At 61.4% G+C, this 56,875-nt stretch carries 49 protein-coding genes and 7 pseudogenes; 15 read left to right on the forward strand and 41 right to left on the reverse strand.

The window, feature by feature from the left end:
• Positions 1-376: 376 nt before the first annotated feature.
• The 4 genes and pseudogenes from NKI24_RS27445 to NKI24_RS27465 form a co-directional block, all read right to left on the reverse strand.
• On the reverse strand, positions 377-556 hold the full coding sequence (locus NKI24_RS27445) for a recombinase family protein (RefSeq protein ID WP_502901492.1): 180 nt from the start codon (positions 554-556) through the stop codon (positions 377-379).
• A 323-nt stretch (positions 557-879) separates the two neighbouring features.
• On the reverse strand, positions 880-1,398 hold the full coding sequence (locus tag NKI24_RS27450; RefSeq protein WP_352450340.1) for a YkgB family protein: 519 nt from the start codon (positions 1,396-1,398) through the stop codon (positions 880-882).
• Between the two features lie 77 nt (positions 1,399-1,475).
• Positions 1,476-2,996: pseudogene (locus tag NKI24_RS36025) on the reverse strand (MFS transporter).
• A gap of 180 nt (positions 2,997-3,176) precedes the next feature.
• Complete coding sequence (locus NKI24_RS27465) at positions 3,177-3,587, reverse strand: YybH family protein (protein WP_352450337.1); 411 nt, start codon at positions 3,585-3,587, stop codon at positions 3,177-3,179.
• 647 nt (positions 3,588-4,234) lie between these two features.
• Here NKI24_RS27465 and NKI24_RS27470 point away from each other — a divergent pair.
• Positions 4,235-4,578: pseudogene (locus NKI24_RS27470) on the forward strand (hypothetical protein); the annotation flags it as partial.
• A 304-nt stretch (positions 4,579-4,882) separates the two neighbouring features.
• On the opposite strand, the pseudogene NKI24_RS27475 reads toward NKI24_RS27470, so the two are convergent.
• The 3 genes and pseudogenes from NKI24_RS27475 to NKI24_RS27485 form a co-directional block, all read right to left on the reverse strand.
• Positions 4,883-5,553, reverse strand: a pseudogene (locus tag NKI24_RS27475) (NAD(P)-dependent oxidoreductase).
• Between the two features lie 69 nt (positions 5,554-5,622).
• Positions 5,623-6,096, reverse strand: coding sequence for an SRPBCC family protein (locus NKI24_RS27480; RefSeq protein WP_352450336.1), 474 nt, complete (start codon positions 6,094-6,096; stop codon positions 5,623-5,625).
• A 40-nt stretch (positions 6,097-6,136) separates the two neighbouring features.
• A complete protein-coding gene (locus tag NKI24_RS27485) occupies positions 6,137-7,006 on the reverse strand; it encodes an SDR family oxidoreductase (protein WP_352749881.1) in 870 nt (289 codons plus the stop codon).
• Between the two features lie 106 nt (positions 7,007-7,112).
• On the opposite strand from NKI24_RS27485, the gene NKI24_RS27490 reads away from it, so the two are divergent.
• Positions 7,113-8,003, forward strand: a complete 891-nt coding sequence (locus NKI24_RS27490; protein ID WP_352450334.1) for a LysR family transcriptional regulator — start codon at positions 7,113-7,115, stop codon at positions 8,001-8,003.
• A gap of 43 nt (positions 8,004-8,046) precedes the next feature.
• On the opposite strand, the pseudogene NKI24_RS27495 reads toward NKI24_RS27490, so the two are convergent.
• Both NKI24_RS27495 and NKI24_RS27500 read right to left on the reverse strand, forming a co-directional pair.
• Positions 8,047-8,776, reverse strand: a pseudogene (locus NKI24_RS27495) (cupin domain-containing protein); the annotation flags it as partial.
• Positions 8,764-9,263: pseudogene (locus NKI24_RS27500) on the reverse strand (DUF899 family protein). The pseudogenes NKI24_RS27495 and NKI24_RS27500, both read right to left, overlap by 13 nt.
• Before the next feature lie 11 nt (positions 9,264-9,274).
• On the opposite strand from NKI24_RS27500, the gene NKI24_RS27505 reads away from it, so the two are divergent.
• Complete coding sequence (locus tag NKI24_RS27505) at positions 9,275-9,508, forward strand: hypothetical protein (protein WP_352450333.1); 234 nt, start codon at positions 9,275-9,277, stop codon at positions 9,506-9,508.
• Between the two features lie 180 nt (positions 9,509-9,688).
• On the opposite strand, the gene NKI24_RS27510 is transcribed toward NKI24_RS27505, so the two are convergent.
• The 3 genes from NKI24_RS27510 to NKI24_RS27520 all read right to left on the reverse strand — a co-directional run bounded on the left by NKI24_RS27510 (position 9,689) and on the right by NKI24_RS27520 (position 13,308).
• Entirely contained in the window at positions 9,689-10,504 is an 816-nt protein-coding gene (locus tag NKI24_RS27510) for a ferritin-like domain-containing protein (protein ID WP_352749884.1), read from the reverse strand.
• A 360-nt stretch (positions 10,505-10,864) separates the two neighbouring features.
• On the reverse strand, positions 10,865-12,385 hold the full coding sequence (locus tag NKI24_RS27515) for an FAD-dependent oxidoreductase (protein ID WP_352749886.1): 1,521 nt from the start codon (positions 12,383-12,385) through the stop codon (positions 10,865-10,867).
• A gap of 497 nt (positions 12,386-12,882) precedes the next feature.
• Complete coding sequence (locus NKI24_RS27520; RefSeq protein ID WP_352450330.1) at positions 12,883-13,308, reverse strand: LysR substrate-binding domain-containing protein; 426 nt, start codon at positions 13,306-13,308, stop codon at positions 12,883-12,885.
• Between the two features lie 55 nt (positions 13,309-13,363).
• Between NKI24_RS27520 and NKI24_RS27525 the strand changes: the two genes are divergently transcribed.
• Positions 13,364-13,957 carry a Crp/Fnr family transcriptional regulator gene (locus tag NKI24_RS27525; RefSeq protein ID WP_352450329.1) on the forward strand — a complete coding sequence of 198 codons (594 nt, stop codon included), beginning with the start codon at positions 13,364-13,366 and terminating at the stop codon, positions 13,955-13,957.
• Between the two features lie 22 nt (positions 13,958-13,979).
• Positions 13,980-14,147 carry a hypothetical protein gene (locus NKI24_RS27530; RefSeq protein WP_502901493.1) on the forward strand — a complete coding sequence of 56 codons (168 nt, stop codon included), beginning with the start codon at positions 13,980-13,982 and terminating at the stop codon, positions 14,145-14,147.
• Positions 14,148-14,178: 31 nt separating this feature from the next.
• Here the strand turns inward: NKI24_RS27530 and NKI24_RS27535 are convergent, their stop codons facing one another.
• A complete protein-coding gene (locus tag NKI24_RS27535; RefSeq protein WP_352450328.1) occupies positions 14,179-16,347 on the reverse strand; it encodes an amylo-alpha-1,6-glucosidase in 2,169 nt (722 codons plus the stop codon).
• Positions 16,348-16,584: 237 nt separating this feature from the next.
• Positions 16,585-17,673: a glycosyltransferase family 4 protein gene (locus NKI24_RS27540; protein ID WP_352450326.1), complete on the reverse strand. Its 1,089-nt coding sequence runs from the start codon at positions 17,671-17,673 to the stop codon at positions 16,585-16,587.
• A 357-nt stretch (positions 17,674-18,030) separates the two neighbouring features.
• Here NKI24_RS27540 and NKI24_RS27545 point away from each other — a divergent pair, with 357 nt between their 5' ends.
• The gene (locus tag NKI24_RS27545) at positions 18,031-19,203 is read left to right on the forward strand and encodes an MFS transporter (RefSeq protein ID WP_352725954.1); all 1,173 of its coding nucleotides are present in this window, start codon (positions 18,031-18,033) and stop codon (positions 19,201-19,203) included.
• A 188-nt stretch (positions 19,204-19,391) separates the two neighbouring features.
• On the opposite strand, the gene NKI24_RS36030 is transcribed toward NKI24_RS27545, so the two are convergent.
• On the reverse strand, positions 19,392-19,649 hold the full coding sequence (locus tag NKI24_RS36030) for a hypothetical protein (protein ID WP_502894554.1): 258 nt from the start codon (positions 19,647-19,649) through the stop codon (positions 19,392-19,394).
• Complete coding sequence (locus NKI24_RS27555; protein WP_352450421.1) at positions 19,624-19,755, reverse strand: CBS domain-containing protein; 132 nt, start codon at positions 19,753-19,755, stop codon at positions 19,624-19,626. Before NKI24_RS27555 ends, NKI24_RS36030 begins: the two co-directional genes overlap by 26 nt.
• Positions 19,756-19,895: 140 nt before the next feature.
• Here NKI24_RS27555 and NKI24_RS27560 point away from each other — a divergent pair, with 140 nt between their 5' ends.
• Together NKI24_RS27560 and NKI24_RS27565 are read left to right on the forward strand one after the other, a co-directional pair.
• Positions 19,896-20,282, forward strand: a complete 387-nt coding sequence (locus NKI24_RS27560; RefSeq protein ID WP_352450324.1) for a hypothetical protein — start codon at positions 19,896-19,898, stop codon at positions 20,280-20,282.
• Entirely contained in the window at positions 20,279-20,803 is a 525-nt protein-coding gene (locus tag NKI24_RS27565; RefSeq protein ID WP_352450323.1) for an RES family NAD+ phosphorylase, read from the forward strand. The genes NKI24_RS27560 and NKI24_RS27565 overlap by 4 nt, the downstream gene beginning before the upstream one ends.
• Positions 20,804-20,835: 32 nt before the next feature.
• Here NKI24_RS27565 and scpB read toward each other — a convergent pair whose 3' ends face one another.
• Entirely contained in the window at positions 20,836-21,573 is a 738-nt protein-coding gene (scpB, locus tag NKI24_RS27570; protein WP_352450322.1) for an SMC-Scp complex subunit ScpB, read from the reverse strand.
• A 2-nt stretch (positions 21,574-21,575) separates the two neighbouring features.
• Entirely contained in the window at positions 21,576-22,580 is a 1,005-nt protein-coding gene (locus NKI24_RS27575) for a DUF1403 family protein (RefSeq protein WP_352450413.1), read from the reverse strand.
• Between the two features lie 170 nt (positions 22,581-22,750).
• On the opposite strand from NKI24_RS27575, the gene NKI24_RS27580 reads away from it, so the two are divergent.
• From NKI24_RS27580 to NKI24_RS27590, 3 genes are read left to right on the forward strand one after another with little or no spacing between them, the layout of a single operon-like run.
• Complete coding sequence (locus tag NKI24_RS27580; protein WP_031195575.1) at positions 22,751-23,008, forward strand: type II toxin-antitoxin system VapB family antitoxin; 258 nt, start codon at positions 22,751-22,753, stop codon at positions 23,006-23,008.
• Positions 23,008-23,394, forward strand: a complete 387-nt coding sequence (locus tag NKI24_RS27585; protein ID WP_352690994.1) for a type II toxin-antitoxin system VapC family toxin — start codon at positions 23,008-23,010, stop codon at positions 23,392-23,394. The genes NKI24_RS27580 and NKI24_RS27585 overlap by 1 nt, the downstream gene beginning before the upstream one ends.
• Positions 23,391-24,524, forward strand: a complete 1,134-nt coding sequence (locus NKI24_RS27590; protein WP_352749891.1) for a site-specific integrase — start codon at positions 23,391-23,393, stop codon at positions 24,522-24,524. Before NKI24_RS27585 ends, NKI24_RS27590 begins: the two co-directional genes overlap by 4 nt.
• Positions 24,525-24,657: 133 nt before the next feature.
• Here NKI24_RS27590 and NKI24_RS27595 read toward each other — a convergent pair.
• The 10 genes and pseudogenes from NKI24_RS27595 to NKI24_RS27640 form a co-directional block, all read right to left on the reverse strand.
• A pseudogene (locus NKI24_RS27595) lies at positions 24,658-25,175 on the reverse strand (RES family NAD+ phosphorylase).
• Positions 25,172-25,561: an antitoxin Xre/MbcA/ParS toxin-binding domain-containing protein gene (locus NKI24_RS27600; protein WP_352748787.1), complete on the reverse strand. Its 390-nt coding sequence runs from the start codon at positions 25,559-25,561 to the stop codon at positions 25,172-25,174. Before NKI24_RS27600 ends, NKI24_RS27595 begins: the two are co-directional and overlap by 4 nt.
• Before the next feature lie 176 nt (positions 25,562-25,737).
• A complete protein-coding gene (gene repC / locus NKI24_RS27605; RefSeq protein WP_352748730.1) occupies positions 25,738-26,943 on the reverse strand; it encodes a plasmid replication protein RepC in 1,206 nt (401 codons plus the stop codon).
• A 156-nt stretch (positions 26,944-27,099) separates the two neighbouring features.
• On the reverse strand, positions 27,100-28,065 hold the full coding sequence (repB, locus tag NKI24_RS27610) for a plasmid partitioning protein RepB (protein WP_352748733.1): 966 nt from the start codon (positions 28,063-28,065) through the stop codon (positions 27,100-27,102).
• 74 nt (positions 28,066-28,139) lie between these two features.
• Positions 28,140-29,342 (reverse strand): plasmid partitioning protein RepA, encoded by a 1,203-nt coding sequence (repA, locus tag NKI24_RS27615; RefSeq protein WP_352450316.1) that lies wholly within the window; start codon positions 29,340-29,342, stop codon positions 28,140-28,142.
• 434 nt (positions 29,343-29,776) lie between these two features.
• On the reverse strand, positions 29,777-30,082 hold the full coding sequence (locus tag NKI24_RS27620) for a hypothetical protein (RefSeq protein ID WP_352749893.1): 306 nt from the start codon (positions 30,080-30,082) through the stop codon (positions 29,777-29,779).
• A 387-nt stretch (positions 30,083-30,469) separates the two neighbouring features.
• Entirely contained in the window at positions 30,470-31,177 is a 708-nt protein-coding gene (locus tag NKI24_RS27625) for a hypothetical protein (RefSeq protein ID WP_352749895.1), read from the reverse strand.
• On the reverse strand, positions 31,174-31,743 hold the full coding sequence (locus tag NKI24_RS27630; protein WP_352450313.1) for a hypothetical protein: 570 nt from the start codon (positions 31,741-31,743) through the stop codon (positions 31,174-31,176). Before NKI24_RS27630 ends, NKI24_RS27625 begins: the two co-directional genes overlap by 4 nt.
• Before the next feature lie 287 nt (positions 31,744-32,030).
• A complete protein-coding gene (locus NKI24_RS27635; RefSeq protein WP_352749897.1) occupies positions 32,031-32,264 on the reverse strand; it encodes a hypothetical protein in 234 nt (77 codons plus the stop codon).
• Positions 32,265-32,867: 603 nt separating this feature from the next.
• The gene (locus NKI24_RS27640) at positions 32,868-34,271 is read right to left on the reverse strand and encodes a recombinase family protein (RefSeq protein WP_352450311.1); all 1,404 of its coding nucleotides are present in this window, start codon (positions 34,269-34,271) and stop codon (positions 32,868-32,870) included.
• A 325-nt stretch (positions 34,272-34,596) separates the two neighbouring features.
• On the opposite strand from NKI24_RS27640, the gene NKI24_RS27645 reads away from it, so the two are divergent.
• From NKI24_RS27645 to NKI24_RS27660, 4 genes are all read left to right on the forward strand, one after another.
• Entirely contained in the window at positions 34,597-35,883 is a 1,287-nt protein-coding gene (locus NKI24_RS27645; RefSeq protein WP_352748746.1) for an ROK family protein, read from the forward strand.
• Positions 35,884-36,090: 207 nt separating this feature from the next.
• A complete protein-coding gene (locus NKI24_RS27650) occupies positions 36,091-37,266 on the forward strand; it encodes an MFS transporter (RefSeq protein ID WP_352749900.1) in 1,176 nt (391 codons plus the stop codon).
• 122 nt (positions 37,267-37,388) lie between these two features.
• Positions 37,389-38,882 (forward strand): cysteine synthase A, encoded by a 1,494-nt coding sequence (gene cysK, locus NKI24_RS27655; protein ID WP_352749902.1) that lies wholly within the window; start codon positions 37,389-37,391, stop codon positions 38,880-38,882.
• A 243-nt stretch (positions 38,883-39,125) separates the two neighbouring features.
• Positions 39,126-43,844 (forward strand): alpha/beta fold hydrolase, encoded by a 4,719-nt coding sequence (locus NKI24_RS27660; RefSeq protein WP_352749904.1) that lies wholly within the window; start codon positions 39,126-39,128, stop codon positions 43,842-43,844.
• 361 nt (positions 43,845-44,205) lie between these two features.
• On the opposite strand, the gene NKI24_RS27665 is transcribed toward NKI24_RS27660, so the two are convergent.
• The 13 genes and pseudogenes from NKI24_RS27665 to NKI24_RS27725 all read right to left on the reverse strand — a co-directional run.
• Positions 44,206-44,652, reverse strand: a complete 447-nt coding sequence (locus NKI24_RS27665) for an alpha/beta fold hydrolase (RefSeq protein WP_352749906.1) — start codon at positions 44,650-44,652, stop codon at positions 44,206-44,208.
• 22 nt (positions 44,653-44,674) lie between these two features.
• The gene (locus tag NKI24_RS27670; protein WP_352748759.1) at positions 44,675-45,010 is read right to left on the reverse strand and encodes a DUF1127 domain-containing protein; all 336 of its coding nucleotides are present in this window, start codon (positions 45,008-45,010) and stop codon (positions 44,675-44,677) included.
• Between the two features lie 15 nt (positions 45,011-45,025).
• Complete coding sequence (locus NKI24_RS27675) at positions 45,026-46,267, reverse strand: NAD(P)-binding domain-containing protein (RefSeq protein ID WP_352749908.1); 1,242 nt, start codon at positions 46,265-46,267, stop codon at positions 45,026-45,028.
• An 89-nt stretch (positions 46,268-46,356) separates the two neighbouring features.
• Positions 46,357-46,941, reverse strand: a complete 585-nt coding sequence (locus tag NKI24_RS27680) for an OsmC family protein (RefSeq protein WP_352749910.1) — start codon at positions 46,939-46,941, stop codon at positions 46,357-46,359.
• Positions 46,942-48,205: 1,264 nt separating this feature from the next.
• The gene (locus NKI24_RS27685; RefSeq protein ID WP_352748767.1) at positions 48,206-49,681 is read right to left on the reverse strand and encodes an amidase; all 1,476 of its coding nucleotides are present in this window, start codon (positions 49,679-49,681) and stop codon (positions 48,206-48,208) included.
• Positions 49,682-49,704: 23 nt separating this feature from the next.
• Positions 49,705-50,664, reverse strand: a complete 960-nt coding sequence (locus tag NKI24_RS27690; protein WP_352748768.1) for a cyclase family protein — start codon at positions 50,662-50,664, stop codon at positions 49,705-49,707.
• Positions 50,661-51,440 carry an ATP-binding cassette domain-containing protein gene (locus NKI24_RS27695; RefSeq protein WP_352749913.1) on the reverse strand — a complete coding sequence of 260 codons (780 nt, stop codon included), beginning with the start codon at positions 51,438-51,440 and terminating at the stop codon, positions 50,661-50,663. Before NKI24_RS27695 ends, NKI24_RS27690 begins: the two co-directional genes overlap by 4 nt.
• A gap of 3 nt (positions 51,441-51,443) precedes the next feature.
• Positions 51,444-52,499: an ABC transporter permease gene (locus NKI24_RS27700; RefSeq protein WP_352749914.1), complete on the reverse strand. Its 1,056-nt coding sequence runs from the start codon at positions 52,497-52,499 to the stop codon at positions 51,444-51,446.
• Positions 52,500-52,566: 67 nt separating this feature from the next.
• The gene (locus tag NKI24_RS27705) at positions 52,567-53,499 is read right to left on the reverse strand and encodes a sugar ABC transporter substrate-binding protein (RefSeq protein WP_352749916.1); all 933 of its coding nucleotides are present in this window, start codon (positions 53,497-53,499) and stop codon (positions 52,567-52,569) included.
• Between the two features lie 218 nt (positions 53,500-53,717).
• Positions 53,718-53,900 (reverse strand): hypothetical protein, encoded by a 183-nt coding sequence (locus NKI24_RS27710; RefSeq protein WP_352748774.1) that lies wholly within the window; start codon positions 53,898-53,900, stop codon positions 53,718-53,720.
• Positions 53,901-54,013: 113 nt separating this feature from the next.
• Positions 54,014-54,136 (reverse strand): hypothetical protein, encoded by a 123-nt coding sequence (locus NKI24_RS27715; protein WP_352748775.1) that lies wholly within the window; start codon positions 54,134-54,136, stop codon positions 54,014-54,016.
• Positions 54,137-54,179: 43 nt separating this feature from the next.
• Positions 54,180-54,884, reverse strand: a complete 705-nt coding sequence (locus tag NKI24_RS27720; RefSeq protein ID WP_352748777.1) for a gamma-glutamylcyclotransferase — start codon at positions 54,882-54,884, stop codon at positions 54,180-54,182.
• A 198-nt stretch (positions 54,885-55,082) separates the two neighbouring features.
• Positions 55,083-55,224: pseudogene (locus NKI24_RS27725) on the reverse strand (NADP-dependent oxidoreductase); the annotation flags it as partial.
• Positions 55,225-56,875: the final 1,651 nt, after the last annotated feature.

A 56,875-nucleotide genomic window follows, 5' to 3' on the forward strand; every position in this document is an offset into this window, starting at 1 on the left:
CGGCACCGTGCTGATCGCAATCAGTCCGGCTTCATTGTCGGCTTCTGACGCTCAGGACCTCGCGTTCGCTCACGCTGACATGCCACACAGCTGAAAGACGTCTATTTGGATTGCGAGCGGGGAGGCCGCCGGTGCGCTGGGGACGGAAGACGTGATCTACTGTTCGATGCGCGAGTTCGGACTAGGCGCGCGATAGCAGTTTGCGCATAATCAACGATGCATGGCCTTCTGCACCGTGCGACGCGGCCCTGCGATCGACCACTTCGAACCATGTTTGCGGTAAAAGGCCATTGCCCGGTCGTTTCCCTCGAGCACTTCGAGTGCGATGCTCGGATGCCGGAATGGGCGGCAAAGACAGCGTGCAATATATTAGCGGCTAGCCCGGTGCCGTACTCGCCAGCAGCTCCGGCCGGTCGGCGCGAGCGCCGGATGCCTTCTCGCGATAGACGCCGGCGATGTAGTACCCGGCATCCCTCGCCCCAGCGATGATCGATTCCTGGCGATCAAGATCCTGCCCTTGCGTACTGACCCGCAGATAAACACGAGCAACGGGCATATCCCCCTCCCGCTCGGCTCATTTAGATATACTTCAATGCGCTCTGGCTCAGAATTCGGCAAGCGGATAGCCCCATAGGCTGGGTCAGAAATACGCTGCAGCAGCCGCCATGATTGCGGTGGTCGCGAAACTGCCCATTGTGGCCCCTGAACATTAAGCGGGCACCGATATACGATAGAAAAATCAAAGCATGAACACCGGCCCGCTTTCGGACTCGCGGGCTTGTCCCAAGCGAGTCGAAGGGCGCGGTAAGGTGGAGCCCCGCCATTTGGCCCGTATAAATGGATGACATGTTCTGCCACTCGCCTTCGACTTGGATTCGCTTAGGTAGCCCCTCTGTCCAATCTGTTCAGGCTTTCGCCCAGTACGACAAGCGCGATGCCGAGCAACGCGATATCCTTGATTAGGAACTGGCCGAGGGGACCGAGCGCTGGAAAGCCCAGCGCAGGCTCCCAGATCGGCAGGACAATCATGATCGAACAGGTGACCAGGAAAATTAGCGCGGCCAAGGCCCCGCCGGTCACACCGGCGCGCGCCGACCAGGGGTAGGCAATCAGCAGAAGCGCGGTCGCGATCTCAACGACGCCAAGCACATAAGAGGCACCGGCCTCACCAAAGACTGGATACATCCAGGCGAGCCAAGGCGTGCCGCCGATCAGCGGTCTCAACGCCTCGATCTCGACCGTCGTGAACTTCATCCCGCCGATCATGAGAAGCGGCAGTATGACCCCGGTCAGGGCGACGATCCGTCCGGCTTTCCTGATCGCGGCGATCTTTCGCGCCCACGGCCGGGGAGTTGTCTCGTCTGGACCTTCAGGCTCTGATGTTTTGAGAACCGCCATGAGTATCCTCCTCCTGTTCGATGACACCGTGTCGTGCTTGGGGCTCAAGGTTCAATCGGTGTCGTAGATTTCGCTGGCTACTGTCCAGCCTCAGACTGTGCTCGCACGTTTTGCAGCAAGACCACCGCAAGGATGGCTGCAGCCAGCGCCACCAACGCGCAGATGCCGGCAGTCATCTGGAACGCCTGAGTGAACACCTCCCGCGCTTTGCCGAGCAGATCGGAACCGAGCGCCTCCGGCAAGGCGAGCCCAGCTGCCACGGCGCCTCCCAGCGTGTCCTTGGCAACACTGATTTCTTGCTCGGATACCCCGTCCGCAACCATCCCGGTCATGCCGCTGCGATAGATGGCGGTGACGATGCTGCCAAGGATCGCGATGCCGAGCGCGCCACCCAATTCGCTGCTGGTTTCCGCGATGCCGGAGGCCGCACCGGCTTGCTCGGGTTCAACGGTCCCCACGATGAGGTCGGTGGCCAACGTGAACACCGGCGCAAGACCTAGGGAGAAGACGCTATAGCCTATGACGACGATCGCGAGATCGGCCTGACCACCACTGCGGGTGAGAATGAGAAATCCGGCTGCCGCAAGCGCAAGGCCGGCCGCCATCACATAGCCCGGGCGAGCCCTGCCAACCGCGATTGGCGTCAGCATCGAACCGGCGATGAAAGCAACGGCGGAAGGCACGGTCCACAGGCCCGCTACAAACGGTCCCATCCCCAGCACCAGTTGCAGGTATTGCGCGATGAAGAGAAACGAGCCAAACGCGACGAAGAAGCCGAGAACGTTGACCGCCAATGAAGCGCTGAAGGCGCGAGCGAAAGAGCCGCAGATCGATCAGGGGTTTCTCAGCCGCGGTTGGCGCACGGCGAAAACCGCGCCGACAGTCACACCGAAGAGAATGGCGGACGCCGCCTCCGGGCGGAGGCCGTGTTCGGCGATATCCTTGATGCCGTATATCACCGAAAGCACGGCGACAAGCGATAGCGCAGCGCTCAAGATGTCGAGCCGACCCGCTTCAGGATCGCGATACTCGGGCAGGACCATCGGACCAAGCACCAGCAGCGCAACCATGACCGGTACCGCCACGAGGAACACGGAGCCCCACCAAAAATAGCTCAGCAGGATGCCCCCGACCAACGGACCGATGGCAGAGCCCGCAGAGAAGCTGGCGATCCAGACGCCGATCGCAACCGTACGCTCCCTCGGGTCGAGAAACATGTTGCGGATCAACGAAAGGGTGGACGGTGCAAGCGTCGCCGCGGCAATCCCGAGCAGCGCACGCGAAACGATCAACATTCCGGCACTTGTGGAGAGCCCTGCGAAGACCGAAGCTATTGCAAATGCCACCGCGCCGATCAAAAGCAGTCTGCGGCGGCCGATGCGGTCGCCCAACGTGCCCATCGTGATCAGGCATCCGGCAAGCAGAAAGCCGTAAATGTCTAGGATCCAGAGAAGTTGCGAACTCGACGGCTTCAAGTCGGCGCTCAAACGCGGCACAGCCAAGTTCAAAACCGTCAGGTCCATGGAATAGAGCAGGCACGGCAGCGCGATAACTGCGAGCCCGAACCATTCGCGGCGTGTCGCTCTGGGCGCGGTTATGTCGCTCGTGACGGCCTCACCGAGCTCGAGAGCACACGCTACGGCACCGCCAGTCGCACCACCTGGGTCGGAAATTGTACCGATCTTGTTCTCTGACGGCATTCCTTGATCTCCTTGTCCGCCAAGCGGCTGGTCAATTGCCACCGCTGTTTCGATCGCTGGATTACTCCGATGCGCTGCTCAGTCCGACTTGTATGGGTACGAGTGGTGTTCGTGAGCGATGATCCAGCGGTCACCCTCTTTCCGCAATCCGACGGTAAGGCGAAGGCGGGTTGCCGGATCCTTTTCAAGCTCGTCCTTCGTACCGCACCGCAGCGATGCGGTTGCAAAAGCAACCCGGTCGCCCGCCGTGACATCCAGCCGCTCGATCGCGAAAACGCCGCCGTATTTGAAGTGGTCGAAGAACGGACCCCAGCTATCCCGGTAAGCCTCAATTCCACGAAGTTCGTTCGGGGGTGGGACATCGAACATCACGAGGTCCGTCGCGTGATCCGCCATGATCGTCTCCAGGTCTTGCTGCTGCACGGCGTTCGCCCAGCGCTCGATAAGCGCCTGGATGTGTGCCTCAGCGTCACGCTCCTTGTTCACCATTAGAACTCTCCTCCTCCTCGATATTCTTCCGTCAAGCTGGTTCTTATCGAGGACGATCGGGAGGCTTCAATCCGACATTGGGTGATCATACTTGGCTCCGTCCAGCCAATCCGGCTGCTGCGACGCGTGTTCTTGAGTGTCAGCTTAGGGAGAGACGTTCAACTTTCCGTGGGTCGCGAGAGGGTCAAAGTCACTGGTTTCGGTCAACGTCTGCTTACGAGCCGCCAAATCGGCCCAGCAAGGTCCGGTTTGGTCAACTTGAGCCGGTAGCGGTCACTCGAAGGTTCGCTTCACTGAGAGCCGACACTCCACAGCTTTTGATGTTTGGCGCGCCGCTCGGGGATGTCCATCTCCGGATGTGACTGGAATTCGGCTCCTGTCGTCGGCGCGCATGACAGGTCAAAGCCGCTGCTCGTGTCAGGATGTCTGTGATGAACCTAGGACCGGAGGACGTCATGGACATCTACAGTCTCGTTGCCGCGAACCTTCAAACTTCGGCTCGTCGGTCGCCGATGAACGCCGAAGCCGAAAACCGCTACTATTCGAAGCAGCTCGCCGTGCCCCGCTTTGGCCCGGGGCTGCTTCGGTCGATCGCCATGACGGCCAGCGTAGTCCTGGTGATCGGCATCGTCCTGATTTGGCCATGCATGCAGCGCATCGTCGGGTCGTTAGTCGGCTCCGCCGACGGCGCCGGGCAATTCTACAGCCGCGCGGTCAGCGAGGCCCGTGATCTGACCACGAAACTCTCGATACCAGAGACGAGGACCTGGACGGCCCGGTAGGCTTCGATAATCGCGCCCAACGCAAGCGCGAGTTCGCAGCCGACATGGGCCTGCAGGCCCACGTGCTTCGCATGGCAGCCGAAGGTGCCGTCTCGGCTTACGAGGACATCACAGGCGAAACCTGGAAGCCCTACGCTCGCCCGGTCGAGCAGCCTGCAAACTCGGTCGACCAAAAGGCCGCAACTGTCCAAATGGCAGCCTTCGAATAGGACGATCGCGGGGCTTTGCCCCGCCTTCCTTCAGCGTCCGCAACGCCATTGCGACCTGGTTCTGAAAAAGAAAAAAGGGCCGACGGAAAACCGCGGCCCATAACGTGTGAAGGTCATGGACCTCCAGAGGGGAACAGCTGCTGCGGCGGACCTGGGAGGAAGCCGCCATGTGCATCAACTGAAGTCTGTATGCACGAATCACGCTGCACTTAATTTTTGTGCAGTGCAGCTATGCGTTCGCGGCTCGTTTGACCGCAATCGTCGCGCTGGCGGTTTTCGCTTTGATAGGCCGTTCAAGCCAACCCTACCCGGTGATCAACGGCAACTTATGTAGCCACCGATCCGTGGTGACTTGATCCAGCACGAAGGCCGCAACGTTTTCGCGCGAAATGGAGCCTCCGCGGAACTGGTTCAAGTTCGTGAGCGTCTGGATCGTGGTGCGTGCAGGCTTGTTGTTGAGAACTGAAGGACGGACAATAGTCCAATCCAGATCGCTGCCCTTGATGATTGCCTCCTGACGATTCTTGTCGGCGTAAACCTTGCGCGGGAGCAGAGGGAAGATCAGCTTGTCGAAGAGGAAACCGCCGTGCCCTGCGCTGTCCCCAGCGCCCATACCGGTGATGGCGACGAGACGCGAGACGTGTTCCGCTTTCATGCCGCTGACAAGCGCTCGGGTCGCGGTCGAAAGAAGGGTGACTTCGCGAAATGGGCTTGCGGGTGTGCCGAGTGCGCTAATCACGGCATCGCGACCCTTGAAGGCCTGGCGCAACACCTTCTCGTCACGGGCGTCTCCAACGACAATCTTCACTCCCTCATGTTTGCGGCCTTTTCCGGCGAGCGCACCAGGAGGGTGACATCGTAGCCGCGGCTTACGGCCTGGCTGACGATATGGCGGCCGGTCGGCCCGGTGGCACCGAGCACCAGGATATTCGGTACGGCGGCGAAACGTGTTTCAGGGACAACGGGTGTGGTCATGATTTTGGTCCTCTTGAAAGCCTGGCGCCTCTCAGGAGGCCGCCCTGTTGGTTTGGATGCTGGTGATAATCAGAGGCGGCCCTCTGCGAGCAGTTCGCGGGTCCGCTTCAGCGTCGACAGCAGGGCCGACTTGTAGCCCTTGTCGCTGTCGAACTGCGTCTGCTCGGCCTGTTCCTCTGGGCCATCAGCCTCCTTGCCGCGCAGGCCGAGGTAGCAGTAGAACTTCAGCTGCAGTGCGCCGGCTTCGTCCTCGAAAAGCTCATTGATAATGGCGCCTTCGCGTGGGCCGGTCGCCTGGAAGAAGGTGACCTTGCTCTGCGGCTCGAGGGTGATGATCTCCCTGATGTCAGAGCCGGCGATGGTGGCTTCGCGCACGAAGTGGGTATCACTTTCCTCCACGACATTGCAGCGGGTGCAGAGACCCGGCGGGAGGAACAGGCGCGCGTCGCGCGCCTTCAGTTCCAAACCGTTCCATACTTGCTCCCGGGTGAGCTTTGTTTCGCCTTCCGGATTCACCGGGACGGTTGCGGTCGAATAGATCATGTTGATGGTCCTTTGTTGTTTGAAATTGTGGCTGATTGCCTCAGGCAGAGGCGGCGGTTTCCGAGGCAAAGTCGCGGTAGGAGCGGAGCGGACGTCCAAGAAGCGTCGTCAGGCGCTCGACATCACTGCCCTCGGGCAGCATGCCATCGGTCAAAAATCGCTCGCCCATCATGCGCATGTCGTAGGCCATCCATGGCGGCATGAACTGCTTGAGGTTCTGCTCGAAGGCAGCCGTATCGCCGCCGCCATAGTTGCTCTGGCGAGCGAGCACGTCCGACCAGATCGCGGCGATATCCGCTCCGGTAAGGGTATCGGGACCGACCAGGTTGATGCGAGTGATCGGGAGCGGCTGTGCGGCCTGTTCGCGGCGCAGCAGCTCAAGGGCAGCAACCTCCGCGATATCGCGAACGTCGATCATGGCAAGCCCCTTGTCGCCGACGGGCATCGGGTAAACGCCGTAGCCAGCGATGACGTCCTTGATCGTCAGATCGTTCTGGATGAAGTAGGCCGGGCGCAGGATGGTAGCGTGAAAGCCCATCTGCTCGATCATCCGCTCGACGCCGAACTTGCCGGCGAAGTGCGGCACGTTCACGTAGACGTCCGGGTGAATGACTGACAGGTAGACGATCCGTTCGACGCCAGCCGAGCGGGCGACGTTGAGGGCGATCAAAGCCTGGGTGAACTCGTCTGGTGCGACAGCGTTCAGCAGGAAGAGCGTCGAGACACCGTCGAAGGCGGTACGTAGGGAGTCGACGTCCAGGAAGTCACCTTTGACGACGGCAACACCTGCCGGAAAATTGGCCTTGGAGGGGTCGCGGACGAGAGCGCGGACATCAGCGCCGCGGTCGACGAGGTGATGGATGACTTGGCCGCCGATATTGCCGGTGGCGCCGGTAACGAGAATGGTCATTGGATTTTCTCCGGGTTGGTATTGCTTGACACCCGGAATATGGCTGGTTCATTCTTAAACCAATAGGCTGTTAATTTGGACAGTTCGTCTCACAGGTGGAACGATTATGGATCTCGTCGCCCTTGCCGATTTCAACGTTGTCGCGCGTCACGGTGGCTTCGGCAAAGCGTCGCGGGCGTCCGGCCGTCCCAAAGCGACCTTGTCCCGACGGGTTACGGAACTGGAGGCTGCCCTTCGACTTCGGCTCTTTGAACGTGGCGCGCGCAACCTCAAACTCACTGAGGAAGGACGCGCCCTTCATGAGCGGACAGCCTCTCTGCTGACGGAGCTCGACGAAACGGCGGCCACCATCGCGGCGGGCGGGGACAAGCCGCGCGGCAGGTTACGGATCAGCGCGCCGCTGCTGTTTTCGCAGACAGCCATGGGCAGGATCGCGGCGGGCTTTGCATTGAAATATCCCGACGTGCGGTTGGAAGTCACGACAGAGGACCGAGCCGTGGACATGATCGAGGAAGGTTATGATCTGGTCATCCGGGTCAATCCAGACCCAGACGAAAGTCTTGTCGGCCGAGCCTTTCTGCATGATCGCCTGGTCGTCGTGGCAAGCCCCGATCTGCTCCGGCCGGCCGCAGATCTCTCGGTGCCAGGTGTCGTGCGTGGGGCCAGCGATCGGCAGACCTGGAACGTCGTGACTTCAGAAGGATCCGCGACGATCGGGATCGAGCCCATTCTCGCACTGTCGTCCCTCATCATGGTTCGGGATGCCGTGCGAACCGGCGTAGGCGCTGCTCGTATGCCGATTTCGCTGGTGAGTCACGACCTGGCCGACGGCACTTTGCTGCACTGGGGTGATATCGAAGGTTCCGAGATCGCGCTGTGGGCGCTTTACCCGTCGCGGCGTCTGTTGAGCGCGCGCGTTTCTGCCTTCCTGGATTTTCTGAAGCAGGCTTTTCCCAACGGAACGCCCGATGAACTGGCGACCTACATCGGCAAGTGAGGGGCCAAAGCAGCCTGCTCCACATTTTGCAATCGGGCCGGCGTTACCCAGCGGTGTTTACCCGCGAATAGGCGCCGGGCGGCATTCCCACATGCCGACTGAACGCGACGCTGAAGGCGCTTGCCGAGCCATACCGACGCGTTGCGCAATCTCCGCCGTGGCAACATCCTTGCGAAGGAATTCCTTCGCCAGCGCCATGCGCCGCCGATCGCGTATTCCATCGGGGCCACGCCAACCTCCCTCCGGAAACGATCGAAGAAGGTCGAACGGGACATGGCAGCATCCCGCGCGAGTGTTTCCACCGTCATGCTGCGACCTGGATCCGCGTGAATCCGGCGCAAGGTCGGTGCCAGCAGCGGATCGCCCATACCGCGCAGGAGACCGGGTGGGGCCGCGGCGCTTGCCGTTGAACGCAAAGCTTCGATCAACAGCACCTCCAACAACCGGTGAAGCACCATCTCACGGGCGGTCCGGTCGGCTCTCGTTTCGTCGTTTATCATCCCGACCAGCATCATCAGCCGCTCTTCGCCCTGGACGTGGATAACCTCTGGTAGCAACGAGACGAGAAGAGTCTTGTCATCCGAGCCAAAGGCACAATGGCCAACCATCGCCTTGATTTCGGCGGTCGCTTCTGGGTCACCGAGCCGGAAGACACCCGGGCTGGTCTCAAGACGTTGGGCAAGGGCTCCGCGAGGCGGCGGTTCCAGGCTGCTCATCGTGAACGAGAAGATTTCCGGAACCAGCACGAAGTCGCCGGCCATCAGCAACATCGGAGCAGCTGCCCCATGTCGAACTCGTCGCGGACGATTCCGGACATCTCCTCCCGGCGGAACGCGAAGCCGTAGTCGAACAGGAAGTCGTCGCCGTAGGCAGACACGTAGGGCATCGTCCACCCGCGCTGTGCCTTAGTCGCCACCAGCTTCTCCAGCGGCGCCCGCGACATCGCGATGAGCGTCACGTCGCGGTCGTTCACGTGCGTGACCATGCCGCCCAGCCCATCGCCGACCGAGGTGCAGCCCGGGCACGCCATCTTCCAGTCCTCCCCGAACATCAGGTGATAGATGAGGAGCTGCGCGCGGCCATCGAACAGCTCCGGCAAGGACTTCGGCCCGTCGTCGGTGGCGAAAGCGTAGTGCTCGGAACCCAGGGCAACTCACGCCGCTGCTTGGTGACGCGCCGTTCGTGCGCCGCCAGCTCCCGCTCGGCCGCCAGCAGCTCCTTGCGGGCGGCCTGCCACTCCTGCTCAGTCGCGACCTCCATCCGACCTCCCTATGTTCGACCTCGTCCTTGTTGAAACCGCGCGGCAGCGGAAAACTCATCGGCACCTCGAAGTCGACGACCTCCGCGACCCGTCCGTCCTCGAGGGCCTCGAGGCGCAGGACGGACAGGGCGAGCGGACGGTAGCCCGGCTCACCCGACGAGCACAAGAGCAGCATCGTCTGGTTGGTCCCGAAGCGGTCGTTCCATCGAGCCGATTGCTACCCGCGGGACGCGCCATTTCCTGACTTTGCCGTTTACGCCGCAAGGTCGCGGCTCGAAATCAAACCGGACGGTCATCCAATCCTGTCCTGGGCTCCAGCGGCAGGTTTTGCACCGGGATCGTCATGCAGACGTATTGCCACGATCATTGCGCTCGTGAACCCGCCCCGCGTCTTCCGGCGATCTGATCGCCTGTCGCGAGCGGCTCAGGTGCTTTTGAGCGTGCCGTTCATCCCTTCCGGATAGAAGCCGCCCTTGCTCACTCCGTCCTTGTCGTTGAGATAGACGATCCGGAGCACCTCCTGCGGTTTTCTGGTGAAGGCGATTGCGTCCGGCGTTGAAGGAACGATGTTGGCTTTGCCGTCCACCTGGATCCCCTGGTCCTTATCGTCCGATCCGTCGATTTTGTCTCGGGCATCGGAGACAGCGTTGGCGGCCTTCCAGGCTTCCTCTCCCTTCCGGTATAGCGTCGATCGCGCCATTCCCATGTGATAGGCTTCGACCGCAAGAATGCCTGCAGCGGCGGCGAGAAAATCCTTGTTCTTTAGAACTGTCGCCGCACCCGCATAGGCGGTGACGCCGACATCCTCGAACAACATCCCGCCGAGAACGAAGTTCGTCTCATTGCCGAAGGGGTCGAAGTCCGCACCGAGACCAGCCGCTTCCGCGACGGCTTTGAACCCTGCGTCGAAATCGATGGCCGGCCTGTCGACGACGTTCTTTCCAAGCGTCTTGCGGTAAAATCGGACGTGCGCGAGTTCCTTTTCCGCAACTTCCTGCATGAATTCGCCGATGGCCGGCGTCTCGAACGAGACTTGCTTTCCGCCAACGACGTCGCCGGATTTCGAGCCGGCATCGGCTGCGTCGATGCCTTTTCCGGTGGTGCCGCGGAGATAGTATTCAGCCTCCATATATTCGAGGTTGAGCGCAAAGCGGAAAATGTCTTCGTCCTGCACGTCCTCCTGGGCATAGGCGCGAGAAACCGGCGTCAGGCCCGTGGTGGTGGCGAGGGTTGCTCCCAAGCCGAACTGCAACGCGCGACGGCGCGAAATATGAATTGAAGGCGTGACACGGATCCTGACTTCCTCCCAAAAGCCCGCCGGTATCACCTGTTGGCACCTGATCGCGGGCCAGTCTTTCTAACCCCGTAAAACTCGATAAATGTTCCTTCGGTTGTCGCGCATTTTCGCCAAATGTTGTGCTTCGAATCCGAGCCATGACCTTGAGCTGATTATGGGCGACTGATGTCTCTCGTCTTGTCGAGAAGCTAGAGATCACAACTGCATCGATGTAGCCTTTTATGACCAGTGATATCTACGTCATAGGCGTCATTTGCGCTGGCCGGTGCTTCGGCGCCAATACACAAGCGAACGCCGATTGGCTTATTCGATCGAAGCCAGGGGCGCTACGGCCGGTCCGTTCAAAGCCGTGCCATCGACGGCAAAATGCGAGCCGTGGCAGGGGCAGTCCCAGCAGCGTTCCAGCGAGTTCCAATGGACATGGCAACCGATATGGGTGCATGCGGCCGATCGCTTGTAGAGCGTGCCGTCCTCATCGCGAAAGGCAGCGACTTTGGTAAGCCCCTGGCGGACGATAGCCCCCTGTCCGGGCCGCAGCTTATCGGCGGCATCAATTTCACCAGGCGCGACATACTCGGCAAAACTCCTGATCGCTGTCGCATTCTCCGCCAAATAATCGCCGATCGCGCGTGCCGTCTTGCGAGAGGGTTCGTAAAGTTCCCGCCAGGGGCTTTCCCCTTTCAGGATCAGGTCGGAAATCAATTGGCCGGCCACAACCCCATGGGTGATGCCCTGACCGGAATCGCCGGTAGCAACGAAGACGTGCCCGTTGCCGGGATTACGGCCGATGAATCCGGCGTAATCGACGGTCTCCATTACCTGCCCGGACCATCGATTGGCTTCCGCGCCGATATCGGGCACCAACCCTTTGGTCCAGGCCGCCAGGCTAGCGAAGCGGTCGTCGGCGTCGTCGGCCTGCCCTGTCTTGTGATCCTCACCACCGACGATCAGAAAGTCGGTCTTGCCTTCGCCAGGCTGCAGACGGACGTAGTGATAGGGGTCCAGCGTGTCCCAATAGAGTGCATCCGGCAAAATGTCGCGCGCGATCTCGAATGCCATCGCGTAGGTCCGATACGGCGCCTGCTTGGTGTGGAGCGCCACCCGATCGTTGATCGGCGAGTTGGTGGCGACAACGGCCGATTTGGCAGACACGGCAAAGCCTGAGACCGTGGTTACGCGCACGCCGCCGTCAGTCTCCTCGAGTTTGTCGACGATGGTATCCGCATAAAGCGCGCCGCCGCGCGCGCGGATGCCGGCAGCCAGCCCGCGGAGATATTTGAGCGGGTGGAATGTCGCCTGATTGGAATAACGAAGGACGGGCGCGTCCGAAAACCCAGCAAGCGGCACGCCCACGATTTTCTCGACGTCGACTCCGATCTTCAGAGCGGCGTCCAGTTCGCGCTCGATGACGGATTCCTTTCTGCCTGACGCCGGAAACAGAAAGCCGTCGAGGCGGCGGAAATCACACGCTATACCCTCCGCCTCTTGGATTGCTTGGATACGGGCGATAACGGCCGACTGGCTTCGGTAGTAAATCCGCGCCAGTTCCTCGCCGCGCAATTTGATCAGTTCCGAAAAATAATCGTCGCAGATCGATGACAGATGCGCGGTGGTGCGTGCCGTCATGCCGCTTCCGATCCGGCCGCGATCAAGCACTGCCACCTTTTGCCCGGCGACGGCCAGTTCGTAGGCGACCGACAGTCCGGCAATACCAGATCCGACGACCACGACATCGACCTGTTCACTCCGCTCGAGCGGAACCGCCTCAGGCGCGACTTCGGTTGCCGCCCAAAGCGATACAGTCCTTTCATCGCTGACATTCATGGCGGAACTCTCCAGGGCATCGATCAGGAAATGGACGCGAGGGGCTAAAAGTTCCCGCTGCGTTTGTACGCCGATCTAATGCGCTAAGCTCCACGGACTGCGCAGGTGGGAAGCCCCCCTTCGCGCGGGTTTCCAGGCCAGCTGTTTCAATCGCCAGTTCGAAGCGTTAGCCGCATTCGCGGACAATTGCCGTGGTCCGCCAACAGCGAGAACGCTGGCCACATCTGGCAAGGCGCAACCAGTACGTGACCGTGTAGTGTCTGGACGATCTTGAAGGCATCCCCATGCAGTGTTCTATGAGTAGACACCTCGAAGTTCCAGGATACGATGCTATGCGACTTAAATGGCCGCGCCCGATTGTCGCCGTTTGGGGCGCGCCTGACCGTCCCGGCCTTCAGGACCACGTTGCCTCGGCCGATACCCACTGATGGAATGCGGCGATACGAGGGTCGGTCCAGCAATCTCTTCTGCAACACAAGTAATAGGCCTCCGTGTCGTCAGAGATCTGCATGTCCTTGAACGGCAGGACCAGTTCTCCCTTGGTGATCTCTTCGTGGAGCACAGAGAAGGTCTCCGATCGCGACGCCCTGGCCCATGGCCGCGGCACGATAGGCCATATCGGCACTGGGAAAGACCTCACCCGAGTTCACGTCAAGAAGGTTCGGCACAAATCGCCCAGCCCAAACTTTCCAATCGTGCCGATCAGACGTTTCATGCAGCAGGTTATGGTGAACCAGGTCGGCAGGAGAGGTTAGTGGCACCCCTCTCTCCAGCAGCTTTGGAGAGCAAACTGGGGTGCCGAACGATTGCAACACTAGCACCGCGTCGATATCTTTCGGCCCATTTGAATTACCGCAGTCAAAGGCGAGATCGAACTCACCTCCGAAGAAAATTTCCCAATCATAAGGAGCGGTCGTTAGCAATGGCCTGCAATCGGTGTCCGGGTAACATCACGTCGAACTCGACATCAAAGACCAGTTGGAGGTCGCATATCAGCCGATCGAGCGTGTGTATTTTCCAGAGATGGGCATTGCATCGGTGGTCGCCACCATGACCGGTGGGCGGCAAAGCGAAGTCGGCATCGTCGGCCACGATGGCATGACAGGGGTTGCCGTTATCCTCGGCCAAGACAGATCTCCCAATGAAACCTATATCCAGGTCGCCGGCAATGGCTGGATTCTGCCCGTTGAAGACCTTCGCGCTGCGATTGCAGCAAGCCAGTCCCTTCGCGAGTCGCTGCTTCGCTATGCCCACGCGTTCCTCGTGCACTCGTCCCGGACCGCGCTGGTCAACGGCCATTCCAAAATCGAGGAGCGGTTGGCCCGCTGGCTGCTGATGGTCCAAGACCGCGCCGAAGGAAACAAGATCTACCTGACGCATAAATTTCTGGCGACCATGCTTGGTGCCCGGCGCCCCGGCGTTACCACCGCCCTCCAAATGCTTGAACATCGGGGGCTGGTTCACGCCAAACGCGGCGAGATCGCAATCGTCGATCGCGTTGGAATGATAAAACTCACACACGGTGCTTACGGCGAGGAGGAGCAAAGTCACTTCGGCCTAGCCTCCGCCTAACTGTTCGGAATCGGACAAACCCTTGCAGGCTGCCGAATTGGTGCTGAAGCGCCGCGTCGCCGAGGCCGGGCTCGAGCCGCAAGCCTTCTCCGCCCACGGCCTGCGCTCCGGCTATCTTACCGAAACCGCCCTTCGCCAAAAAGACGTACAACCGCTCTGGAGCCCGGTCGGGTGGGGCTCGGTTGCCTGATGCACGACCATTTTTTTGCAGCCGCCCACAGTTAAGAGCGCACAACCAGCGGCACGAGGCCCTCGTGTCGCTCGTCGAGATAGCAGACGATGCGGTCGCCGACGCGCTGAAAAGTGAGGTCGACCTTCACGTCACCGACCGCTAAGTGCCGGAGGACGATGTTGTCGATGCCTATCGGCAGCCGAGGGCGTTCGACATTGATCTCGCCCTTCCAACCATCGATCCGAATCCCCAGACAGGCTTGCAGCATCATGAAGGCGGATCCGGCGGACCATGCCTGTGGCAGACAAGCCACGGGATAGGCCACTGGCGCATCACCGATCGCACGCGTAAACCCGCAGAATAGCTCCGGGAGCCGCATGTTGAAACGGACCGCCGCCTCGAACATGCTGCTCATAAGCTTCACGACACTGGTGCGCTCCTGGTAGCGGGCGAGCCCAGCGGCACAGATTGCCGTATCGTGCGGCCAGATCGAGCCGTTGTGATAGGACATCGGATTGAATGGAAGCTCGTCGTCGGCCAAAGTCCGAACGCCCCAACCGCTGTGGAGATGGGCTGATAACAGCTGCTCGGCAACTGATTGCGCCCGTTCAGCTGACGGTAGCCCGACATAAAGCAGGTGACCGGGGTTGGAGGCGCGCACCGCGCATTGCTTGCCTTCGCCGTCGATTGCCAAGGCATAGAAATTGCGGTCTGACATCCAAAACTGCGTCTCCACTGCGTTGCGGATCCTTTCTGCCATGCCGCTCCAGTGCGCTGCCTTGGCGACATCGCCGCGCTTGGCGGCCAGCGCAGCCATGCCTTGATAGGCTGCGAAGACGTAACCTTGCACCTCGACCAGTGCGATTGGTCCCCTGGGTATCGTCCCATCGCTATGGAAGATAGCGTCTGCGCTGTCCTTCCAGCCCTGGTTGAAAAGCCCCGTATCTGCCGCCCTGCTGTAGGTCACGAAACCCTCTCCGTTGCGGGCTCCTACCTCCTCCATCCACGCGATGGCCGCACACAGCGAGTCCCACATGCGATCGACGAACTCGTCATCGCCCGTGCGATCGGCATAGGACCAGGCCAGGTAAACATAGAGCGGAGTGGTGTCGACGCCGCCGTAGTAGCGGCCGAACGGTAGCTCTCGCAGCACAGCCATCTCCCCCTTGCGCGTTTCATGCATGATCTTGCCGGGCTCGGCATCGTCAAATATCGAAGTCTCTGTCGACTGATAGCGGGCAAGGAACGCCAGGACCCCGCGGGCAAGGTCAGGGTTGAGCCACAGCATTTGCAAGGCGGAAATGACGCCGTCGCGGCCGAAGGCGGTCGAGAACCAGGGAATACCGGCGTACGGATAAGGCCCGGTCTCCAGATCAGTGGTCAGCAACGCTATGTCGGCGCGCGTGCGCGTGAGCCAGTCATTGAACACGCGGCCGGAGCTGAAGACGGTGGCGCCCTGTCGACGCTTTGAGCGCATGGCAAACCGCGCTCGCGCCGCGGCCGCGCGGAAGCGATCACTGGACGGGATTTCCTCGCTGTGACCGACCTCCAGATGGAGCGCTCTGCTGTCGCGCATCCCCACCACAATGAGGAACTCGGCGTGATTGGGGTGCATCTGATGGGGCGTCATCGAAAACGCGATGACGGATTGGCGCTCCACATTGTCGAGACCCTCGTAGCGAAACGTCACTCTTGACTCGCCCACTAGCGCGTCATGCGCGCGACCGCGCCGGCTGCGCGTAGTGCCGCGCACCTCAAACATGTCACGGAAATCGGCGTCGAAGTCGAACCGGACCGGCAGCAGCACCTCGCGCGCGGAGTAATTCGTGAAGATGACGCGCTCGAACATGCGGTCTTGCCAGATGAACCGGGTCCGATCGATGTGCACGACGCCCGGCAGCGTTTCACTACCGTTCGGCCCGATGGTGGCCAGATTTGTAAGATTGGCGGTGAATAGGATGTTATCTTGCGATAGCGAGGCGCCAAGCAGTGAGGGCATGCGGCCGCCGATGAACAGACGGAAGCGCGACAGCACACGCGTGTCGTCGCGGAAAAGTCCGTCGCCGGTGCCTCGTATGTCGCCATAGCTGTCCGCGACGATGAAGCAGTCCTCGTGCTTGAGAGCAAATTGCCTATGCGGCTCGCGCGGCGCCGATTCGTCGAGCGCCGGGAGAGCCACAGCTGGATCAAGCTTGCGTTCTTCGACTTCAGTGGTCATGTCAGCCCTCCTGTTCGAAAGAGACTTGGGCGGTGGAGACTTGGGCGGCGCAGGCACACATGCTTGCCCATCAAGGCCGGCGCCGAACCATCCTCATCCACAGCGTCTCGCATCAATCCCGCACTCGGCGCGCGATCGCGGAGAGCCTCGTTCGAATTCTTGGCGAATGATTGGCGAATTCTGTTGTAGAGCGCGATCAAAAGCGGCTCGAAGCCGATCGGTTCTAGGCCGGTTCGGTCAAACAGGCCTGACCAGCTGCATTTCAGCGCGGCCATTTCGAGAGCCAAATGCAAATCGCTTGTTGCCGGCGAGCGAGCGGTAGACCTCCATATAGTCGCTGCACATGCGCCCGACCATGAACCGCCTTTCAAAAGTTTCCCGTACCCGTGCGCGATCGAGACCGCCTATCCGCCGTACAGCCTCCACAGCTTCGTCGACGCTGTCCACTATCAATCCGGACACGCCATCATCGATGACCTCTGGAACGGCGCCGCGGTTGAAGGCTATCACCGGGGTGCCGCAGGCCATTGCCTCGATGGTTACAAGGCCGAACGGTTCGGGCCAGTCGATCGGAAACAGCAGCGCTGTCGCATTGCCCAAAAACTCCGCCTTCTGCTGCTCATCGATCTCGCCAATGAACTCGACATTCGAATATCGAAGCACCAGGGGCTCAACTCGCTCCGCCCAAAATGATTGGTCAACCGCGTCGATTTTGGCCGCGATCTTCAGCGGCATTCCAGCGCGGGCGGCGATTTCTATCGCCACTTCCGGGCCCTTTTCCGGTGAGATGCGGCCAAGAAATGCCAGATATCCCGAGGCTTTCCGCCGGAATGGAAGAATATCACGCGGCAGGCCATGGTAGACCGTTCCGAGCCAATTGACCGGCGGCATGGGCCGGCGCTGGTCATCGGAAATCGAGACCAGCGGAATGTCGTCGAACATCGCGTAAAGCCGCGCCAGGAACGGAAGGTCGAGCCTGCCATGAAGCGTGGTAACGGTTCGCTGCGCGAACTCTCGAATTATCGGAAAGTGGAGAACATCGACATGAAAATGCAGTGCATCGAATTCATCCGCCCGTTTACGGACCTGTTCAAGCATCATGATGTGGTAGGGAATATGGTTTTGGGACTTGGGATTCAGGCGCAGTGCAACATCGCAACACGCCACCAGTTCGGCCGAAGTGCGTGAATCACCGCTGGCGAACAAGGTCACCTCGTGGCCCTGTCGAACCAGCTCTTCCGTCAGATATGAAACGATGCGCTCGGTCCCGCCATAGAGCCTGGGGGGTACAGATTCGATAAGAGGTGCAATCTGGGCGATCTTCATTTTTGCAGGACATCGTGAAAGTGAAAAGTCGGCCTTCAACGAAAGCGGGCGACGCGCACACCTCTCCTTGTATTGCACCGACGCCAACTCTCGAATTGCTAATATGTTCCCGGGAAGATCACCCATCGTGACGTTCGGGCTAGGCAAGGCTTGAGGGCCTAGGTCCTGATCTTTGCGGAATGTTCGCGGGGTGCGGGCATTCCGGCATGGCATCGAGCGCCGGCATCAAGGTGATCATATTCTGGGTCAACGTGGCGTGTCGAAGCCGCTTCAGCGGGGCCGAGTTTATTCGCAGAAGAAGCATCATTCTCCAGATCCCCCCTGTAGCGCGAGGCGCGTCCGTGGCAGAACTTTGGCATGGCACGCCTTGGCCCGCTGCTGGCATTTTTAGCGCTCTATGCCGCAATGTATGCTGCATTCGGGACAGCGTCCCCGTTCTGGCCACGGTATTTTGAGGCGCGCGGCCTGACACCTGAAGAGCTGGGCGTTCTGTTCGGGCTAGGCAACGCAGCCCGGCTGATTGCCGGACCGCTCGCCAATCGAATTGCAGATCTTCTCGGTGCCCTCCGCATCACCCTGGCGGTCTGCATCGGGATCGCGGCAGCGGCGACGCTTGGGCTGGCTGCCGTGCAAGGCGTCTTTCTTCTGTTGGTCGTCTATCTGGCCCAGTCAGCCGGGCTGGCACCGATCACAACCCTCGCCGACGCCCTTGCGGCGCGCGCATCGGTGCGCGAGCCGGGTTTTGAGTATGGTTGGGTGCGGGGTGCGGCATCAGCGGCCTTCGTTGCTGGCACCCTCGCGGCTGGCCAGGTGCTCGGAGTTTTCGAGCTGGATGCGATTATATGGATGTACGCCGCGCTGCTCGCCGGAGCGTTGGCTGCCGCCGCGCTGGTGCCGGAATCAGACACCGGCGCCGAGCGGGCTGCGGACCCGGTCGGGCAAAGCGTAATCGGCGGGCTGCGCGAGCTGCTCGGTCTCCCGACTTTCCGGCGCATCGTCATGATTGCGGCGCTGATCTATGGCAGCCATGCAATGCATGACACCTTCTCGGTCATCCGCTGGACGGCGGCCGGGGTCGGCACGGCGGCGAGCAGCATACTTTGGTCGGAAGCCGTCGGAGCGGAGGTGGTGGTGTTCGTTGTGGTCGGGCCGATCCTGCTGCGCCGGCTTGGCGTGGCCGGGGCCGCTGCTCTGGCCGCGGTGGCCGGAATCCTGCGCTGGGTCGTGGAAGCGGAAACGGCGGCGATCTGGATGCTTGCGTTCGTGCAACCGCTTCACGGCATTACCTTCGCACTGCTGCATCTTGCCTGTATGCGTGTTATCGCCAGCAGCGTGCCGGCACATCTTGCCGCCACGGCGCAGGCCCTTTACGCGATCGGCCCGGGGCTGGCCACCGCGGGCCTTGTCTGGGTATCAGGTCAGCTTTATGGAGCCTATGGCCCGCCCGGGTTCCTCATGATGGCGGGACTCTGTGTGCTGTCCCTTCCGCTAGTAATTGGACTTCGTGAAAGGCCCCCACCATCGGATTGACGCGTATGAGGGCGATGGTCGCCGATTGTGCGAGCTTCTCAGCCAAGGGGTGGTAGCGGCGGAATGGGGAAGATGCCAGAGGGGCTCGTCAGCGCCCTCGAGCTTCGGCTTGAGTATTTGCACAAACGAGTCCAGCGGGGGGTTATACCGAAGGCGGATGGGAAACAGCGACTGGAAGACAAGATCGTTCAGGATGCAACAGTCACGGTGCTCAATGCATCTATGAAGGCGACTTCTGCGGTTTCTCCTACGGGTTCCGGCCCGGAAGAGGACCACACGGCGCATTGGATGCCCTGTACATCGCGATTGACCAACGGGAGGTGAACTGGATCGTAGACGCCGACACCCAGAACTTCTTCGGGACGGTCAGTCAGGAAAGGCTGGTTCGCTTCATCGAACACAGGATCGGCAACAAGCGCATCATCCGCTTGATCCGCAAATGGCATAGACATGCTCGGACATGACCTCGCGAACGGTCGTGTTGCCGGCTGAGCGCTCCTCGGCGACACCGCGCATCACGATATCGCGGTCGGTCACCATGCCGACCAGCATGTCATTCTCCCGACCGGAAGGGCGCCGAGATAGTCGGCCCGCATTTTCCGGGCGGCAACCGCTATGAGAAAGGACCTCTGTTCACTTGCTATGCGCTTTAATGTGCATATATTGTGCGTATGAGAGGTCGGAGATTTGCCATGACCCACGCACAGCTCGCACATTCCGCGGTGGTCTCAGGCTTTGTCGATAGCTTGCAGGAACCACGCACGCCCTATATCTCGCCGAAACGCCTGTCGCAGGCCCTCGGCGTGAAGGTGGCCAACCTGGCGCAGTTAACCGGTGTTCATCGCAACACGCTGCGCAATCCCGCATCGGAACGCCTGCAGGGCCGGATGCGCGAAATGGTGAAGGTGATTTCGGCCGCGACGGAACTCACCGGTAACGTCGACAAGGCGATCTACTGGTATCGCAACGAGCCCATCGCCGACTATGGCCATCGCACGGCGGCCGAGCTCGTTGCGGACGGCCAGGTCGAGGCGGTTCTGGCCTTCATCAGGGATCTCGAGAACGGGGCGCGCGGGTGAGAATCACCCACGTCGGCCCGGACGAGATCTTTCACCGCTATTTGACACCCAAATGGGCATTCCTGCCCATCAGCGGTGCGGGCGCGGCGATCGACGGCGGCCGCTTCAATCGACCGGGCGTCGAGGCGCTTTACCTGTCACGCGCGCCGCAAACGGCCCTCGGTGAATACAAGCAGGGCGCCAGCATCATCCCGCCGGCCACCCTTGCAGCCTACAAGATCACGCTCGCCGAGGTCGCCGACCTTTCGCAGGGGTTCGACCCAAATGTCTGGGACGACATCTGGCAAGGATGGGATTGTGCGTGGCGCCAGATCGCCCGCATCGACAGGAAGGTCCCGCCATCGTGGAAGCTCGCGGACCTGGTCATCACGGCTGGGCTTCGCGGTATCCTGTTTCCGTCGCTGCGCCATGCCGGCGGCACCAATCTGGCGATCTTCTCGGCCAATCTTGTCGAAGAGGATCGCGTCGCGGTCCATGATCCCGATCATCGGCTGCCGCACGATCAGTCGTCCTGGCCCTGAATTGCCGCCTCTCGCCAAGGGCGCAACGACCTCTAGGGCACTTGGTCCTCAACGCGGTCAGCCTCTAAATGTTCCTCTTCGCCTTCCTCCTCCTCGCTCGCCAGCCCGGCCGGAATTTCTCCCGCCAGCAGCTTCTCCTTGCTGAGCAGTCCGGCGTCCTCGAGCGCCTCGAAATCGGGCAAGTCGCGCAGCGTGTCGAAACCGAAGTGCGACATGAAGGCTTTGGTCGTCACGTAGGTGTAGGGGGCGCCGGGCTGTGGGCTGCGCGGTCCCGAGGTGATGAATTCCTGCTCGCGCAGTACGCCAATCAGATCGCGTGAAACCTCCTTGCCGAAGAAGGATGACAGCTCGCCACGGGTGATCGGCTGGAAGTATGCAATGCACATCAGCACCAGCGCCTCGAACTGCGACAGGGGTTTTGACCGCGTTCTATCCGCGCCCTGGCCCGTTGCTGTGCCAAATGCACCGCGAATGACGTCGGCAAACGCTTTCCTGGTTCGGTGCTGCCATCCTCCGGCGACCGACACGAGCTCATAGGGCCGGTTGCGCAGTTCCTCGCGAATGTCGTCGATGATCAGATCGACGTTGCAGCTCTTTCCGACGACCCGCGCCAGCGTCTCACGCATGACGGGCTCGCTGGCGGCGAAGATGACCGCCTCAATCCGGCCCATCCATTCACGCCAGCGCAGCTCCGACGGCAGGTGCTCGAGTTCGGTATCGACCAGCAAGCGCTGGTTATCCTTTCGCTGAGTTCCCGTCCGGTCCGCCATCGCTACAGCCCATAGAGCCGGAAGGTCGGCCGACCCGACAATTCTCGCACGGCGCCAAAGTCGACAAGCCTGTCAAACAGGCGCCGCAGACCTCGCTCGCTCATGCCAGGAATGGGCTGGGACGCGACAATCGCATCGTCGGAGAGCAGTTTTTCGACTACAGCATCCGATCCCTTTGCCCGCAGCTTCGGTGCAACGGCGATGAGCCGCTGGGCACGACGATCGAGCTCGGCCGAAAGCTCGACGGCCCGCAGCGCGGCGCGCGCCTGAGCCACAAGGAGGCTCTGCACGCTCTCCCGGCCTGGCCCCTGGTCCCTCTCCGCCAGGCTGGTTATTCTCGGTCGCACGCCACGCGTGTACCCGCCCGATCCCGACTGCGCTCCCAGCAGCGGCACCGCATATTGCCAGCCCAGCCGTTGCGCGAGCAGGACGTCGGCGAGCCAGGACCCGAAACTGCGTCCGAAGCCATGGCGCTCAGCAGCCGCGAAGGCGCCGGTCAGCACCGCGACAACGCCCTCCGCCCCGGAAAGCTGCCGGAGATCCTCGATCAGATCGCTCACCGCCTCGTCGTCGCCTCCGTGACCGAGTTCGTCCAGCGCGGCGGCGAGCACAGCTTCCGTCAGCAGATCCTCTGCCGGCAGCAAAGTCAGCCGGCGCCAGGCGAGCAGGATGCGGCCGGCCGGCCCGACGTCATCGCCGGGACGGGTCAGACACACCGCGTCACGCAGGGCGCCGTCATCCTCGACGCGGCCGGCCTGCTTCGCAGTTGCCGCAGCCGCCGAAAGCGCCAAGCGCTGCCGCCAGGCGCCGGCCCATCGCTCCTGCCGGCGCACGACAGCGTCGAGCGCGCCGATCGTTGCGCCTGCCACAACCGCAGCCTCGTCAAGGCTTTGCGGGCCGTCGACCGCCCGTCGCAACCAGGACGGCACCGGCGCCACGGTGGTGACCAGTTCGATCCCGGCAGGGTGAGCATTGTGGCGGAGCGACGGCTTGGGGCGAAGAATCATCGTCAATGAGGATGAACGAGCGCGGCGCTTCTGGCAACGATAATGCGAACAAACCGCCGCGCCCGTCGTAGCTCCACAACGAACGATAATGTTGCATTATCATTCGTTGTTTACGAGGGCTAGGGAACCATGGTAGAATACGCCAGAAAGGTAGAATTTTGGAGTCTTTCGTGTCCCTGAACATCAAAAATCCGGCCACCGTGGCTCTCGCCGACGAACTCGCACGCCGCCAGGGTATCAGTAAGACAGCAGCCATTCATCAGGCCCTGAGCGAGCGCTTGCATCGCTTGGGCTTTGGAGAGACCGCTCAGGAGCGTCTGCTGGCAGAATTGCGCGCCATCCGAGAAAGAGTGGCACGATTGCCTGAACTGGATAGTCGCAGCGACGAGGAGATCATCGGGTATGACGAGCATGGAATCCCTAACTGATGGTGATCGACACCTCAGCTGTTGTAGCGATCCTTCGGAGCGAGCCTGAGGCAGCAAGGCTGGAACGAGCGCTGGTCTTGGACCCAATCCGTCTGGTCCCGGCAACCTGCGTGCTCGAGGCACGCATGGTGCTGGTCAGCAGGCGCGGCGAACACGCATTGGCCGAGATCGATCTTTGGCTGCGCAAAATCGAGGCCGACATCATTCCTGTCGACTCCGAATTGGTTGATCTGGCGACCCAGGGTTGGCTGACCTACGGCAAGGGCCACCACCCGGCGGCGCTGAATTTTGCCGATTGCCTGTCCTATGCTTTGGCAAAGCGTGCGGATGAACCGCTGCTTTTCATCGGCAAAGACTTCTCCCAAACGGATATCGAAGCGGCATGAGCATGGCTGGCGACGCGCAACGATCATCCGCTGCTTCCGGCGATGACGACATGCCCGACATCGTCGATATCGTCATGCAGATGGGCGATGCCGACCTAGCCTCGTCCCCTCCCCTTCCAGCCATTGCCAATCCCAGCCTGCCTGCGCATCTTGAGGCGCTCGCCGGCCGCGCGCGCGATTATATCGAGGCGGCGAGTTCGGCCAACACGCGCCGCGCCTACGCAGCCGACTGGAAGCATTTTTCGAGCTGGTGCCGGCGCCAAGGCATCGAGATGTTCCCGCCCGATCCTCAGGTCGTCGGGCTCTATATCGCCGCCTGCGCGTCAGGTACGGCCACTGGCGACAAAAAGCCCAACACCGTTTCAACCATCGAGCGCCGGCTTTCGTCGCTCTCCTGGAATTGTGCCCAGCGCGGCCAGCCGCTGGACCGCAAGGATCGGCATATCGCCACGGTGATGGCTGGCGTTCGCAACACCCACGCCTCCCCTCCCCGGCAGAAGGAAGCGATCCTGCCTGAGGATCTGATCGCCATGCTCGAGACCCTCGACCGCGGCACGCTGCGTGGTCTGCGCGACCGCGCCATGCTGCTTTTGGGTTTCGCCGGCGGCCTTCGCCGATCCGAAATCGTCGGCCTCGACGTCGGCAGGGATCAGACCGAGGACGGACGCGGCTGGGTCGAGATTTTTGCCGATAAGGGTCTGCTTGTCACATTGCGCGGCAAAACCGGCTGGCGCGAGGTCGAAATCGGCCGCGGCTCCTCCGACGCCACCTGCCCTGTGGTCGCTCTGCAGACCTGGCTAAGACTGGCGCGCATTGCGCACGGACCGCTGTTTCGGCGCGTTGCTGGTCAAGGCAGAGCCGTCGGTGCCGATCGCTTGAACGACCAGGAGGTCGCACGCCTGGTCAAGCGCACGGCGCTCGCCGCCCGCGTGCGCGGCGATCTGTCGGAGGGCGAACGGGCCAAGAAATTCGCCGGCCACTCACTGCGCGCCGGCCTCGCCTCGTCGGCCGAGGTCGACGAACGCTATGTGCAAAAACAGCTCGGCCATGCCTCCGCGGAGATGACCCGCCGCTATCAGCGCCGCAGAGATCGCTTCCGCATCAACCTGACCAAGGCGTCCGGCCTCTAAGGAGGCAAAGCCCCTTCCCCTGCCGTTCTTGCCTCTCGGGATCCGCGCAGGACTTGCACCCTGACCAGGCATTTTCGCTAAATGAATTGGTCACTTCTGTCGTTCGGGACCGCCCCTGCCCATCCGGCCTGTTTCATCGCCAGGACAGCTGGTCTTTCGGCAGCCGACCGCTCGGATCGAACGCGTTCACCTTGTGCGGAAGATCCGGGCCCCAGTCCCATAGCACCAGATTGCGGTCCTCCGTCTCCGCGCCCGGAGCGAAACTCGGCACCAGAATTCCAGCGATGCCTTGAGGCCGCAGCCGGTCATAGATGGACCAGGATTCAGGTCGCTCGCCGTTACTGAGTGCCGTGGCCCAGGCGCTGGCCATGTCCGCAAGCGTGACAGAAGATTCTCCCCTGCCCTGCTCGCTCGTCAGATCAGTGATGTCCTCGCAGTCCACCTCATAAGAGCACAGCACGCAGGGGTCGATGCGATGCGCGAAGCCCTGGTTGGCTTCCTTGACTGCCGTCATGACGGTCAGCGCCAGATAGAGCGCGGGCACACCTTTGGGATTGAACCGAGCACCCTGATCGCCGCTCCATCACCGGAACTCGGCTTGAATGCCAAACGTGGATCATGCGCCCTGTAGCAGGTTCCGACAAACCTCAAGCAAAGCCAACCAGGGCCATGTGATCGAGGTAGTCGCGAATAGCAGCTGCCTTGCCGTCCTTCACGAGGGCTTCGGCGGTGCGTCCACCGAATGCCGGCAGCGGCTGGGCTCGGTACCAGGCCATGGCCTGTTCCTTGCCTCCGGCCCATTCCGTCACGCGACTGATGATCTCGAGCATCTCGCGCAGACGGCCCTGCGTCTTGGCCGTGCGGCTGCGCTCCAGCCGATAGAGGGTTTCACGGGCAAGCCCGACCGTCTGAGCCAACTGACCCTTGGACATTCCAAAGCTGTCGGCCACCTGGCCAACAGCAATTTTCCCGGCCCGGTCCATATAGGACAAAACCAGGGGTTCATTCTGCCCGGATTTCTTGAGGGCCTGCCCCATCGAGTTCCTTGTCATATTAGCAGCCGCCTTCACTGTGCAAAGGGCGCTTTTCCACTGGTTCAAGCCCGCAGGCGCATGGCGTGCTTCTGATTTCATACGACCCGCTTGCCATCCGCCTCATCGACCGCGCGCGGACCACCAGCAACGGCAGCATTACGCACAAGAATTTTCAGCCCTTAGCCGGTCATTCTTGCCGTCGTGCCATTGGCCTTGAGTGCTGCCATCAGCATCGGTCCGACCGAGAACTGTCCTGCCCTCGCCTTTTCGGTCAGCACGCGTAGATAGCCCCCGGCCGAGTTGATATGCTGCGCCCTTTGCAGGATACAGGCAATCACGATCGCGGCGACCTCCTGGCCCATCACATGGCAAGCCTCCTCATACGCCGAGGGCGACACGCCAAGGTAGCCGCGCACCTGGGCGGCGGTAATCATCAAATCGCGCCAGCTTGCGATTCCGTGGGCGGCATAGTCGGCAAGTTCGGGGCAGGCCTTCAGCACAAGTCCTATCGGGAAGCCTTTCGGCTTCTCGGCGTAGGCCGTTCTTGGTTCGACCGTCGCCCTGCTTTGTTCTAAAGCTGGTTCAAATACAAAAGTGGAGTCTGTGTTTGAATCAGATTGCTGCCGCTCGTTTTGGGACTCATTGCCGCTAGGATTCGTGGAATTCATGAAGCTTTCCAGCATCATATCCACTTCGTCGTGCAGCAAGGAGAGCTCCGCGACAATCGCTTCCAGCTCCGACAGCCCTGCCCGCCGAGGAATAGCATCCACGATTGCTCTGAACCGCCTCCAAATGGTTCCCCAGTCGCCAGGAGCGCCCTCGTCGATCGCTGCTTCGACCAGCTTGTGAATGTCGCGCCGGTGGAGGGTGATCCGCTCCCGCGTCAATTTGAGCGCCCGGCTGTCGGCGCGGACCTGCTCGGCAGCCTGCTGAAACTCCGCGGCCCGTGCAAGCAGTGGCGCCAGCGAGAACCCGAACGCCTCCTCGACTGCGCCGCCCTTTGCCTTGCGAGCGAACCGTTTGCCGTTTGGACTGTCTCGGCGGATGATCAGTCCGCTATTGACCAGTTCGGCCAGGTTCCTGCGCAGCGTGGAATCGGCCATGCCGTGCGCCCGCAGTGACAGCTGCGCGTTCGAAGGATAGACCATCAGCCCGTTCTCTTCGCTGATCTGATCGTCCGGATAGAACGACAGCAGTCCGCTGAGGACGGCCAGGGCGCGATCTCCCACGCCTACGATCGTCTTGCCCTCGCACAGCCAGCGATACACCTGCCATTTCTCGACGGCGGCCCCTTCAGGAATCTTTCGTGATGCCGTGTTCGCTTGCACCAAGGCAAGCGTCATCGGCCGCCGCCCAAAGGGCGTCGTCGCATAACCACTCTCCATTTCCCTCGCCTTTCAATCAGACAAAAGAAAACTGCTCGTCGAAACGACGCCAACGACTCTTGACAGTGATTCGGGGAAATGCGATTCTCAGCTTGCTACAGACCTGAGAAGGGCTTCCGCGACGGTGACGTTCGGGGGCCTTTTTCTTTTGCGGTTTCAGTCTCCTGTTTTCTTTGCCGTTTCCGATGCCCTGAAAGCCTCGAAAAGCTCGTCGAGCTTCTCGGCGATGAATGCGCCGAAGGGCGATGCATCCTTTGACTTCAAGGAAAGCGTAAACACCTTTCCCGTGTCGGTGATCTTGGCTCGGACCGACTTGTCCTGGGGCACCCAGGCCTTTTCCTGAGGCTTCGATGCGGCTCGCGGCTGCTTCACCGGCGCATTCAAAAAGTCGAACAGACGAGCAAAACGAGCGTCACTGCCCGGTTCGGCGAAATCGGCACTTGTCACGTACTCTGCCGCCCGCTCGGCGGTCCCGGGATGCTCCATGAGCTTGGCAAGCTGCCACCAGCGGTCCCGGCCTATGCTCTTGGCGGCGCCGACGGCCACAATGACCTGCTCGGGAATGTTGTTGGTCACGGAGCGCATCTTCGAGAAGGTCGTATCATCGAGCGCAAGGGCCGACTTCACGGTGTCCGGCGAATGGCCCCGCTTGAGAATGCGATCGGCAAAAAGCGTCCTTTCGATGAAGGACAGGTTGGCCCTGGCAGCATTCTCCTGGCCCTGCGCGATGACATGGTCCTCATCGCCGATCTTCTTGACGACTGCACGAACGGGCCTGCCCAGCTGGCGTGCGACCTTGACGCGCCTGTGGCCGAACACGGTCTGAAACCGGCCGGAACTGTCCGGGTGGGGCCTGACCAGAATCGGAGAATCCTGCCCTCGCTCGCGAATCGCCGCCAGCAGCTCATGAAATGCTTCATCGTCATCGTCCATGCGGTCCGAGACGAATGAGGTGTCGACCAACGCCGGATCGAGATCGACGACCGAACTCTTAGAGAGCTCCTCGAATGACTGCATGATCGACCGGGATGCCCCGCGAACCGCATAGCCCGAGACATCCCCGCTGTCGGCGACTGACGTCGCGGGGCCCATCACGCTGCCGAATACATCCTTGCGCGCCATTCAATCACTCCGATTCGCAGCTAGTCGGCTGATTTCACGAGCAAAATCCCCATTTTTTACTGCCGTAAAATGCGTCATGACCGGCCCCATGCGCGATGGATGAGCGCGACAATCTCGGAATTCACCGCGTCCAACGATTCGAGTGCCCGTTCGTAGGTCGAACGGGTAAAAGACGACTTTTCCACCTCGTAGAGCGTCTGTTTCGTCAGTCCTGCATCCGAGATTGCCGTCGACTTGAGCATGGGATTCTCAAGGATCTGGCCGGCAAGCATCGATTGCATGAAGCCGACCATCTGTGCCTGGGGAATGTCGGTGGGTTCGTAGCGCGTGATCAGATAGCGGAACCAATCCAGCTCGATCGCAGCACCGGCGGCCTTGATGGTCTTCAATATGCCGCCGAGCATCAGCAGGAACTGGCTCATCGACATCAGGTCGAGCATCTGGGGGTGGACGGTGATGAGAACCGACGTCGCCGCCGACATGGCGGTCAAGGTGAGATAGCCAAGTTGCGGCGGGCAATCGACCACGACGACATCATAGCGCTCGTCGACCTCGGACAAGGCCTTTGCAATCCTGGTGAAGAACTGGCGGCCAACGCTGGACGATTTGTCCTGCATGGCAAGCGGCGTGTCGTACTCATACTCCTGCAGCTCGAGGTTGGCCGGGATGATATCCAGGCCCGGAAAATTGGTAGGCACGATCACGTCGGATATCGGCTTGCGCTCGTCGTCGTACCGGATCGCCTCATACAAAGAGAGATTGCGATCGAGTTCCGGCTGGAAGCCATGCAGGGCCGAAAGTGACGCCTGCGGGTCGAGATCGATGGCAAGCACGCGGTGCCCGGTCAGCGCAAGGTGCTGGGCGAGGTGGGCAGCCGTTGTTGTCTTGCCGCTGCCGCCCTTGAAATTGACGACAGCAACCACCTGGAGCTTGTCTCCAGGCTTGCGGTGCGGGACGTATTTTTTTACCTCGGTCCTGCCATGCCGATCCAGAAAATGGCGCAGTTCAAGCATCTGTTCGGCGGTATAGGAACGGCGTCCGGAAGGTATCTGCTCGGGCAGGGGGCCTTTGCCCTCCAGATGGAGGCGCTTGAGATTGTTCTGCGAGACCCCAAGGTAGTGGGCCACTTCCGCCAGCGAAAAAGGGCGAAGTGTCTTTGTCGCATTTGGCGGAAACTTCTCCATACGGAGCTGGTTAAGCCGCCGCGATATCTCTGCGCCTTGCTCGAGGATCTTGTCATCGAACTCGAAGCGTGGCAGCCGCATGGAGATGTTCATTTCTGTCGAAACCTGAATTGGCGCTTTTTGTGAGCAATTCACTCAACAAGCGCCATTAAGCTCCGATTCGGCCCGCTCCGGCAAGAAGTTTTGGGTTAACAAAAGGTTAACGTCACTGACCGGCTTTTCTTGCTGCCAGCTGCTCTTGCCATCACGAAGGCAGCTGCTCAGTTTTTTGAGCGCGGTACTGTCTTGCTATCCAAGCTAACGGCATGTTTTCTCTGTCATAAGGATCATATTTTACGGCAGTAAATCGGGTACACTCAGAGGCGGGATGCAAGTGCCGGCGGGCAGGGCAGGGCAGGGCACCGGATCCGATGGCACGTGGCCGGTTGGGTTCGTTGTCGGTTAGGGTAAGCTGCTCAACGCCAGACTGACTCTTTCAGCTCGAGGAGCGGACCGGCTGGGGGCGAGGCCGATATCGGAATAGGCGACTACAATGAAGACCGTGAGGGGAGACCGTTGACGGAGTGGGTGAAGCCCTCCTCAAGGCCGAGGTTAAGCCCGATCAACATCTGGAAGCATACTTTCCGGAACGAGACAGCCTCGAGTTCATGCGGAGAACGCTCCCCGCTCCATAGCGGCAAAGCTCGCTCTCTCAACACCGTGGCGCGCTGGACTTCGAGCACCTGCGTCAGCATGGCAGCAGCGGCGTCGTCGAGTTCGCCGTGCCTTCCGGCGAAAGCACCGACTCGCCGGTCCCACGGCAGTTCGGTGTCGTCCTCCTCATCGCTCAACATACCACGCTACCGGTGCTGCTCCCCGGGGCAGAAGTGCGGGAGAAACCCAGTTGCAAACTGAGTGAATATAAACGCCGGGCCGTCAGAAGGATACCGCGACCGGATCGGCGAGGGCCGCCACGGCGTCGGGCACGCGTTCACATCCGCAGCCCACAGGCCGGAAACCTCAAGCTGCGCATCAGGACCGTTTTCGTCCTTAGTCAACGGCCCCGAAGCAGCGCATCAGCCGGCGCTTTAAGGCCGCTACGAGCAGCTAGCTCGAGGCACCAGAATCGCTGCCAGTACGAATCATAGGGCGGAGCCAGCGCGTGTACCGACACGACCATGGTCGCGGTTGTCCGGAGTTCTTGTGTCTTGCTTGGTGTCCAGTCGACTTCGAAGACCAGGTCAGCCACCGCTGGCATATTCGGTTATCGCGATGAATCGCTGGCGCACAATCTCGACCCGGCCTTGCGGCCCTCTGATATTGCCTTCCAGAAAGTCGTCGAAATCTGGGGCTGCAAGCATGTCTTTGACCTGGTCGCCGACATAGGTACGGACCTCGTCTTCCGCGCCTCCCAGCTCAGCAACCAACTCTTCTCGACCGTCGACGATCAAGAGTATGTCCTCGGCATCCCGGCTAGAAAGCAGATCCTTTCCACCTCTGCCAAGGTATGCCTCCAGCTTCGTCGCGACGAAGAGTGCCGGTGTCAGGCGACGGATGATGAGCTTATCGTCCAACGGACAATCGACCGCCGTCTCAATACCCGCTTCATACCAACGATTGCTGAATCCGAGGATTTTGGGATCGTCCGGCATGAAGTCGACTTTGATCCGGCCAAGATGCATTCGGCAAATGACACTGTCGTTGGGTGACTCCGAGAAACCCCGCTCTCGAAGCCGTTCCAGGAGTTGCGCCCATTCCGAAAAGCCGGCCAGATCGACAATTAGGTCGACGTCGTCAGTCGCCCTGACATCCTCGAGCGTGATGGCATCGGTGATGAAAAGAGCGGTCGTACATCCGCCGACGAACACAAGACGCTTGCGCAGGTCATCGCCTAGAGCTTCCGCGACAGCCCTTAGCATTGCTAGTAGCTGGCCTTGGATGCTGGTCATTTCTGCGCGAGCCTTTCCGCAAGACGCTCCGCCGCGAGGCCAGCCTCGCGCTGGTTTCCGAGTCTTATTGCGTCCGCAAGGGCAAGATACTCGTACAGCCGATCATCCCTTTGAACGGCTTCAGGAACGCTTTTAAACATCGGCGTCACCGATTGTCCCATGTCGCGGCCGCTGGCATAGGGCCACACATAGATGTAGCTGCCAGCGCTTATTAGCACGTTCTTTAGGATGGGCGCCGCAAAAGCGGTCGGGATTCCGCGCTGCATTGCTCCGGGCTTCGCTGGAAAAACGAACTTCAACCCGTGCACGATGAAATTCTGCAGGTTCCTGCGGCTCGGCTTCGCTCTGCCCGTATCTCTATCCCTGGCCGCGATACCGGAGGCAAGACTTCGATTGATGGATGCATTGACCTCCGTCTTGCTTATGCCAAGAGAAGACTCCAGATTGCGGACCGAGTATGGATCCTGGCCCTGCGCTTCTGAGCGCAGAGTTTCGACACCTTTTTCTTTCTCCTGCTCCTGAAGGCTGATGAGCTTGAGCAGGACGACGATGTCCTGGCTTTTCATTTGATTCCGATCCGCTGTCCGTTGTCCGAGGACCACGGACACCTACACGGGGAGTGCGGTTCTGTCAAAGAGTAATCAAGAATCCTTGCAGCTTACGTGGCCCAATAAGAATTCGACCGCATTCAGAATAGAGCAGTCCGCGTTTTAATTTAAGGCGATCCCGCTGCGCTGATCCGTCTTGAATTTCGGCGCCTTCATCGAAAAACATTGCAGTTCCGCCTACTGTTTTTCCCGAAAAAAATATCGAGTTCTGGCAACGTTGCGGAATGCATTATTGCGAACTGAAGCTAATCCCCGTCGAGCGCGCGGCGCAGCAATTCGACCAGGCGTTCGATCGCTTGGGTGTGAGCAGAGCCGGTCGGCCGCCGTGCGAAAAAATCATCAACGCTGATCCAGTTGGTCGCGTCGGTGCTCGTCCCCGGTGCCACACATTCAATATAAAGATGCAATTCGTCTGGTTCAAAGACAACCATCCAGTTTCCGCTGTGGTCCCCCGCAAGTCGGTAGGTCAGTGTGCTCATCGCAGGCAACTCCTCACCGCCAGCTTGCCTATCCGCCCTGAGATTTCTATCCTCAGAAATCGGTATTGACGCCTCAGGCGAAATCTGCCGCCACGCTCCGCAAGAAGGCGAGCGTCAACGCGGTCGCCATGTTGTCTCGCGGCCGCGCCTGGCTCTCGCAGACATATCGCAATGCGCCATCAGGTGTGCGGCGCACCTTGCATTGATTCTCGGGTTCTCCATGCAAGGCCTCTCCACAGGGCAGACGACCGCGCAGGAACGCTTCACCATCTTCCTGGCATTTGGTGAACCGGACGGCTCTTCGACGCTAGGAGCAGGCAAATATCGCAATCCAGGTAAGGTTCCCAGCTATGGCCCGCTCGACCCCGCCACGATCTCAGCATACCGCTCCCTGGGATCTCCCCAATCCGTCTATGTTCAGATGTTATGGCGCTTCGGTTTGATCCGTTCAGAGCGCATGGGAGAGGTGCGGGCCTGTAGGGCAGGAGCTGGCACCGTCCGTTCCGCCGCCCTAGTCGAGATCAGGTGGGAGCGGCGGGACGGCTGCGTGAGGAACAGAGTCGGGGCTCCTCATTGAAGAGCCGCAGCTTCGGTCTGTTCGTATCATGCGCCTTTTTCGCCCTGAGCATTTGAGACGTCGCGTCGCAGCCTTTCCGGGCCGCTGGGCCGTATACGCGCTACCGCGCTCAGCTTTAGCTCCGACTCCAGTCCTGGAAAGCCAGCCAGCGTATAGGCCGCGGCCATCGAGCCAAACCGCTTTTTGAACACACGAGATATGGGCAGATCGGAGTCCGCATTAATCAGCGACAATGTGAGGTGCCCGTGAGCGGCGCGCAGCCGCCGAAATCCGTCTAGAAGCTCTTCGTCCGAGTACTTTCGCAGAGCTCCCCGCCGATCCGGTACGTAGCCGACGGCCGCATAGACCGCCTTCAAGCTGCCGAAAAGCCGGACATAGCACTGTCCCGACGCAGTATACGGACAAGCATTGATCACGGTGAGGCTGAGTCGTTTCTTCTCTTTCAATAGCCGCTTCAGGTTTTTGAGCATTTCGAGCTTTGTATAGGTGTACCCGCGCTTTCCCCTTGCGAGTTGCGCCCTCTCGAATATTTGAACCGTTACAATCGGCTCCATGACCCGGATTCGGACCCATTTATCGGGAGTGTTTGGCTTGGATTGGCTACTCATACTGTGCGACGTTCGGTTGTAGACATAGTAGCCTATCATCAACTCGCTTTTGAGGAGGGATGCGACGCGCCCGGTCGTCCACACATCGCCGTATGTGGAGGGCACTCCTTCCTTGTTCAGACGAACCGATATGCCGGCCATGCTCTGCCCTTCAGCAACAAACATGTTGAAGATGCGCCTAACAAGCTCGATTTCGTTTGGCGGGCCGGGCACAAGGAGAACGCGGTCGCCAGCGAGCCCTTTCTGTTCTCCAGAGCCGAGAAGGTAACGGGGCTCCCCATCTTTATCCAGCAACAGTCGCCTGACGCCGTAGGGCACAGGTCCGCCCTGGCTGAATCCGAGACGAGCCTGCTGCAGGTGCGCTCTGGAGACCTTTGCGGATAGCTCGCGGCTGTACTCGCTTGCCATCACCCGTTTCATATTCTTGAGGATTGCAGAGACCATGCTGCCGTCGTTCTCGAATTGTTCGCCGCAATATTCCACCGCGACGCCTGCGTCACGACAGAGAAACTCGTAATGAGCGGACTGATCCGTATCCGGAAAGCGGCCCCAGCGGCTGACGTCAAGAACGAGGATTGCCGAGAAAGTCTTTTGGCCAGTCATGACATCGGCCAGTAACTGCTTCAGTCCGTCGCGACCTCTTATGCTCAGGCCGCTTTTCCCAGCATCTTCGTAGGTTTGGACGATAGTGTATCCGCGCCGCTCCGCGTACTCTGTAATGGCCATCGCCTGGTTCTCCAGCGAATAGCGTTGATGTTCAGTGGACATACGAATGTACTGCGCCGCACGGATAGGGGGCGCTGTCTGCAACTCGAAAGCCATGGGGTCTCCTTGGGCTTGAACAACCCCAGAGACACGAAATGTCTTTCAGAACTCTGTCGCATTCTGTGAATTCCCATTCGGCGGCCACGAAATTGGGAGCGCAGATCTCCTAGCAAACGGATGATTGGACAGCGCAACGACCGGAAAAGGGATGCGGTGAGGTGCGGGCGCCCAAGGGGTTTTGGCAGCAGAATCAAGGGGCAGCTTTCCCCCGCACTCGCGCAAGTCCTTGCCTTCCTGGCAATGCACGAGTTTGTTCCCTGCTCGCACAAAGGGCTCGAAACCGGTAAGGTCCTGGGTTAGAAGAGCTGGCAGGATGCCCCGTATGAAAAATCCGACGATGGACGATACCGACGATGGGCGCCCGAATGGCGGACGCAGCGCTTTGTTCACGCCGCCCGGCGATGCGTCCGGCGCGGAGCGGGTTTCGCGCCGGCGCAAGGCGCTGCTGTCCTCCTCGATGGTCGGCTCGACCAATCGCGGCCGTGTGCTGCAGGCCCTGTTCGATCTTGGGCCGACGAGCAGGGCTGAACTAGCCCGCCTGGCCGGGGTCAACCGCACCACCATTTCCGGAATCGTGCAGCCGCTGATCGATGATCAGGTGCTGGTCGAGAGCGACCCGGTTCCTCCCAGTCCGGGCGGCGGCAAGCCGGCCCGGCCGCTGTGGTTCTCGCCCAATGCCCGTCCGATCTGCGGTGTGCTGCTGATGCCGGATGCCGTGCATGCATGCGTGGCGACGCTCGACGGCAAGATCGAATCGGAACGCAAGATGGCCCTGCCGGACGGCAGGGGGCCGGTCCGGCCAATCATCGAGGCGATCGCCGAATGCGTCGGCGACACTCTCTCCAGGGCGCGGCGCATGCCTCTCGGGATCGGTGTTGGCGTCGGCGGCATGGTTGACACCGATCGCGGGTCGATCGTCGCTGTCAATCTCGCGCCGGCGCTCGACCGCTACCCGCTCGCCGACGATCTCGGGCGACGCTTCGGCCTGCCGGTCAAACTCGACCATCATCCGCGCGCCTTGCTGGTCGGCGACCGCTGGTTCGGCGCCGGGCGCGGCGTCAGGCAATTCGCGGTCGTCTACACGGGCGAGGTGCTGGGCGGCGCACTCTATTTCGACGGGCACCTCTATCGTGGCACGGCAGGCGCAGGCGGCGAACTCGGACACACTTTCGTGCAGCTCGACGGCGAGCCCTGCCGCTGTGGCAGGCGCGGCTGCTGGGACACCATTGCCACCTTGAGCTGGCTCCGGCGCGAGGCCGCCCGCGCGGCTCTGCCCGAGCCAGACCTGATCGACTCGGCCCGCCTCGTCGACATGGCGGCGCGGCGGCTGCCGGGAGCGGCTGAGCTGCTCGACCGCTATGCCCGCAACGTCGCCGTAGGCATCGCCAATCTGCAGCAGACGGTGGCGCCCAACATTTTCATCATGCATGGCGATGTCGTGCTCGGCGGCGATTGCCTGCTCGGCGCAATCGCGGAGCATGTCCGCGCCATGGTTCCGTCACGACCCGGCGGCGCGATCGAATTCATTGCCGGCGATGCAGGTGACCGGGCCGCCCTCGTTGGCGCAGCCGGTCTGGTGATTTCCGAGCTGCTGCAGCTTCCGATCTAGTACCGCCGTTTCCACGGCCCGCGTTGGAGCTTTCCACGCTGACGCACACGCCTGCTTCCATACCGCTGGCCGATGACAGCCTCGAAGAGGTCGTTCGAGGGCAGGAACATGTCGAATCGTCAATCATTACCAACTGGAGGCAGGGAGGTTCCCGACAGCGCAAGACGGCTACGCGGCCTGTTGGCTGCGGCCGGCGCCACGACCGCCATGGCTTTCGGATTTGGCAGCCTGGCGCTCACATCCGTCTTCATCAGACCGCTTGAGACGGAGTTTGGCTGGTCGCGAGCCGATATAAGCCTTGCCTACACGCTATCGAGCGTCGGCATGGCCCTGGGCGGGCTGTTCTGGGGCCGGCTTGCGGACCGTTTGAATATCAGAACACTGCTATTCATCGGCTCGGCCGGCATGGTGATCGCGCTCGCAGCGCTTTCCTTCGCCACTTCGCTCTGGCAGATCTATGCGGCCAACTTCGCTTTGGGCGGGCTAGGTTTTGCCTGTCTGTACGCGCCGGTACTTGGCGTAACCGGACTCTGGTTCGACCGCCGGCGCGGCCTGGCGATAGGGATCGTCACAGCAGGCGGAGCCCTTGGTCAGGGCATACTGCCCTACGCCGCAAATGCATTGATCGACGGTGTCGGCTGGCGCCTCGCATACGCGATCATAGCTGTGGCGACGACGGCTGCGCTGGCGATCTTCATGCCGGCGGTTCAGGCGCCGCCCGTAGATCGGATCCTTGCCGCACCGGTGCGTTTTTCAGCGACGCCAGGCTTCCAAGGTGGCCATCTTTCCCCGGTGACGCTGCTATCTGCCGCAGCCTTCCTTTGCTGCGCCTGCATGGGCGTCCCGCTGATGCACCTCACGAGTTTCGTCACGGCCGTGTGCGGGTCTTCGGATGTCGGATCGCTTAGCGTGTTGATCGCCATGCTGTTCGGCGCCATCGGGCGGATCGCATTCGGGCTCCTCGCCGACCGGGCAGGCAACCTTTCTGCCTACGCCCTGGCGTCGTTTATTCAGACTGCATGCGTTGCGATTTTTCCCGCGCTGGGCCAGCAAGTGAGCCTGCTGGTGCTGTCGGCGGTTTTCGGCTTCGGCTTTGCCGGAAACATGACGTGCCTGATCCTCTGCGTGCACCAGTTTGCGCCAGCCGAACGCTTTGGTCAGTCACTCGGCATCGTCATGCTGATCGCCTGGGTGGGCATGGGCGTGGCCGGCTATTTCGGCGGGTTCGTCTATGACAGCTTCGGCAGCTATGGGCCCGCTTTCCTGGTGGCATCTGTCGCAGGCGCGGCCAATCTCGTGGTTCTGGGCGTATTGGCGGCATCATCCGGCGCGAGAGCGCAGTTCCCATGCGGCCGCCTTGCGGATCCTGCGATAAGCCGCTGATTCAAACGTCGAAACTCCGCTTAATTCCACGTTGGTTCGAACGCTGCAAACCACGGCCTTCCTGCCAACCTCAGAGATCGAAGAGGGCGGAGCACCGTCATCACCAGGCAAGGACAGCTGAGATGAGCAGTATCTACGACAGCATTCTCGACACGATCGGCGACACGCCGGTCGTCCGCCTTTCCCGCATCAACAATGGTGCCGCTTCGCTCTATGCCAAGATCGAGGCGTTCAATCCTGGCGGCTCGGTCAAGGATCGTCTTGCCGCCGCGATCATCGAAGAAGCGGAGAGTTCCGGTGCACTTCGGCCTGGCCAGACGGTGATCGAGGCGACGAGCGGCAACACGGGCATCGGACTTGCCATGGTTTGCGCGCGGAAAGGCTATCCTCTCGTCATCGTCATGCCGGAGAACGCCAGCCTCGAACGCCGCAAGCTGATACGTTTCTTCGGTGCCAAGGTCGTGTTGACCCCTGCCGTCGAGCGCGGCAGCGGCATGCTCGCCAAGGCGGTCGAGCTGGCCGGAGCGCACGGCTGGTTCCTCTGCCGGCAATTCGAGACGCCCGTCAACGCCGATGTCCATGCCCGCACGACAGCGCTCGAAATCATCGCGGCATTCCAGGACCGTCCACTCGACTACTGGGTCACCGGCACCGGGACCGGCGGAACACTTGCCGGTGTGGCGCGAGTGCTCAAGCGCGAGCGGCCGGAAACGCGGATCATCGTCTGCGAGCCCGACAATTCGGCGCTGCTGTCGAGTGGCATTCCTCAAACTTTCGATGAACAGGGGCTGCCGACTCGGGCGCATACTCGCTTCCGGCCACACCCGATGCAGGGGTGGAGCCCTGATTTCATTCCGCAGATCGTCGGCAAGGCGATGGCTGACGATCTTGTGGACGAGATCATACCCGTTTCAGGCGCCAGCGCTCTGGAAACCGCGCGCCGGCTTGCGACGGAAGAAGGAATACTGGCGGGCATCTCCGGCGGAGCAACTTTGAGCGGGGCACTGGAAATTGCTCGACGCGTCGGCCCGGACCGGAACGTGCTCTGTATGTTGCCTGATACGGGTGAGCGGTATCTCAGCACGATCCTGTTCGATCACATCAGCGAGGACATGTCGCCCGCCGAAGAGGCGATCTCTCGCTCCACACCCGGCTACCGCTTCGACCGGCCGCCGTCCTTCGCCCTTTCATCGGCACCCGTAAACGAAATCCAAATCGATCAGTCGGCGCATGCGATGGTCGACAAGGCGATCCATGATCCGGAGCGTCCGGTGGTCATGTTCGCGCTGACATGGTGCGAATTCTGCTGGACGGTAAGAAAGCTCTTCGACCGTGCCGGAATCGCCTACAGGTCCATCGAAATCGATACTCCGGAATTCCAGAAGAACGGCCTGGACGGGGAAATCCGCAAGGCCCTGAGGGCCCGGATCGGTTCGCCTACAATTCCGCAGGTCTTTGTCGGCGGCGAGCATATCGGTGGCTGCATGGATACGCTTGCGGCCTGGCGGGACGGCACGCTCGCCGCCCGGCTGGAGTTTGTCGGCGCAAACTACACGCCCGGCGCATGCGCAAATCCCGAGAGCCTGCTGCCTCGATGGGTGCGCGCGGCAGCGTGAGATCCCGCCTCCGGGTCTTTTCAGAGTGCCGTCGCCACCATCAAGCGAGCGGAACGGGCGTGATCCCGTTCCGGCTCGGCTTTCATCTGTACTTGTCCGTGTCGGCCTTGTCGGCCTTCCCACCAAGAGAAGAGCAAATCAGCGCAGGCGGAAACCTCGCGCTCCGGAAACGAACGCTTTCGGCAGCGGCACGGACTTGATACAATCCATCGCTAATTTAGCAGGCGCACTAGGATCAACAAAGTGTCGCTCGAAATTCGCGTTCTCGGAGATCTGACCGTCCTTCGCCTTGGCGAGGTCGTTTCCTTGCCGCCTTCGAAAAAGACGCGGGCGCTGCTGGCCTATCTTGCGCTCGTAGGGCGCCCGCAGCGGCGCGAGCGCCTTTGCGAGATGTTCTGGGAGGTACCGGACGATCCTCGCGGCGCCCTGCGCTGGAGTCTCTCGAAGATCCGACAGGTCGTCGACCTCGGGGACGGCGAGATCCTGCAAGCCGACCGCAACGCAGTTCGCCTGAACACCAGCGAAATCGTGCTGGACATTGCGCCGCTCCGCGGCCTCGGCGGTCGTGACATAGAGGCTCTCGAACCGGAGAAACTGGAGGCCCTCGCCGGAGCGTTCCGCGGCCGTTTCCTGGATGATCTTTCACTGCCGCGCTGTCCGGAATTCGAAGCCTGGCGCATTGCGACCGCCGACGAACTGCACGTGACGCATCTGCGCATCCTTCGGGTGCTCGTCGACCGGCTGGCGGATGAGCCGGCGCGGGCGCTTCCGTACGCCCATGTCCTGCACGGGCTGGAGCCCGGAGACGAGGCTCTTCGAGCAGACATCCGTCGGCTGAGCGAGGCAGCACGGCAATCCGCCATGGTCCAGAGCCGCGCCTCGAGAACGGACACGGAGGTCGCTCCCGCCGGTGAGAGCGTCACTCCGACCCAGGTTTGGCCGGGGGCGGAGATACAGCTCCCCCCTGCGCCGGAGCGGGTCCTTGCGCAGGAGATCCGGCGGTGCACAACGCCCGACGGCGCGCGCCTCGCCTATTCCTTGAGTGGTCAAGGCCCCCCTTTGGTAAGGGCCGCCCACTGGATGTCCCATCTCGAGCTCGAATGGGACAGTCCGGTATGGAAGCATTGGATCGAGGGCCTGTCCGCGCACTACCAGCTGATACGCTACGACCAGCGCGGGAACGGCCTATCGGATCGGCATCCCGCCGACCTATCCTTCGAGGCCATGGTCGCCGACCTGGAGAGCATCATCGATGCGGCCGGTCTGCGCCGCGTTTCCCTGCTTGGCATTTCCCAGGGATGCGCCGTTTCGATAGCCTATGCCGTCCGGCATCCTGAGCGCGTGGCCGGGATGGTGCTGTATGGCGGATTTACCAAAGGCTGGCGCAAACGGGGCAATCAGCGCGAAATAGCCCGCCGCGAAGCGATGGGAGCGCTGATACAGGAAGGCTGGGGCCAAGACGACCCGGTGTTCCGGCAGATGTTCACCTCTCTCTTCATTCCGCAAGCAACGCCGGAACAGAGGAATTGGTACAACGAGCTGCAACGCAATACCGTCTCGCCCGAGATTGCCCATCGCATCTTCGAGGAAGGCGCCGTCATCGACGTGGACGAGCTGTTACCGCGGGTCCGCGTTCCGACCCTGGTGATGCATGCCACGAGGGACGCAGTCATTCCGTTCGATCATGGCCAGGCGATGGCTGGGAAAATCCCCGGCGCGCGTTTCGTCGCGCTCGACAGCGTCAACCACGTGCTGCTTGGCCATGAACCGGCATTCGCGACCTTCGTGGAAGAAACGCGTCGTTTCCTCGCCGACCCCGAACAGACGCAGCAACTGGCAGGCCCTCCGGCGTCCTTGGGAATCAACCGCTCTCGGCAGTACATAACAGTGCTGGCCGCGGAAGTGATCAGTCCCGTGCATCTCCTCGAAACGGCGGATCCGGAAGTAGCAATTCGCGAATTCCAGCCCGTCGAGGATCGGGTGATAGAAGTCGTGGAAAGCCACGGCGGCGTCGTCACGTCGGCTGCTGACGGGACAATCACCGCAGCATTCGGCCTCGCTCGCGCCACCGAGGATCACGCTTATCTTGCGTGCCGCGCCGCGCTTGCGGCCAAGCTGGCAGTGGAGGAGCTTTCCCAGGGCGGGATCCAGTTGAGGGCCGCAATAGACACCGGCGAGGTGATCGTACGGCAGCAATGGACGACCGAAGCCAGTAAGGTTGAACTGGCCGGAGCCGCGCCGCGTGCAGCCAACCGGCTGATGCGTGCCTTGCACCGTGCGACGATCGCCGCGACAGGCCGAGCGCGCGCAGCCGCGGGGGGCTATGTGCAGATGCACCGCTTGGCGCATTCGGAGCATCCGCACCTTGGCCGCGACGAACGCATTTACGAGCTGTTGGGCGAAAATTACGCGCTGTCGCGCTGGCACCTGAGGGCCAACCGTGGCCTCACCGGACTGGTGGCGCGCGAGCTCGAGCTCAAAATCCTTCTTTCAACCTGGCGCAGGGTCAGGGAGGGCCACGGCCAGGTCGTCGGGATCGTCGCCGACCCCGGCATGGGCAAGTCGAGGCTTGCCCATGAATTTCTCTCCCTCGACGAGGTGGCTGGTTTTACTGTGCTTGAATGCGGCGGTCTGGAGTTTGATTCATCAGTTACTCTGGGTGCTGTAAAGAAGCTGCTGCTCTCGGCTTGTGGCATTCGTGGCGAAGACGGCCTGGCGGAAGCCCAGCGCCTGTTTGCCTTCAAACGGGCTGAACTGGACCTGGATCCGAGTCATACGGCGCCGCTTTCCTTCCTCGCGGACCTGCCGGTCGACGATTCTTCTTGGTGGCATCTCGATGCGCGGGAGCGGACCTCACGGGTATCCGAGGCGATGAGCGCATTTCTCGTTGCCTTGAGCCGGGCCGCGCCCGTAGCCGTGCTTATCGAGGATCTGCACTGGATCGATGCCGAGAGCGAGGCCGTAATGAACAGGCTGGTCGAGGTCATGGGCGCCAACCGTATCATGCTGCTCGCCACCTATAGGCCGCAGTACCGGCACGAATGGAACCGCCGCGGCTATTTCCAGCAGATAAGGTTGGAGCGGTTCGCGCGGGACGAAATGGAGCAGTTCCTCACCGAATTGCTGGGATTCGATCCCAGTTTGGGGGAACTGCGGAAATCACTTGCCGAGCGGGCCGAGGGCACGCCGCTATTCCTGGAAGAAATGGTGCGCGGACTGGTGGCGGACGGCGTCCTTGCCGGCCAGTCGGGCCGCTACGAGCTCACGAGACCGGTGGAATCCATCACCATCCCGTCGACGGTTCAATCGCTCATCGCCGCACGCATCCAGCAGCTGGGTGACTCGGAAAGGCAGGCACTCCAACTCGCTTCGGTTATCGGCAAGAATGTTCCGTATCCGCTGCTGCGGGCGCTCTCGCCGCTCTCGGAGGCGGAGCTGGAGGTATGCCTGGCCAAACTGCAGACTTTGGAATTCCTGTTCGAGGTCCAGAGCTATCCTCACGTGGAATATACGTTCAAGCACGCGCTGACGCTGAAGGTGACCTACGAATCCCTCCTGGCAGAGGACCGAAAAAGGCTGCATCGGGCTGCATTGGTTGCGATGGAAAGACTCTATGCCGGATCGCTGAACCACCACATCGAGCAACTGGCCGAACACGCGCTTCGTGCCGAGGCATGGGAACCTGCCGCGGATTATCTGCTGCAAGCGGCGGGTCGGGCCGAGGAACGCTCGGCCTATTCCGCCGCGGTCCAGTTCCTCGAAAGCGCCCGCAAAGCGGTCGCCGCGTTGCCCCGAAATCCGAAAACCCTCGCCCAGGCGATCAACCTGCGGGTGCGGATGCGGCCCGCCTACGGCGCCCTCGGTGCCTATCGGAAGGTGCTGCCGCAGCTGTTGGAAGCGCGCGAACTGGCCATGGAACTGGGCGATCCGCAACTCATTTCCGACGTGTTGCTCCACTTGAGCTATCTCAACAGCTCCCACGGCCGCTACGAGGAGGCGCTGGAACCGGCCGATACACTCAAGCGCGGCGCGACGGCAAACGGCGTGCAGCGCTGCATAAGCGAGTCGGATCTGGCCGCCTCACAGGCGCTTCTGATCCGCAGCGAGGCGCGGCAGGTGCTGGAGCGGCTTGTTCCGCATGAGGAGAGATTCACCAAAGCTTGGCGTCTTGAGCGTTTCGGACAGCTCGGTGCTCGTGCGGTTTGGTACCTGGGGCACCGCGCGCAGGCGGAAGCGCGCCTTGGCCGGTTCGACGATGCGGAGCGCTCGCTTGGCGAGTTGCAGAAGGTCGCCGCCGAAGTGGCGCGCCCGATCGACAGCTGCGCGGCCGCCTATTTCACCGGTGTGGTGGGCGTCCTGCGCGGGCCCGAGCCGACGCTTGTCGAGGCGCTGCAATTGTGGTCCTCCGAAGCCGCGACCAGCGGATCTATCCTACTCCGGCCATGGCTGTTGACGGTGCTCGGGTATGCGGAATTCCTGCTAGGCCGCAACCACGACGCGGGCGCCACCTTGGAGATGGCGGTGACCGAGTCTGAGCGGCTCGATCTTGCCCAGTTCGAATGTCACGCGCGCGCTGTACTCGCATGCGTGCGTGCGCGCCTCTGTGAGCCGGAAGCCGCGGCCAATCTCGGCCATGCGCTCGAGCTTGCACGGGGACGCCGCGATCCGTGGAGCGAGATCGTCGCACTGCGCGGCCTTGCCGAGCTGAAAACTTCCAGATCGGCCATTAGTTGGCTCGAACAGGCCTGCAGCCTTGCCAGGCGGGTTGAACTACGGCCGGAGCTTGCCCGCTCCTTGCTAGCTCTCGGGCTTGCGAAGCGGCGCGGCAAGATCGCTGGCGCGGATGCCACTCTCGCGGAAGCGGCCAAGCTCTACACAGAAATGCAGATGCGGGAGGATTTCTTCGAAACGGAGGATCCGGCCGGAAATATCGTGCGCGATCGCATAGCCGCCACGGTGTGACTCCTCCGCATCCACGCAGTTGCCTCGAAGGTTTACGCTGCCTGTAGGGCAGGCAAGTTGCGGTCACGCAGCTCGCGCATGGGTCAGCAGCGCCGGGAACAATCGCCCAATCGCGGCCGGAATGCGGAAACCAGCTCACGGATGATGAGCCGAGTCGGAGCCGGTGCAACTTCGCCGCACAACACCAAGACCCGAAAGCCAAATCGGGCATATTCCCGAGCCGGCATGGACGTGTGGAAGTCGAGCCTGCTCCGCAGAAACTGTACGAGTGCAGTCTGAAGTTTGGCTCATCGCGTCGAAGGTGCCGGCTCCGCTCCAGTGGTCGATGAAACGAGTTGTCCGGAGAGATGGCTACCGCCGATCAAGCCGTCGTGTATCGCGCGTGTATCGCGCTGCGACCGCCGGCATTCGCCGAGCACCTCGTGGCCCTCAGAGTCCAGCTTACGCTGCCGGCGAAAGGCAACGGTTCATAAAGGGAGAGGCCGGCCAGCCGGTCTTGACGCATCGCCGCTGTATGCAGGGCCAATCCACCGCCATAGGAATGGCCAACAAGATGCACTCCGTCACGGTGGTCGATCATCTCCAGGACCCCGGCGGCTTCGTCGGCCAGATGGAAAGCGCCGGCGATAGTCCAGGTGCCGCCGCCCGGCGCCCCGATCAAGTCGGGGGCGATGAAGCGGTAGCTGTCATCGAGCCGCTCCGCCAAGTTGCGCCATTGCCGTCCGTTGCCGCCGGAGCAGTGCAGGGCAATGACCAGCGGTGCGTGGCACGCCTTATGCGAGACGTGGAACGCCGATGCGGCAGTCATTGAGCCTCTCCCTCCTCTCGCCTCAAAAACGCGAGCGGCGGCTGGGATCACGCCCGGCAAACCAAGTGATCGAGTTGATCTCGAAGCGGGTGATGCCGACGTCGCGCAGGAGGTAGTCCGGCAGCTCATTAAGCTGTCGACGGTCCCGCTGGATGCGAATGAAACGCCAGACTGCGGCCAGCATCGTTCCGCCGGCCCAGCGCAAACCTCGCGTTGTGGTGAGGGACAGGGAAGGGTTCATCATTGTACTCATTTCGATTTCTCCATGGTTGCGGGCGCTGACTATGGCGCCAGTGGAGCCCTTGTCGTGGTCCGGCGTGAGCGTCAGCGTTGATGGCAACGTCGATTTTTGCCGCACCAGCGTTGTATTCGGTCAGGCGGCGGCTCGGCGGGAGACATCGAGAAAAATTGCCACATGAGCCGCCAGCGCCTCCGCATCGCGGCCGACGCCGTCGAGGAAGCTGGAGCTTCGATGGCGCATGAAATTGAGGCCGAGCACATAGAGTCCAGGATAGGCGCAGACGCCGCCATCGTTCAGGATTTCGCCCCGGGCGTCGAACACATCCAGCTTCAGCCATGGGTATTCCCGGCGATAGCCGGTGGCCCATATGATCGTCTCGATACCCTGGTCGATCAGGTCGATTTCGGTCGCCTCGGCGCTCAGAATCAGGCTCGGAATGGAACCGGGATCGATCGAGTAGAGGCCATTGCCGGCGGCCGCGCGGTCTATATTGGCCAGCACGCGCCTTAGCCTGCGTTCCGCCGCCATGGTCGTTTCGGCGAGATCGCCGTTGAACCGAATGCGTGAATCGCAAGCGGCAGCCGCTCGACCGACAAGACGAACGCCTTGCTCCCGAAGACCGGCAAGGTCGAGCGTCCTGCGTTCGGGTGTGCCTATCAGCTGCAGCGAAGGCTGCCGCCGTGCCGCGGCGAGATCCGAGACTTCGGCGACGGGCTTGACAAGCGCTCCCAGCCGGTCGAGCCACCACAGGATGTCATGCCCGCGATATAGCCTAGGCAGGCGTGTATGGCTGCCGACCGACAGGGTTACCGGGCGCCCGGAGCGATGGATCTCCTCCGCAAGTTGTATTCCCGTCGCCGAGGCTCCGGCCACGAGAACGCCACCCTGAAGCAGTTGCTGAGGATTGCGATAGTCCCGCGGCACGATTTGCCTGATACGAGAGGAGATCTGCTTTGCTAGTGGCGGAATGCGTGGCCTGTCGCTGTATCCGGTTGCGACCACGACCGAACGCACGCTCCATTGGCCGCGATCGGTCAGCAGCCGGAAGCCTCCATCGACCCTTTCGGCCGAAAGCACCTCAACGCCGTTTTCTACGGGCGCGGTGATCGAGCACGCGTAATCCTCCAGGAACCCGACGGTCTCGGCCATTGTCATGAAGCCGTCGGGATTGGCCCCACGATAACCGCCGCCGGGCAGGCGTGTCATCCAGTTGGGCGTCAGCAGGCGCAGCGAATCCCACCGTTCGCTGCGCCAGCGCTCAGCGATGCGGCCGCGCTCCAGCACGACGTGGTAGACCCCGCGCTCGGACAGGCACCGGCTCATGGCGAGACCGGCCTGTCCGGCGCCGATAATGGCCACGTCTGTATGCTGCATGGAATCCGCGCCTTGTAAGCAGGGGCAACAGATCGCCGGCGCCATCCTTTTCAGGACGAGGCCGGCGATATTGCTCTTGCGGACCGAAGTCAGCCTTTCACGGCAACCGAGACCGGCACGCCGTTGGTTAGTACGTCGAACACCGCGGAACGGGCGCGCGACTGCATGACGATTTCCTCGAGCTTCTCAGCGGGAGCATCCCCCTTGATCTTGAAGGAGATACGGATTCCTTGGTAGCCGTTGCGGACCTCGTTCGAGATGCCGAGGATGCCGCGAAGGTCGATGTCGCCTTCGACGGTCGATTCCACCTCATGCAGCGTCACCCCGCGCACGGCCGCGATGTTCGCGATGCCCGCCGTGAGGCATGAAGCAAGCGCGTGGAGGAGATATTCGACCGGCGCCGGGCCGTTGTCTGTGCCGCATAGGACGGCTGGATGGTCGCTGTCAGCCTGGTAGGCCGTCTTGTGAGACTGCTCGGTGCCGGCGCCGAAGAAGTTGGCCATCGTGCTTCTGCTGTGCGTGCCGGCAATCCAGCGGCTTTTGGCACGGAACTGGAACTTGGCAAGCTCGGGCTGCCCCGCGACGGCGTTGATGGTGGCCAGAAGGGTGGGCGTGTCAACGCCGTTCCTTGGCTCCCGCGGCGCCTTCTTAACGGCAGACTTTTCCATGACCATTGTATCGTCGTGCATGTCATTCACTCCTGGGTTCGGATGTTGCGCGACCGGGATCGTCCCGGACGGCTAACCCTCGGGCGGCAGCGTTTGACGTGCAGTGGGAACGACAGTGGGAAAACGAGAGGTTTTTTGCGTCAGCCAACGGTGAGCCGCGCTGGTCTGCAGTCAGCAAAACGACGGGCCTTCAAACGCTTGCTTCGCCGCCACGCTGCGATCCTCCCGTAAGCGCCGAGAAGGCGTCACAACCGAAACCACAGGAGATCAGACCATGTCTCGTTTGTTTGGAATGGATACCCGCCCGTCCTCGACCGACTGGGCAGTGATAGTTCGCGGGCCAAGCAAAGCCGAGGTGCTTGCCCATATCGCGAAGACTCACACATACGCGAGCACCCTGAATCGGCACGGCCGCGAAAAAACCACATGAGGCTTGTTGCGGCGGGAGTGCCGATCGGCCCCCTCGACAACACTTGTCGGAATAATGTTTTCGGTCGACGTCCAGCCAGGCAAAGAAGACCGCGCCCGAACACGTCCGGCGAATGTCGGGATGGTCGCTCGACGCATGCTTCGAGGAGCCAGCCCGCACTCGGGAATGACCGCATTACGATCAACTTGCGTCGTGCCCGGTCTTGCCAAAAATTCCCGGAGATGCTCGGCGCCCAACCTGAGATTGCCGCTCTGTCCGGTTTCAACTCGGTCACCCGAGTTGGAGGTGGTGGCTCCAACGCCGAGGTCGTCGACCGACACGCCTCCCACAGAAGTCGATGTGGTCGCGCTGGATGACCTCGCAGTCAGGTTGGCAACGGCCTACCAAGCTGCTTCGCCAGCTATTCGCTAGTCGGGCCAGTTCTCATCCCGTTATCCGCCTGTTCGCTTCTCGGGTTCGCGGTGGGTTTCCGACGTACGCCCGCCGATGCGAGCTCAGTCGACGAGGTGAATACTCTTATCAGAGGAGCTGATGTGGGCTGCTGACTCAACGTAACATATGGCGGGCTTTGCTTAGCACGCCGACCAGTCCGGTAAAGGGGGGTCTGCCTCTGCGATTACTTAGTTCAGGCAAGTATGTATCAGCCCGCACTTGCGGGCCGATATCAGCGTATCAGCGGCCGTGGAACTCGAAATCCCAGCCGACGGCCGAAGAGAGCGGCGGAAAGCTGATGTGCGAGGGAGATCGGTTCCCCCTTGAGGCCTATTTTTACGCCAACAGCGTGAACCCATCCTTCTCTCAGATTTATGGGTTCACGACCTAGGGTATTCCGACACCCAACTATCCAGCGAGCCCCGGATAGCTTGGGAACCAGGGCTGCATGCGTTCGAACTGAGCCGCCATCGCCAGAACGGTTTCGTCGGCGTGCCGCCGCCCGATGATCTGCAGGCCGACCGGCAGGCCCCGCGCCGTAAGGCCGGCCGGAACCGAAATCGCCGGGTGGCCGGTATAGTTGATCGGATAAGTCATGCACCAGCCGATCAGCGGATCGACCGCCTCGCCATTGATCGATGTCGGCCCGATCGTGTTGCCGTCCGTGGCATTCTTGACGGGCGGAACGGCCAGCGTCGGCGAGACGATCAGGTCATTGGTTTCGAATACATCCTCGAGGCCGTCATGGACGCCGGTGCGCAAAAGATCGTCGAGCGCATGGTCGATGGCGGACACCTTGTAGGCGCCCTCCAGCATGGCGAGGAACTGCGGGGTGAGCACCTTGGCGTGCTTGCCCATCAGGTCGATGCCCTCCTGTTTCCCGTAGACGGCGATGGCAGCATAGTGGATCGAGATCGTGCGCACCCAAAGCGCCGCCAGTTCCTTGTGATCGGCCCTGAAATCGAGCTCGACCTCATCGACCTCAATGCCATGTCCTCGCATGACATCGACGGCACGGGCAACGACGGTGGCGACCTCAGCGTCGACCGGGAAATTGCCTAGTCGCGGGCTGTAGGCGACGCGCAGTTTCGGCGTCCACCCGGCAACGGCGCCGACATAGTCGACGCCGTCATCCGCCAGGCAGAACGGGTCGCGGTTGTGTGGCCCGGCCATGATCTTGGTCATCAGCGCGGCGTCCGCAACGGTGCGGGTCAGCGGTCCGATATGGACCAGAGGATGTCCCCACAGGAAGGCGTCGGGGCGAGTCACCGAAGGAATGCGGCCGAAAGAGGGCTTGAAGCCGACGGTGCCGCTGAACGAGGCGGGGATGCGGACCGAACCACCGCCGTCCGTGCCTTGCGCCAGGGCCGCCATGCCGTCGGCGACCGCTGCCGCACTGCCGCCGGACGAGCCGCCGGAATTGTAGCCGATCGCGAAGGGCGTGCTGGTCGGCCCGAAGCGCAGATTGTCGGTGATACCTTTATGGCCGAATTCCGGCGTGTTGGTCTTGCCGAGCACGATGGCGCCTGCCTCGAGCAGGCGCTCGACCGCCACAGCACTTGTTTTGGGCACCCGGTCGTGCACCGCCCACGACCCCATCGAGGTCGGCACGCCGGCCATATCGTCGAGGTCCTTGATGCCGACGGGGACGCCATGCAGCGGTCCAAGCGGACCGCCTGCCATCACGGCCTTTTCGGCGGCCCGCGCAGCTTCCATCGCCTGGTCGCCGAGAACCAGCGTATAGGCGTTGACCACCGGGTTGCGCGCCTCGATGCGGCGCAGATAGGCCTCGGTTACTTCGACCGGCGACAGGTCGCGGCGCTGGATGCGCTGGGCCAGTTCCGTGGCCGGCAGGAAACAGATCTGGTCGTCTGCAGAAGTCATAAGCCGTTCCACCTTGTTGGGTGCTATTTGATGAACACTGGATTTGCCGCGCCGCCGGTGCCCTTGCTCACTTTGACCGGACTGGCGCAGTAGAAGCCTTCGTAGCGGCGGTCCGAGGCACAGTCGGCGGCCAGCAGGTCGAGCGATGCCATTTCGGTGAACGCCACGCCCAGATTGCGCATCAGCGCGGCGTGCAGCACCAGCATCAACCCGGTCTCGGGCTCGTAGGTTGTCTCGTTGGCCAGCGTGTCGGTAACCAGACAGGGGATTTGCATCTCATCGAACCAGCGCACGAGGTCGAGGCTGAAGGTCAGTCCGGGTTCCCAATATCCATCGCCGACGCGCTGGCTTCCCGCCGCCAGTGCGCCGACCCACCCGGTGCGAACGAGAAGGATGCTGCGCGGCAGGATATCGACCGCTTGGGCCCGGGCGCATTCTATGAGGTCGCGATGCGTGAATGTTTCAGCGCGCTCCAGGGCCGGTTTGCCGCGGAATCGGGCGATGTCGAGCAGCACGCCGCGTCCGACGATCCCGCGCTCCGCGATCGGCATGATGCTGGCCTTGGTCATGCCGCCATTGGTACTGCTTGCCGCGAAGCCGTTCCAAAGCGTGTCGTCGAACCACATGTGGCCGAGCGCGTCGCAATGCGTGCCGGCCTGTGCGAAGCCGGTGACATAGTCGTCTGCGAATTCGAGGCCGCCGGCAAGCGGTTGCCAGTGGCCGTTCTCGAAGCCGGCCTTGTCGGCGACCATGAAATGCTTCGCCGGCCAGCGGCCGGGAAAGACGGCATCGCCCTCAGAGGTCCCGACCGGCACGCCGAGGGTGAAGGTGCGGCCGTCCCGCACCGACGCCAGGCCGCGCTTGACCTCGTCGGCGGTCAGATAGTTGAGCGCTCCGATCTCGTCGTCGGCACCCCAATGCCCCCAGCGGCTCGGCGCATTGCGCAGCAGCCGGCGCAGCGTCATCGTTTCAGTCGCGCTCATGCTTCCGCCTGCGCGGTCGCCGGCTGCCTGGCGCCGGTGATATAAGCGACGACGTCCTCCATGTTGGTGCCGGAACTTGCGAGATCGGCGACCTTGCGGCCCCTGCGCATCACCACCACGCGGTTGCACACCTGCCAGAGATGATCGAGATTGTGGGTGACCATGACGATCGTCAGCCCCTGGGCGCCAAGTCGTTTGATGAGGTCGAGCACCTCACGGGATTCGCGTACGCCGAGCGCCGCGGTGGGCTCGTCGAGCAGCAGCAGCTTGTGGCCCCAAAAGGCACCGCGCGCGATCGCCACCAATTGGCGCTGGCCGCCGGACATGCGATCCACCGGTTTGCTGCCCACCCCGGGGATCTCGATGTGCAGTTCCTCGAGGCCGCGCATCGCGATGTCGCCCATCGATTTGCGGCGGATCCAGCGCAGCAGCGCCGGGCCGCGGCCAAGCGCAATCTCGCGGCCGAGAAAGAAGTTTTCGGCGGCAGTGAACGTGCCGATCAGCGACAGGTCCTGATAGACCGTCTCGATGCCGAGGCGTTGCGCTTCGGACGGCGGCGACAACTTTTGCGGCCGCCCTTCGAGGATCACGTCGCCGGAAGTTGGGTCATGCGCGCCGGCCAGGATTTTGATCAGCGTCGACTTGCCGGCACCATTGTCGCCAACGAGGCCGAGTATGTCGCCCCTGGCGATGTCCAGCGAAACGTCATCGAGTGCCTGGATGCCGCCGAAGCTGCGGCAGATCCGGCGCAGGCTGAGCAGCATCTTCTGCGCCATGGCCTATCCCCTCGCATAGCGGCGGCCAATACCGCCGAGCGCTACGGCGACGACGAGAAGGCAGCCGGTGAACAGGAACTGCGTGAAGATCGGCGCGCCGATCATGGCCAGCCCATTGTTGCCGACGGCGACCGTCAGCACGCCGATCAAGGTGCCGAGGATATGGAACTGACCCTCTCGCAGCGCCGCCGAACCGAGGAAGGCGGCCGAAAAAGACGTCAGCATGAAGCTGTCACCCGCCGTCACCTGGCCGGAGCCGAGATTGGAGGCCATCAGCACGCCACCGATAGCAGCACAGGTGCTGGCGATGGCGAAGGCAACGATGCGGCTGCGATCGACGGCGACGCCGGCGCGGCGCGCTGATTCCGGGCTGACGCCGATGGCCTTGATGTGTTGGCCCTGCACTGTTCGGTTGAGGATCACCCACAGCAGCGCAAGCACGACGGCCATGATGATGACGAGGTGCGGCACTCCGGTAATCCGGCCGATCGCGATATTGGTGAATTCGCGCGACTGGGTGAGCTGCAGCGGAATTCCGCCCGAATAGGCGTAGTTCAGCCCGACGACGATGGTGCCCGTGCCAAGCGTGGCAATGAAGGCGTTCACCCCGATCTTCGAAACGACAATGCCGTTGACAATGCCGATGACCGTTCCGAGGCCGACGACAAGGAAGATGGCGGGTAGGATCGGCAAGCCACTGCTGCTCAACAGCCCGACCACGAGAAGCCCGCAGAAACTCGCGACATAGCCGATACTGAGGTCGAAATCACCGGCGACGAGGGGCACGGTGAGGCCGGCCGCGACAATGGTGCCGATCGCCATGTCGTTTACGATGTTGCGAAAATTGCCGATGGTTGCGAAGGTCCCCGGCTCCAGCACCGAGAATATCCCCAGCATCGACGCTAGCACGATGATGGTGCCGTAGGTTCCAAGCAGGCGCATGAGCAACGCGCGCCGCTGTCGGGCATTGGGCGAGGCATAGCCGGTCTGCGTTGACGGCAGGACGCGGGGCGCCTCTGCCGGAGCGTGTGTTTCGGGCAGGGAATGATCAGCGGACATGGCGGCTCTCATGACAGCACTCCGGCCCGGCCAGGCAAGTCCGGCCCAGACCCACAATCAGGAGAGCTTACTGCGGATTGTCCTTGATGAACTTGTCGACATTCTCTTTGGTGACGAGCGTATAGCCTGGCACGAAGGATTTGGGCTTCCACTGGTCGCCGGCTGCCAGGATGTCGGGAATCTGATCGACTAGCATTTTGCCTGCCGAAGTCAGATCGACACCGAGCGTGGCGGTCATCGTCCCGTCCTTGACAGCCTGGACAGCGGGCGCCGTGGCGTTGAACGAATAGACCTTCACGTCGCTGCGGCCGTTCTGCTTCAGCGCCGCGATCGCGCCCATAGCGTTGTCGTCATAGCAGTTGAAGATGGCGAACGGCCCCTTGGCGTTGGCATTGGCTGCAAGCCAGGCGCTGGTCGCGGCCTGCGAGGATTCGGCAGCACCCGGGATGCTGATCTCGTGCGAGGTCGCCTTGAGCCCCGGATTTGCCTTGACCGCCGCATCGAAGGCGTCGGCTCGTTCGCGGCACGGAATGCCGGGATGGTAGGTGAGGTCGAGTACAGTTCCGGACTTGCCGATGTCCTTCAGCATCAAGTCGATCAGCGGTTGCGCAGCACCGGTACTTGCAGATAGCGCGATCCCGTCTGCCATGCCGCCGCCGGCCGAAAGCACGGGGATCTTTGCGTCCGCCGCCGCCTGGAGCCCGGCCTCCAGGCCCGTCGAATCGAAGACCGTGACGATGATGGCGTCCACCTTCTTGGTTGCCAGCTGCTTGATGCTGGTGATCGCTTGCGAAGGATCGCCATTGGCATTGAGCGTTTCCACCGACCAGCCCTTAGACTTGGCTTCCTGGCTCATCGTGTCGACCATCTGGTTTGTGTCGACGTCGGATGTCGAGAAGGTGACGATGCCGATCGTCAGCTTGTCATTCGCGGCGAGGGCGGCCGACGTGAAGGATGCTGCGACGAGCGCTGCGGTCGAGAGTTTCTGAAAGCGGTTCACTGTGCGTATCCCCTGTTGACCGAGTGTTCCGGCTCACCTCCAGACCGCGCAGCAGCCCAGCTTGGCGCCATCTACAGGTCGTCACAGTCAGTCTGTTTGTTCGTGCGGGCCACGTACTAACTATAGGCACAAGCTCTTATGCCGCGCAACGGCTAATTTCAACCGGCTTTGGTGACTCGAGGTTCAATCGCTGTGGGGCTCTTGGGGCAAGCGCGCAGCTAGGCCGCCTTCTTGATCTCCGCGACCTGAACGCCCAGTCGGAACGCCTGACCGTCTGCAAACGAACGCGCGTAGCTCTCAGATGTAAAAGGGACCGTGGTGGTGATGCCTTTGACCGTCACGCGAACCGACCACTCTTTGTCCCTAATGATTTCAACGGCATGTTGCTCATGCGCAGCCATGCATTCCTCCCAGAATCTTCCGTTGAGGATGGGAAGATAGCGTCGTAAAACTGGTTTGCATGCAAATAATCCGACACCGCGACGTCGAAATGCCGAAACACGCACAGCTAGGCTTAAGTCGATGGTCTCGCCTTGAGCTGTTCAAGGTGTTCCTTGGCGAGGTTGAAAAGTGCGGTGGCACTCTCTTCAGCCTCCGCCCGGAAGCGGACATCGCGGATGACAATGCTGGAGATCATGTTCGCGCCAACTGCGGATGCTTGAAGCGACCGCTCCGTCGGCTTAAAGAACGTTCCGCTCCGCCGGGTTTCGCTCTATCAACTCCGCCACAAGGCGTTGAAGCCGCCAGAGGCTGCTGTCATGTATGCCTTTGGCTTCGAGGTGAGAAACCGTGTTGAACAGGTATTCGGCCCCGCTTCCCCAATGACCGCAGGCCAGGGCCAGGACATCGGCAACGGCTTCAAGCGACTGACCACCGGCATAGAGAGGTGACGCGCGGTTCATCACAAAGGCCAAGGCCGAGATAGGCCCGGAAGCGGTCGCCACCGTGATCCACCGGGGCATGCTGTTGGCCGGCTTGTAGGTGAATTCGCGTCGAAAGAGTTTGCCGAATTGGCGTTCGAGGTTGTCCTTTGGCAGGTCGTACAGGACGCCGCTGCATTGCCCCCCACGATCGAGGGCCATCATAAGGCCTGGCTGCTCCGGCGTGCCCCGAAAACGGGTCATGCGAAAGCAGAAAGCGCGATGCCACCCACGAGCGAGGCCTACCTGCTCACCGATATGCTCGATCTCCGGCTTCCAGATCAAGGAGCCGTAGGCGAACAGGCGGGTCGGTGCTTTCGGGGCCGGATGAGTTCGGATCATTTGCTCGACCCAGCTGTCGTAGTCGGCATCGGTGTGTAGCTCGGCACCTGGCGTCAAACCCTGGTCCTGAACGACCTTGTGGACCCGCGCGACGTGGTCCGCGGTCAAGGTCAGCTTTCTCATTTGGCTCGGCATCCCGTGCTCCATCTGATCAGGATCGCGTATCCTTGGCAGATACTACAGGCGTTGCAAGATACGAACCGATGCACGGCGTGAATGAGTCTTTGCCCCTTCACCGATGACAGCAAAGCGCCCCGCATATTCGCCCTCGAACGATTCCATGTGGTTTCGGCAATCTAGGTTTGGGAGACGCTTTTCTACTCACTGTGAAACCCTGACCAACAGCTTGCCGAAATTGCGGCCCTTGAGAAGACATGAAGGCCATCGGCGCGTTCGCGAGTCCCTCGACAATGTCCTCACGATGTTTGACCTTCCCCGCTTGGAGCCAGGCCGAAACGTCCCTGCCGGGGCGGTTCGACGTGTGCTGTTTGGGACATGCAGAATAATTGGCGGAGTGCCAGAAAGTTCCTCCGCACTCGCGCTTCGCACCGCGGTGCCACCCACAGCGTCTTGCCTAAGGGACTTTGCGGCGTAATTCGCTCGCGTTCGAATTGAGAGCGACCTCGGATTGAACTCGCGGATTACCAGGCGGACAAAAAAACCCCGGCGCTGGGTCGTTGCGCCGGGGCTTTGGGCACGTACAAGCTACACCAACATGTCCGTTTATGAACGTGCGCTAATAAAGTGAAAAAACGGTGAACCACGCATAGGCTGAAGGGCGCACACTCAAAGCTGGGGTGAAGCGGCAATATCAGTGATGACAAGTTGCGCACCTGATTGTTCCACCCAGCTTTCGACCGAACGAGGGGGCGAGTATGCCGGCTGTGTTGATTTGCCAAGATGATGTACTCCGTCACCCCTCATGCCGATGAAGGGAGCCCGCTCGAACCGCAAATCTCGAAATGTCTAGTGATGGCCCCTGGACCCCGCACATTCGGGGATTCGAAACTGATTTCCAGGTGGTGCTAAGCAAGGCCGGCAAGGTGGAGACGATCACCGTAATGCTAGTATGCTCATACATCGCGCTTTGCTCTGAGGGCGGCCCAGCAGCTTGGGTTAGGGGGGCCGCTGGGCCTGACCAGCGAGCGTTCGGGAATGCTCGACTGGCTGGTTAGTATTTTAGATAAATCTAATATAAATCGAACCATGCGAACGAAGTACGCGGCGGTAAGAAAGTGGCTGGCGTCCGATTCACTTACCGCGCGCTTTTGCCTTGGGTTCTGGCGAGCTTTCGGACGGGTTTGCAGCCAATTTTGCAGATCGCCAATCTGTTACCCACAGGGACTTTTTCCTCGTCAACAAATCGTCACGATCGCCCTCAGCGGTCGCTCGGCTATGCATGGCAGCTATGGCGTAGTCGGCTCTGTTGGTTCGATAGTCTTCTTTTTGGACAGTCATCGTTTGCTCCCAGTTTCATAGCCCCTCTTTTGCCCTGGCGGGGAGATTAACTGCCGGTCCATCACGCGAGTCAATCGATGAAACGACCCCTCCGCAGTCGCGAGGGCGGGGAGCAACCCGACAATTTTTAACGTTGGAACGGCTTACAGACTGCAACACAGCCGCCCTTTCGTCGGGCTGCGTTGATCGCGTTCATGTTGCTCTTCAGCTCGCCGGTCTTGGCTTCACGTGCCTTGATGTCGTGTTGTCCATCATGCTGCCAACCGGCAACCCAAGCCAAAACACGCCGTCCACGTCACGGCGGGCGCCGGTCTTGTACGGCCATTATCGGCGCCAGGTCGGAACTCGTTCGGTAAAGTTCGGCTTCCAACTGGCTGCAGGACTTGCCCGCGTATACGCTGGACGAAACCAGCGTGGGCTTGATGTCGGCTGGGCGAGTAGCGCAGCCCGACAAAACGCTGATGGTACAAACGCACATAACTTGATTTTCATGCTTCCCCCCAAAATACCCGCGGTGAGCAGGCGCTGAGGGCAGGACGAAGTCTATGTGCCTTGACAGCAGCGGAATATATTCCTATTTTGCGGGATGCCGCACCCTCGCCGACACGAAGCCGTTTCCGAATATCACCTCGCCAAAATTGAACGACAGGCGTGGC

The organism is Mesorhizobium sp. M0701, from assembly GCF_040320365.1.
In the GTDB taxonomy this organism is placed as follows: Bacteria; Pseudomonadota; Alphaproteobacteria; order Rhizobiales; family Rhizobiaceae; genus Mesorhizobium.

Excerpts from the sequence above, each read along its gene's own strand:
- NKI24_RS27445 (WP_502901492.1), bottom strand. The coding sequence starts at position 556 with ATGCCCGTTGCTCGTGTTTATCTGCGGGTCAGTACGCAAGGGCAGGAT.
- NKI24_RS27450 (WP_352450340.1), bottom strand. The coding sequence starts at position 1,398 with ATGGCGGTTCTCAAAACATCAGAGCCTGAAGGTCCAGACGAGACAACT.
- NKI24_RS27465 (WP_352450337.1), bottom strand. The coding sequence starts at position 3,587 with ATGGTGAACAAGGAGCGTGACGCTGAGGCACACATCCAGGCGCTTATC.
- NKI24_RS27480 (WP_352450336.1), bottom strand. The coding sequence starts at position 6,096 with ATGATCTATTCGACCGCAACCGTCCCGGTGAATCCGGAAGGCGAAACA.
- NKI24_RS27485 (WP_352749881.1), bottom strand. The coding sequence starts at position 7,006 with ATGACCATTCTCGTTACCGGCGCCACCGGCAATATCGGCGGCCAAGTC.
- NKI24_RS27490 (WP_352450334.1), top strand. The coding sequence starts at position 7,113 with ATGGATCTCGTCGCCCTTGCCGATTTCAACGTTGTCGCGCGTCACGGT.
- NKI24_RS27505 (WP_352450333.1), top strand. The coding sequence starts at position 9,275 with ATGTTCGACCTCGTCCTTGTTGAAACCGCGCGGCAGCGGAAAACTCAT.
- NKI24_RS27515 (WP_352749886.1), bottom strand. The coding sequence starts at position 12,385 with ATGAATGTCAGCGATGAAAGGACTGTATCGCTTTGGGCGGCAACCGAA.
- NKI24_RS27535 (WP_352450328.1), bottom strand. The coding sequence starts at position 16,347 with ATGACCACTGAAGTCGAAGAACGCAAGCTTGATCCAGCTGTGGCTCTC.
- NKI24_RS27540 (WP_352450326.1), bottom strand. The coding sequence starts at position 17,673 with ATGAAGATCGCCCAGATTGCACCTCTTATCGAATCTGTACCCCCCAGG.
- NKI24_RS27545 (WP_352725954.1), top strand. The coding sequence starts at position 18,031 with ATGGCACGCCTTGGCCCGCTGCTGGCATTTTTAGCGCTCTATGCCGCA.
- NKI24_RS36030 (WP_502894554.1), bottom strand. The coding sequence starts at position 19,649 with ATGCCATTTGCGGATCAAGCGGATGATGCGCTTGTTGCCGATCCTGTG.
- NKI24_RS27555 (WP_352450421.1), bottom strand. The coding sequence starts at position 19,755 with ATGCTGGTCGGCATGGTGACCGACCGCGATATCGTGATGCGCGGTGTC.
- NKI24_RS27560 (WP_352450324.1), top strand. The coding sequence starts at position 19,896 with ATGACCCACGCACAGCTCGCACATTCCGCGGTGGTCTCAGGCTTTGTC.
- scpB (WP_352450322.1), bottom strand. The coding sequence starts at position 21,573 with ATGGCGGACCGGACGGGAACTCAGCGAAAGGATAACCAGCGCTTGCTG.
- NKI24_RS27575 (WP_352450413.1), bottom strand. The coding sequence starts at position 22,580 with ATGATTCTTCGCCCCAAGCCGTCGCTCCGCCACAATGCTCACCCTGCC.
- NKI24_RS27585 (WP_352690994.1), top strand. The coding sequence starts at position 23,008 with ATGGTGATCGACACCTCAGCTGTTGTAGCGATCCTTCGGAGCGAGCCT.
- NKI24_RS27590 (WP_352749891.1), top strand. The coding sequence starts at position 23,391 with ATGAGCATGGCTGGCGACGCGCAACGATCATCCGCTGCTTCCGGCGAT.
- NKI24_RS27600 (WP_352748787.1), bottom strand. The coding sequence starts at position 25,561 with ATGGGGCAGGCCCTCAAGAAATCCGGGCAGAATGAACCCCTGGTTTTG.
- repC (WP_352748730.1), bottom strand. The coding sequence starts at position 26,943 with ATGGAGAGTGGTTATGCGACGACGCCCTTTGGGCGGCGGCCGATGACG.
- repB (WP_352748733.1), bottom strand. The coding sequence starts at position 28,065 with ATGGCGCGCAAGGATGTATTCGGCAGCGTGATGGGCCCCGCGACGTCA.
- repA (WP_352450316.1), bottom strand. The coding sequence starts at position 29,342 with ATGAACATCTCCATGCGGCTGCCACGCTTCGAGTTCGATGACAAGATC.
- NKI24_RS27620 (WP_352749893.1), bottom strand. The coding sequence starts at position 30,082 with ATGTTGAGCGATGAGGAGGACGACACCGAACTGCCGTGGGACCGGCGA.
- NKI24_RS27625 (WP_352749895.1), bottom strand. The coding sequence starts at position 31,177 with ATGACCAGCATCCAAGGCCAGCTACTAGCAATGCTAAGGGCTGTCGCG.
- NKI24_RS27630 (WP_352450313.1), bottom strand. The coding sequence starts at position 31,743 with ATGAAAAGCCAGGACATCGTCGTCCTGCTCAAGCTCATCAGCCTTCAG.
- NKI24_RS27635 (WP_352749897.1), bottom strand. The coding sequence starts at position 32,264 with ATGAGCACACTGACCTACCGACTTGCGGGGGACCACAGCGGAAACTGG.
- NKI24_RS27640 (WP_352450311.1), bottom strand. The coding sequence starts at position 34,271 with ATGGCTTTCGAGTTGCAGACAGCGCCCCCTATCCGTGCGGCGCAGTAC.
- NKI24_RS27645 (WP_352748746.1), top strand. The coding sequence starts at position 34,597 with ATGAAAAATCCGACGATGGACGATACCGACGATGGGCGCCCGAATGGC.
- NKI24_RS27650 (WP_352749900.1), top strand. The coding sequence starts at position 36,091 with ATGGCTTTCGGATTTGGCAGCCTGGCGCTCACATCCGTCTTCATCAGA.
- cysK (WP_352749902.1), top strand. The coding sequence starts at position 37,389 with ATGAGCAGTATCTACGACAGCATTCTCGACACGATCGGCGACACGCCG.
- NKI24_RS27665 (WP_352749906.1), bottom strand. The coding sequence starts at position 44,652 with ATGACTGCCGCATCGGCGTTCCACGTCTCGCATAAGGCGTGCCACGCA.
- NKI24_RS27675 (WP_352749908.1), bottom strand. The coding sequence starts at position 46,267 with ATGCAGCATACAGACGTGGCCATTATCGGCGCCGGACAGGCCGGTCTC.
- NKI24_RS27680 (WP_352749910.1), bottom strand. The coding sequence starts at position 46,941 with ATGGTCATGGAAAAGTCTGCCGTTAAGAAGGCGCCGCGGGAGCCAAGG.
- NKI24_RS27685 (WP_352748767.1), bottom strand. The coding sequence starts at position 49,681 with ATGACTTCTGCAGACGACCAGATCTGTTTCCTGCCGGCCACGGAACTG.
- NKI24_RS27690 (WP_352748768.1), bottom strand. The coding sequence starts at position 50,664 with ATGAGCGCGACTGAAACGATGACGCTGCGCCGGCTGCTGCGCAATGCG.
- NKI24_RS27695 (WP_352749913.1), bottom strand. The coding sequence starts at position 51,440 with ATGGCGCAGAAGATGCTGCTCAGCCTGCGCCGGATCTGCCGCAGCTTC.
- NKI24_RS27700 (WP_352749914.1), bottom strand. The coding sequence starts at position 52,499 with ATGTCCGCTGATCATTCCCTGCCCGAAACACACGCTCCGGCAGAGGCG.
- NKI24_RS27710 (WP_352748774.1), bottom strand. The coding sequence starts at position 53,900 with ATGGCTGCGCATGAGCAACATGCCGTTGAAATCATTAGGGACAAAGAG.
- NKI24_RS27715 (WP_352748775.1), bottom strand. The coding sequence starts at position 54,136 with ATGATCTCCAGCATTGTCATCCGCGATGTCCGCTTCCGGGCGGAGGCT.
- NKI24_RS27720 (WP_352748777.1), bottom strand. The coding sequence starts at position 54,884 with ATGAGAAAGCTGACCTTGACCGCGGACCACGTCGCGCGGGTCCACAAG.